Raw genomic sequence first — 57,671 nt, 5'->3', positions numbered from 1 at the left:
TCTTGATGTATAATGCAAATGCCTGCTTCTTGAGAGTCTTTAGGACCTTTAAACGCCACCTCATGACCTAGATACTCAATTGTCCCGGCATCTTTAGTATAAATACCGGTCAATACTTTCATTAAAGTCGATTTACCGGCACCATTTTCCCCCATCAGCGCCATTGCCCGTCCCGCATAAACTGACAGGCAAGCATTGGTTAATGCTTTAACTCCGGGAAAAGATTTATCAACGCTACTGATTTTAAGCAAAGTTTCATGCGACACAATTTTTCTCCACTTTTAACAGATAATTAGAACGGTACGCCGGAATATAAAATCACATTGGCATAGGGCGAGCATTCTCCGCTGCGAACAATCGCTTTACTGGATAAGGTATGCTGTTTAAAAATATCATGGCAAACATATTCTATGAGAATTTCATTACCTTGTTGCTTTTCAGTTTGCTTTATAACGGCCAAAAGTGCGGTGTGAATTTCAGGATTTTTTTGTTTGATTTCTTCCGCCAATAAAACGTGCTCTACAAATAATTCCGTTAGAACTGTCTCAAGTGTTTGTAGAAATGTCGGTACACCTTGTGTTAAAGCTAAATCAATACGTTCAATATCATCAGGTATAGGTAATCCGGCATCACAAATTGTTAAGCTATCCGTATGCCCTAAATTTGCAACGGCATAAGACAGTTGTGCATTTAATACTGTTGTCTTCTTCATGTTGCTCCCTCGTTAAAAGTTAATGTTGATTGAATTTCAATTCCGTCAATCGCCCCTTTGGCATATTGGCAGCACCAAATCGTTCTACGCAAAGTGCGGCATAGGCACCGGCGTAGTCGGTGGCGGTGAATAAATCATCGCCTGCCGCTAAACGGGTGAGTAATGCGCCGTTAAATGCGTCGCCCACACCGGATTTATCATTCACTACCGCTTTATAAGCGTTAAATTTTCGCATTTTCCCTTGTACGGATGCGATAGCACCTTGTGCTCCCAAGGTCAGCACAACATTCGGCACACCCATTTTATGCAACATAGCAATCGCTTGTTTAGCGGTGGTGTCGTCATTAATGGAAATGCCCGTTAATTGTTCAGCCTCTTGCCGATTGGGTGTCAGCAAATAAAGTTCGGTCAAAATATCTAAAATTTCCGGTACAAAGGGTGTAGGATCCAGCACGATTTTGCATTGATATTGTTGTGCAATTCGGATCACCGTGAACACCGCTTCCAAATTATTTTCCATTTGCAGGGAAATCCATTCAGCCCCTTTAATTTCCTCTTCAATACGGTAAATTTCTTCCGCTTTGATTTGCGTATTCGCCCCTTGATTAACGATGATTTCTTTTTCACCGTCTTCCCGCACTAACACAATCGCCAAACCGGTGGGCGATTCGATCGATTCAAAAATAATGTCTTTAATCAAATGGTTACTGTTTAAATATTTTTTCGCATAATCATAAAACTGATCACGCCCGATTTTGCCGACATACGTCACCGGCGTGTCGTTCGCCGCCATTGCCAACGCCTGATTAATGCCTTTACCGCCAATCATATATTGGCTGCTTTGGCTTAATATGGTTTCACCTAATTTCGGAAAATCATTAATTTTTACCGAAATATCAATATTAAACGCACCGAAAATCAGCACTTTGTTTTTGTGCAGCAGATTTTTCTTGATATGTTCGCCATAAATCTGCACCACTGTGCTGTCTAGTTCTCGCAACAACAAAGTTTGGATTTCCTGAAAATCTAAATTCAGCCCCACTTTAGCTTGAATGCCGCCACGTACACGCGTAATTAAGCCGAGTTGATCCAACCGTCGAATATCTGCACGCAAGGTTTTCGCCGTGACATTAAATTTACGTGCCAAATGCTCCGTATAAAGTACATTATTGCTATCGGCTAACAGCTTCAAAATAAAAAGTTGTCGTTCGTTTTGGGTCAGATTGTTCATAGTGGGGATAATAGCGGATTTGCCAAAGGAATTATGTGATATAGTAGTGATTTTTGCAGAAGAAATGAACATTTAGGTTCATTTAAAAGAAATAAATAGGGCGAAAATGAACTCCGCCCGACTGAAATTATGCCAACGGCTGTAATCGGTAGCTGAGATTTTCATCAATGACTCGAAGCAATAAATCAATATTCGGATGCTTGCCCGGATTTTCTTTAGCATCAATGGTGTGTTCAGCAAATAATACCAAGCCTTTTTCCGCACAAGTGCGGTCTAATTTTCCGTTAAATTCTAATGCCAACGCATTATAAACCCGTAATGAACCCAGTTTTCCGGCAACGGCAGGGATATGGTGAATCACTTGTTCACCGTCTAACACATCTAAACCGATTAAATGGTCGATAGCAGGTAATGTGCCTAAAATTGTTTTGAAATTCATAGTATTTCCTTAACTGATTGCTTTTGTTGAATCAATTTCACCTGTTGCTGCAATAAACCGCACTTCCGGCTGTAGCCACACATTGAACTGCTCACCTACAGCTTTGCGAACGTGGCGAGCCAAGGCAACCACATCTTGCCCTGTGGCATTGTCTTTATTAATCAGCACTAATGCCTGATTTTCATGCACCGCCGCACCACCGATTTGATATCCCTTCAAGCCGCATTGGTCGATCAACCAACCTGCAGCTAGTTTTACCGAGCCGTCGGCTTGCGGAAAATGCGGCATTGTCGGATATTGTTGTAACAAAGAACCCGCTAATGCTTTTGAAACAGTCGGGTTTTTAAAGAAGCTGCCTGCATTGCCCCACTGTTTATAGTCCGGCAATTTTGCTTGTCGCATGGCACACACTTCATTAAAAATTTCTTGAGAAGTGACCGCACTTTTGTCGAATTTCGACAAAGAACCGTAAGCCAATGTCGGCTGCCAGTTTTTGGCTAATTTTAATCCTACCGCCGTAATAAAATATCCCGTATTATATTGATGTTTAAACACACTTTCACGGTAGCCGAACTTACATTGTTTAGTTGCCAAGCGAAATTGTTCGCCCGTGTTTAAATTCAACACATCCACATAATCACACACATCTTTAAATTCTACGCCGTAAGCCCCGATATTTTGCACCGGTGCAGTTCCCGCACAGCCAGGGATTAACGCCAGATTTTCCAAACCGTAAATTTGATGTTTTAACGTCCATTGCACTAATTCGTGCCAATTTTCACCACCGTTGACGTGCAGATAGTGGAAATTTTCATCATCAGTTTGATTGATCCCTTTTAATTTATTGATTAAAACAGTGCCTTGAAAATCCTCTAAAAACAATACATTACTGCCTTGCCCGAGAAACAACACTGGTTCGTTAGTTTGTTGGTTCTCAGCCCAAACAACAATTAATTGATCAATTGAATAAATTTCAATAATTCGTTTTGCCTGAGCCGGCACGGCAAATGTATGGAAAGGGCGGAGATCTTGCATGGTTTTCCTTAGATGATGAAATTTGAGTTTGTGATATTTTAGCAAGTTTAGGGATAACAAAAAAGCCACTAGAAGAATGGCTTTAAAGTGCTAGATAAATAGATTATTTGTTCCTTGAAAAATTAACTGCACTTTTTGTTTCTGTTTTTCCGCTAAAAATAATACGTTTTGTGATCTTGCTTCCAAATGTGAAAGAAAAAATCACGAGCTTCTACTCTTTTTACTTATATTGCCGTTATTGTGTGATCCTATTTAACTGAAAAAGAAATTATGCTAATGCTTAAATTATTCTCGCCACCCATTAAAAAAGAAACTGCTGAATCTTGGGCAAAAATTTTAGATGACATTGCCAAGGTTGCATTACTTGCCGTACCCGTAATTATTTACGGGGAAACCGGCGTTGTTCACAAACTAACCAGTATGGTTTTATTGATTTTAGTGATTTACTATGCTCTAATGCTTAGTAAAATCATTCGCAACAAATATATTCCTTAAAGGAGAACAGCTATGTCCGATATCAATATCAGTCTTGCGATTTTTGCCGCTCTCATGGCCGCACTTGCGTATTTAGCCTATTGGTTTTGGGAACGCCCAAAGCACAAAAAATAATTATATATTTGAAGAACATAGAATTACTATAAGGGCGAACCGATATATCCCAAAAAAGAATTAACGGTACAATAGACGAAAACGGCATGAAGGACAAACTTAACGCTGAAAAAGGAGAAATTTCAAACAGTTTTCTCCTTTTATTTTTATTAGTAATGTAGAGATACAAAGGAAAGCCGTCGTTGAAAGACGGCTTTGAAATTATAACCCTGGGATTAATGAAGTAAATAGACTACGATATAGTGCGGCGGCAAGTATCGCTCCTAATATCGGTCCTATAATAGGAACCCAGGCGTAAGCAAAATTAGAACTGCCTTTATTTTTTATCGGTATAAGAAAATGTACCAATCTTGGCATTAAATCTCTCGCAGGATTGATAGCATATCCGGTTAAACCGCCAAACGACATGACGCCGCCGGCAACACCGGCAAATACAAAAAACATTGCTACACCATTTACCGGACCTTGATGTCCTAAACTAAGTAGAATAAACATCAAAGAAAATGTTGCAACGACTTCAGATAGTAAATTTCGATAATTATTTGAATTTGACGCAATTGTTGCAAATGATCCTAATTGACTATTAGGATTTTCCTCGGCATCTAAATGATCTTTAAAAAGTTGCCATACAATTAATGCTCCAATAAATGCTCCGATGCATTGGGCTACAATATAACCAACCACTAAATGTCCTGGAAAATCGCCACCTAACCAAAAACCAATGGTTACTGCAGGATTAACGTGAGCACCAGTACTTGGACCGAATATCACGGCGATGGATACCATTGAAAGCCCCCAACCGCATGCAGCTAATATGCCGCCACTGCCATACATTCCTGATTTTTTAAGAGAAATATTGGCACACACACCAAGCCCCAATACCATAAAAAAAGCAGTTCCCACCAACTCGCCAAGATAAAGATGAATATTATCCATAACACACTCCTTACAAGGAAAAAAGCGTTAACCCAAACAAGCTAACACTTAGCTTTACTATTCTAGTTCCGCAATACAAGTCACTTGGCTTGAGTCCAATCCAGTGATCCGCAATGGAGCATTAAAGAATTGTTTAATTTTGGCATCTTTCGGTAATTCTGCTAAATGCATATCTTCAATAACTGTGGTAAATCTGCCGGTATGGAAGCCTAAAATATATTGATGGCAATTCTTAGGATTTTCAGCTTCAGGCACTCGGTCTGATGGTGAACCAAGAGCCAGAAAATCAATGCCAACCCCTTTTAAATTAGGGAACGTATCGGATAAGTACTGCCCTGCACTAGTGGCAATATAAGGCCCCTCATTTTGATAAATTAGCGGTTCGGAAGTGCGATATTTTTCAAACCCGGTTCTGAAAAAAGCGAAAGAAACTTTTGCTAAAATCTCTGCATAAGGTTCTAAATCGTCTTTTGTGATGCCTTCAGCTTCACCTTTTGGAATATCTAATAAAGCGACATCTTTATGACAAAAATAATCAATAGATAATTCATTGATACTCAATCCATCTTTGACAAAATGTCTTGGAGCATCCATATGTGTACCACAGTGATTAGGTAATTCAGTAATAAAACTGCTGAATGGGCAATCTTCAGTAACATCAGTACATCTTGTTACTTTCACAACTGGTTCACCGGGCCAGGCTAAATCTTTCGGATCTAATGGGTGTGATAAGAAAGTAAACATAATCAGTCTCCTTATTGTTGATGAAAAATCTTTAATTTAACTTCTGTTGTAGTAACCATGTCATAACTTCAGGACTATTAAATACAGCATCCCAAGTATTGTGAGCATTATTATTAATAATTCCGTTATCACCGGCTTGATTAAAAGTAAATTCGGTATATTTCACATTCGGGGCATTGAGTTCTGTTAATAACTGATAATTGATGCGAGAACCAACCACCGGTGAAACCTTATCTTCTTTGCTATGAAAAAACCACATAGGTACATCTTTAACTAGCGATAATATTTCTTTTGTTGCATTGCCATCAATCCATTCTAAAGTTCCGGCCTCTCGTCCGCTCATTAATAACGCCCCGGCAAAAAAGTGCGGTCGATTTAATAAAAGATTTAAGCCACCTTCAGCACCACGAGATAGTCCGACGATATAAATACGACGTGTATCAATATTTGGGTTTGTTTTAATAGTTTCATCGATCATTTTTAACAACAATTGTTGACGATTCTCTGTTTGCCAATGAATACCGCCTTTTTGCCCTTTTTGCACATCATCAAAAAGATCAAAAACAGTTGCATATTGCGGTGCTAAGACAAATCCCTGTTCATATTGCAGCGTTGAAATTGCACCTTTACTTGATAGCAAATGAGCAATGTTGTCTGTTCCTACCTGCCCTGAGCCGTGTAAGAAAATTGTTAGTGGATATTTCTTATTTTGTTCTTGTAATGGAATATAAAGTTGATAATTAAGTTTATTATCGGGAGAATTCAGCGTAACGGAATGTGAACTAAAATCATCTAAATATTGTGTTTTTACTTGATTTTTAACCGCACTTTGCGAAATTTGATGTTTATCTAGTGTTTTGCCATTGGTAAGTTTTAAGAAACCTGTTTGATTGATCTGATATAGCAATCGTTCATTATAATATTGTGGGATACTGATAGCCTGTACTTTTTCCACTTCAACAATTTTGCCGTTTTGATCTTTTGTTCTAAATTTTGTCGGTTGCTCATTGGCTTTTTTAATTGAATACAGGCTCGCATTTTTGTCATTGCTATTGAGTTCGATAATAACAAATTTACCGGGCTGGGCTTGATGTGTAATTTCTGCTTTATTATTTGTATAGGCTTTCAAAACGGAACGAAATTCCGGTTCTTGTTTATCAAGTTGGGTTTTAACTTGATACAGTTGGGTTAAATCACTACCGGAAAGAATATTATCTTCATACTCAAGTGCAATCCCATTAACTTTTTGCCCTTTAGGCGTTATTTCAGCAAGCAATGTTGCTTTTATTTGATGGGGAAGAACAGGCTGATCTTCTGTATTGGAAAAAGCAGTTGATGAAGTCGCCAGTAAGACAGTCAATATCAAAATTTTTTTCAACATGATGTCATTCTCCTAGAAAAAAGGCTATTGAGATCAATCCAAATAGCCTATGTGGCAGATTATTTATTTAGATTTTTACTTTGTGCTTTCACATATAGCATAATTGCCGCAAGTACGCCTAATGGGAAAATTAAGTCAAAAACAGAACCATCGGAACCAAACACTAAGTTGGCTAAAATAACCAAGCTACCACCAATTGCCCATGCAATTGTTGTTGGTACAGACCAGACGATCATTTGTTTTTTCACATCATTGATACCCATCATGCGGTTTACGACCCAAAATAAGCTATCATTGAAATAACCAAAGAATAATGAACCCATTGTCGCGGCTTGTGCAGCAAGTAACATATTCACACCCGGAATTTGAGCAAGAATAGGTGCTGAAATAGAGGCTGCGGTAATCATTGCTACCGTACCTGAACCCTGAATAAAGCGTACGAGCGTTGAAACAATAAATGGAATTAAAATCGGTGAAATTGGTAGATTCGCAACTTGCTCGGCTAACTGTGCACCTGCGCCACTTTCACGTAATACCGCACCTAATGCACCACCGGCACCGGTTACTAACAAGATGATACCTGCCGTTTTCACACCTTCTTCAAGGTGAAGTGCGGTTGATGTTTTGTCAACATTTGGTAATAAGGTATAAACTGCAATTAACACACTTAATGCCAATGCGATCATTGGATGCCCGACAAAAGCAAAGAAGTGATAAAGTTTGTAATTGGCAATATCCGGACTCCCTTTAATTACCAAATCAAAAATAGCTTTAATAAAAATCAATACAATCGGTAATACAATAGGTAGTAATGATAAAGCCAAGCCAGGTAAATTTTTCTTTTCACGACTTTCAATGTAGTCATCGTATTTTTGTTTTAGTTCTTCCTGACTAAACACCTCTTGGTTAAAAGTCGGATATTTTTTATCTAACCATTTTGCATACAATACAATACCGATAACAGGAAATGCCGCTAATGCCATACCGACTAATAACATCGCACCTAAATCTACACCGAATAATCCGGCAACCCCCAACGGTCCCGGTGTCGGTGGAACGGTGTGGTGAGTTACAACCAAACCACCGGCTAATGCAACACCGAGAGTTAATAATGAACGTTTACCATTTTTCGCCAAGGCTTTTGCGACCGGGTATAAAATAACGAACGCGGAATCCACAAAGATAGGAATGCTCACAATATAACCGGTTATTGCCAATGCCCATTCTTCTTTTTTCTTACCTAAGAATTTAATAAAGCTATATGCCATTTTTTCCGCAGCACCTGATACTTCAAGTACGCTTCCCATCATTACACCCAGACCGATTACAATACCTATACCGCCTAACGTACCGCCAAATCCTTTGGTAATAGCACCTAAAGTATCATTCACACTCATTCCACCAATCAGCCCGGCAAGAGCCGAAGCAATCAGCATTGCAATAAAAGCGTGTACTCGGGTTTTTAACACTAAATAAACCAAAACAAAAACAGCAATTAATAGTCCTATAATAGGAATTGGCAATCCGAACATAACGCCTCCTGCTACATATCGTATTTAATAAATTGTTGAATTACATCCTTAAAGTTTTTATCTGCAATAAACCCTAAGTTTTCTGCTGTCGTGCAATTAATTGCAGCCGGCCAACTGGCAACAATATTGTTAATATTTTCATCAAATTCAAATTTAATATGATCCAGGACGGCATCTCCTTTTGCTTGCGCTAAATCGGATAGCATTTGTTTCACACTGATGGTAAAACCCGGTAAATTAATAACATGCCAGCTGCGTAAAGGCAGTGACGGTAAACTTAATGCATGAATAAAATTGTTAATGACCGTATTTGGACTGGACAGCCACAACAATAGATCTTGCGATACCGGACAAATTGCACTTTCACCGTGTAGTGGCTCACGCATAATGCTACTGACAAAAGATGATGCGGCTTTGTTCGGTTTACCCGGACGGATACAAATTGTCGGTAAACGAACGACTAAACCATCAACAAAACCTTTACGGGTGTAATCATTAATTAATAATTCACACATCGCTTTTTGTGTACCATAAGTCGATTGCGGTGTAACCGCAGTACCATCCAGAATTGTTGGTGGTAACTCTCCGCCAAATACAGCCAAAGAACTGGAAAAAATAAACCGCACTTTTGGATTATTTTCACGACATACTTCTAATAGATTGCGAGTTGCTAAGAAATTAATTTCATAACCCAAATCAGGATCTTGCTCCGCATGGCTACTTACAATTGCCGCTAAATGATAAATTGCCGTTGTTTTCTCTGTAATGAGCTCTTTTAATCCTGTTGGATTGCGTAAATCCATTTCAATACAGCGTACTCTAGGATCATTGTTTGGGGCGATTGGTTTGATAACATCAATTAAAATCAGCTCATCAAGATTGTTTTTTTGAGCAAGCAATGTTTTTGCCAAACGCTGACCTAAAAAACCTTGTCCACCGGTAATAATGATTTGCATAACAGTCTCCTTATCTGGATAAAAGTGCGGTCACTTTTTATAAATTTTTATAAGCCTGAAACCAATCCAAACCTTCTTCGGTTTTTGCTCTTGGTTTATACTCACAGCCCACATAGCCGTCGTAGCCGATTTCATCTAACTTATCAAAAATATATTGGTAGTTGATTTCACCTTCGTCAGGTTCATGGCGATCGGGTACGGAAGCAATCTGAATATGTGCAAATTTGCCATTGAGTTTGTCCGTTAAGCGAGTAAGATTGCCGTCCACATTTTGAGCATGGAAGTAATCCAGTTGTACGAATACGTTATCACGCTCAACCGCTTCTACGATTTCCAAGGTATCCAACTGACTTTTTAATAAGTAATTCGGTTTCACTTCCGGACTGAGCGCTTCAAGTAATACTTTGATGCCATGCGGTTTGAATTTGTCTGCCGCATAGCGAACATTTTGAATAAAGGTTTGCTTATAGGCTTCACGATCTGCCCCTTCCGGCACAACCGCCGCCATTACATGTACATTCGGGCAACCTAGAGCAATAGCATATTCCAGTGCGGTATCAATATCACGATGTGCATCCGTCTCACGTCCCGGAATAGCGGATACGCCCCATTCGCCTTTTGATACATCACCGGCGGCAGTATTAAATAACACCTGTTTTAAACCGTATTGTTCGAGTTTCGCTTTTAATTCAGCGGCTGGAAACTCATACGGCCAAAGATATTCCACATATTTGAAACCCGCTCTGGCAGCTGCTTCAAAACGATCTAAAAACGATACTTCATTGAACATCATGGTTAAATTTGCAGCGAATTTAGGCATAATTATTTTCCTCTGTTTTCTAAATCTTTTACTTCAGTTTCAGTGAGATAACGAATTTTCTGATTTTGCAAAATAAAGAATAATTTTGCGGTTTCTTCCAATTCTTCTGTGTTATCTACTGCATCAATTAAATCAGCTCCTTTTACCACCACACCGTGGTTGGCAAGCAAGAAGGCTTTGCCGGTTAACGCACGTTCCCCTAATTCTCGGGCAATATTAATGTCACCCGGTCGATAATAAGGAATCACCTGCAATTTACCCACCCGCATTACATAGTAAGGTGTGAATGCCTGCATTGCATTTTCTGCATTTAAATTCTCCAAACAGGAAAGTGCGGTTAAATAAGTGCTATGTAAATGCACAATGGCTTTGCAATTCGGATCTTTGCGATACATTTCCAAATGGAAAACCGATTCTTTCGATGGTTTATCACCTGAAAGCACGTTACCGTCCATATCCAACACGGACAAACGTTCCGCCTGCAAACGCCCTAATGATGAACCCGTTGGTGTCACTAACACTCTGTTTTCGTCAAGGCGAACGGATAAATTACCCGCCCCCCCCACGGTGTAACCCCGATCAAATAAGGATTTAGCAAGATTCACCATTTCAATTTTTTGTTCTTGTTCCGTCATAACACATCCTTCTATGACATACTCTGTGCAAATTCAAAGAAATCTTCTTTACCGAAATTACCGGATTTCAAGGCAAGAAATACCGGTGCATTCAACGCTTTCAGCCAAGGCACGCCCGGTGCAATTTGTTTTCCGATTTGGAAACCGTGGAAGCCCAGCTGTTGAACCACAATGCTAGACGTTTCACCGCCTGCGGTAATAAAATTATTTACGCCGCTTTGTTGCAGTTTTTCCGCCAATTTTGCAAAAGTGTTTTCGATGGTATGGCTTGCAATATCTGCTCCGAATTTGGCTTGAATTTCTTTTAAAACATCAGGTGGCACAGTGGCGTACACCATTGGAGCAAGTGGGGAGTTCAAGTTGTTTTGCACCCAATCATATAATTCTTGCACATAATTGCTGTTATTTAAGGCTTGCTCCACATCCAGCTGTAATGCCGGTGCTTTGGCTTTGTAGGTGTTTACTTGCTTATTGGTCATCACCGAGCAAGAGCCTGAAAGCACCACAGTTTTACCTTTCGGCGGCACAATAGCATTAGTGCCTTTTTTGCCGCCACTTAAACGGGCGGCCATATAAGCACCTAAACCTGAACCGCCGGTGACTAATTTCAAATCTGCGACCGCTTCGGCAAGTACGGCAAGTTGAGAATTATCTACCGCATCCACCACGGCATAGCTAAAGCCTTGGCTTTTCAGTTCGGCAAAACGGGCTTTGACTTTTTCTGCCCCTTGGAATACGTCGGAACTTACAACCAACCCGGTTTTACCTTGCGATTGTGCATCCATTAAACGCACCAAGTTGGCGTCTTTCATTGGGGTAATCGGGTGATTTTGCATACCGGATTCATTCAGCAACACATTACCCACAAACAAATAACCGTTGAAAATAGTACGACCGTTTACGGGTAAAGCCGGTGTCACAACAGTGAAATCCGTTCCCAATGCTTTCATTAAGGCATCGGTTACAGGACCGATATTGCCTTTTTCGGTGCTATCGAAAGTGGAACAATATTTGAAATAGAATTGATTACAACCATTGGCTTGTAACCAATTTAAGGCTGACAAAGATTGTTCCACCGCTTCTGCAACAGGATTAGAACGAGATTTCAAGCTAATGACGATAGCATCTACCGCACTTTGTAACGGTTCACTCGGTACGCCGTTCATTTGCACGGTTTGTAAACCGTTTTCCGTTAAAAAACTGGCAATATCGCTGGCTCCGGTAAAATCATCGGCGATCACGCCTAATACGGTTTTAGTCATTAATTCGCTCCTTTTTTTGGTAATTCGATACCGTTGAAAATTTTAATCACTGCACTGTCATCTTCTTTACCGAAACCGGCATTGCTTGCTTCTGTAAACATTGAATAAGCCGTACTGGCAAGATGTAATGGGAAATGTAATGATTTCGCCGTATCGTTTACCAAACCTAAATCTTTTACGAAAATATCTACCATTGAAAGTGGCGTGTAATCACCGTCCACCACGTGTTTCATACGGTTTTCAAACATCCAAGAGTTACCGGCTGCATTGGTTACTACGTCATACATCAGATTTAACGGAATACCTGCTTTGGCTGCTAATGCCATTGCCTCAGCACCTGCTGCAATATGTACACCTGCTAATAATTGATGAATAATTTTAACGGTAGCACCCAAGCCGATTTCTTCACCGATGTTATAAACTTTACCGGCTACCGCATCTAATACAGGTTGTAATTTATCGAATGCTTCTTTTGAACCTGATGCCATTACCGTCATTTCACCTTGAGCCGCTTTCGCTGCCCCACCGGAAACCGGTGCGTCCAGCATGACCAAACCTAAGCCTGTTAATTTTTGTGAAATTTCTTTTGCATCTTGTGCCGAGATAGTGGATGACACCATCACTGCGGTGCCTTTATTCAATTTTGCCGCCAAACCATTTTCGCCAAACAGCACCGTTTTTACTTGGTTTGCATTTACCACTAACAGCACGACTGCGTTCAGTTGATTAGCAAATGTATCACCGTTGGTTGCAACATCTTTTGCACCTGCGGCTTTTAACTTCTCAAGTGCGGTCGGATTTAAATCAATTCCGTAAGTGGTTAAACCTGCATTAACACAAGAAACTGCAGCCCCCATCCCCATTGCACCTAAACCTACAACGGCTACCGAATAAGATTGATTAGTCATAATAATTTCCTTTAAATAAAGTGATTGATGTAATTTGTTGTGTGAAGTATCTCTTTTTTTAAAATAAAAATCTGTGATCCACATCACATTATTTAACATTTTATGTGATTCCTTGTTAATTTTTGATAATTTTATGATATTTGAATTAATAAGACTAAAACATGTATAATTTTCATAAAACATACATCTTTATAGGTAATGCTATGATCCCCGTAGAACGACAAAAACGACTATTAAACCTAATACAACAGCAAAATGTCATCAGTATTGCCACGCTCACAGAACAATTGGGCGTTTCGCATATGACTATTCGTCGCGATATTCAAAAACTGGAAGATGACGGTAAAGTTGTATCGGTATCCGGCGGCGTACAACTTTTAGAACGACTTTCTTTTGAGCCTACTCATGATGATAAATCTTTGTTATTTCAAGATGAAAAAAAGCGTATAGGAAAAAAATCGGCAGAGATGATTGGTAAAAATTTAACAGTCTATCTGGATGCCGGTACGACGACTTTTGAAATTGCCCGCAAAATTGCTTATCGTACGGATTTATTAGTGATCACGAATGATTTTGCCATTGCAGACTTCTTGATGAACTATGGTCAATGTGAACTTATTCACACCGGCGGAAGTGTAAATAAATCCAACCGTTCCAGCGTGGGCGAGCTAGCGGCACAATTTTTACGCAATGTCTCTATTGATATTGCTTTTATTTCCACTTCATCTTGGAACCTGAAAGGCTTAACCACACCCGATGAAAACAAAATTCCGGTGAAAAAGGCCATTGTACAGTCAGCCACCCAAAATGTGCTGGTGACGGATTCTTCTAAATACGGTAAAGTGGCGACATTTTTGCTGTTTCCACTTTCGGTTTTCGACTATATTATTTGCGACAATGGTTTAATAAAAAATGCACAGGATGCAATTTCTGAAATAAACATCGAATTAATTTTAGTTTAAAAAATGGGTTAACGTTTAGCCCATTCATAATTTTTACACATTACCAATATTTATTAATTTCCGAATGTATTGCTTCGGCAGTTTGTTGTCCCTTTTCACCGACTAACGCCCGACCGGCAATAAAGGATTTGGCATTTTTGATTTCCTTGAATAAATGAATATCTTCAGGAATTATCCCTCCGGTAATCGAGAGTTCTAACCCTAGTTCAGATAATTGTTTCATTAATTCAATATCTTCTGCAGTCCAACCTTTGCCGGCTAATTCGGCATCACGTGAGCGGTGATAAATCGCTTGCGTTACCCCCAAATCAATCCATTCTTTGGCATCAGCTAATGTCCAATTACCATAGAGTTCGATTTGAATTTCTTTTGGCGTTGTTGGATTATGCTTAGCATTAAATTCATCAGCTACCGCTTTACATGCCGCTTTAGTTGCAGGGTGTGCGGCTGCAGAGACGGTTAACCAATCCGCACCGGCCTCAAATGCCATTTTGGCTAATGTCGCTCCCGCATCGGTTGTTTTTAAATCACATACTAAAATATGATTCGGATGTAACGCTCGCAATGTACTTACGGCTTTCATCCCTTCAGCACAAGCGAGAATCGTTCCAACTTCAATAACATCAACAAAGTTTTCTGCCTGCTTCGCATCGGAAACTGCTTTTTCTAAACTTAAGGAATCTAATGCTATCTGAAGAAGCGGTTTAGTCATAATATGTTCCTTTATCAAAATTATTGGCCATAATACGCATTTTTACCGTGTTTACGTAAATAATGCTTATCTAATAACGCTTGTTGCATAGCGTGTAGATTTGGACGAAGTTGACGGCTAAATAAGTTCATATAGCCAATTTCTTCCAATACTACTGCATTATGTACCGCGTTATCTGCATCTGTTCCCCAAGCAAATGGGCCATGTGAATTGACAAGAACCGCCGGAACTTGTGTTGGATCGATATTGCGTTTACGGAAAGTTTCCACGATGACTTTTCCTGTTTCTAGTTCATACTCACCTTCAATTTCAGCAGGTGTCATTTGGCGAGTACATGGAATCGAACCGTAGAAATAGTCTGCGTGGGTTGTGCCGGCAGCAATTAGATCTTCACCTGCTTGAGCCCAAATGGTTGCGTGGCGAGAATGAGTATGTACAATACCGCCGATACTTGTAAATTGACGATAAAGTTCTAAGTGAGTTGGCGTATCGGAAGACGGTTTTTTCATACCTTCTACAACTTCGCCGGTGTGTAAATCTACAACCACCATATCTTCAGCAGTCATCACATCGTATTCAACACCGGATGGTTTGATGACGACTAAACCTTTTTCGCGATCAATCGCACTCACATTACCCCAAGTAAACGTAACCAAATTATGTTTTGGTAATTCTAAATTTGCTTTAAGCACTTTTTCGCGTAATTCTTTTAACATTGAAAACCACCTTCTTTCATTTTTTGTTCAATCCAACGACGAGCATTAATAATTTCTGCAATCGGTTCATCGGCTTTTTCCGTCCACATTTCAATTAAAAATGCACCACGATAATTTAATTTGGCAAGCGTGTTAAAACAAGCCACAAAATCCACACAACCTTCACCAAATGGCACATCACGGAATTGTCCTTTACAGGTTTCAGTGACTTTATATGTGTCTTTTAAATGGATTGCAGAAATTTTATCTATGCCCAATTTTAATTCTTCAGCGACATTATCATTCCACGCAGATAAATTGCCTAAATCCGGATACACCGTAAACCATGGGGATTTGATAATCTCATCCCACTTTTTCCATCGGCTGATTGAACTCATAAATTTTGTATCCATAATTTCTACCGCAATGGTTACTTGGTTGCTTGCCGCAAGTTCAGTTACCCATTCTAAACCTTGCTGGAAGCGTTCAATTGTACCTTCGTCCTGCTCTTCATAATACACATCATAACCTGCTAATTGAATGGTACGAATACCGAGATCAACCGCGAGTTGAATTGCTTTTTCCATAATTTCACAGGCTTTTTGGCGAGTTGCTTCATCGCGGCTACCAAATGGAAAACGACGATGTCCTGATAAGCACATTGATGGAATCGTTACCCCGGTTTTAATAATCGCTTTAACAAGTTCAATACGTTCTTCTTTGCTCCAATCTAAACGGGCAAGACGTTCATCGGTTTCATCGACCGAAATTTCAACAAAATCAAAGCCACTGGCTTTGGCAATGGATAAGCGGTCTTGCCAACTGATATTTTTAGGTAAGGCTTTTTCATAAATGCCTAACTTATGTTTTCTCATTTAAAATAACCTCTTTTATAACTTATCTTTATCTTGATTAAATCGCTGTAAACACTCGATTAATAATTTATATTTGGCATATTTCTTTTGATATTGCTCATAAACGGTGCTATCCGGTTCAATCCGTTCGACTGAGGCCTGCACAATGGCGAGTGCTTGCTCCACACTTGCAAACTCTCCGCTACCGACCATTCCCATTAGTGCCGCACCTAAACACCCCGTTTCTTCCACTTGTGGCGCTTCAACGGTGAGTCCGCTTAAATCAGCCAAAATACTCAACCATTCTTTTGAACGTGCAGGTCCACCCGTTACACGTAACACTTTTGTATGAGGAAAACGTTGCAACATACGTTCCAAATGGAACATCAAACTAAAAACAACCCCTTCATAAATAGCTTGTAGCAGATGTGCTTTCGTGTGCAAGGATTGCAAACCATAAAATCCGGCCTGCATACCTAAACCTGCATTTGAACCATAGAGGAATGGGATAAAAAATATGCTGCTTTCCGCTTTCGGTAAGCTTCTTACAGCCGCATTAATTTCGTGATAGTTGTCTAAATTCCACTGCTTGGTAAACCACTCCAAGTTACCCGCTGAAGTCGGGCTGGCTTCATGTACAATAAACCGATTGGTTTGAGCATAACGCCCATAGACGAAAGGTAATGCTTGATTGTAATCAATATGGTTTGTAATTCCACTTACTACCGACCATGTCCCCATTACCGCATTTAGCTTGGTTTCATCATCAAGTCCTGCACAAAGTGCTGTTGAAACCACATCAAATAATCCACCGACAACAGGCGTGCTTTCTGCTAAACCTGTTTTTTCCGCCGCACTTTTATTAATATAACCGGCAATTTCTGATGAACCCACAATAGGCGGAAGTGCGGTCATTATTTCAGGAATTTCTAAATGCCCGGCAAGATGTGAATCATATTCTCCTGTCTCCATATTATAGAAATTAGATTCGGAAATATTAGTTTCTTCACAAGCCACATTACCCGTTAAACAAAAACGTAAATAATCATGAGACATCAAAATACTACCAATTTGATTATAACGTTCGGGTTGATGTTCTTTGAGCCAGCGTAAAATGGATACCGGATGACCAGTCCATAAGGTTTGTCTTGTCATTGGGTATAATTTTTGTGGTATGCCTTCTGCCTGCCATTGTTTGACAATATTTAGCGCGCGTTGATCGGATGAAAGAATGCCATGACCGAGAGGCTTTTGGTTTTTATCTAATAAGAATAACCCTTTACCTTGTGCGGAAATTCCCACGGCTTTAATATTTTCGGCAGTTACTTTCGCATTCCGAATTGCCCCTGAAATCACTTCAGTGCAGGCATTCCACAATGCTTCTAAATCTCGCTCCGCCCACCCCGGCTGCGTGCTAATAATTGATAAACTCTGACGGCAAGTACCGTATGACTTACCTTGTTTATCATAAATTGCGGCTTTAATAAACGTTCCACCGCAGTCTATACCTAAATAATAATTCATATCTAAAAACCTCTAAAATAACCGCACTTTAATATAATCACGTCTATTCTTTTATCTTTTCTTTCTATTATTTTGCAGATTTATCAATCTGTTTAATTAAACCGCCGCTGTTTTTCGATGATATCTTGTTTATTCTTAGGTTAGTTAGTATTGATATTTATCTGCTAAAGATTGCGGTGTGATAAGAAAACTTTTCAATTTCACACCGCACTTTTGGGCAATTTAGACTGCCGGATTATTGTGCTAACGCATCAATTTGTTTAACTAAATCATCACCGTGTTTTTCGATAAATGATTTACGAACATCTGCTTCAATTACGGCTTTAAATGGCATTTGGTCAACAGTTTCAATAACTTCAACACCTGCTTTACGTAATTTTTCAATGATCTCTTTTTCATTTTTTACGTTTAAATCACGTTGGAATCGGCCGGCTTCTTTTGCGGCTTCAAGTACAGCTTGTTGTAATTCAGGAGATAAACCATCAAATTTCGCTTTATTCATGACGACGATTAATGGCGTGTAACCATGGTTAGTCAAGCTCAAGTGTTTCTGTACTTCATACAGTTTTGATGACCAGAAAATACCGATTGGGTGTTCTTGTGCATCAACGGCACGGGTTTCTAATGCGGTATAAAGTTCAGCTAAAGGCATTGGTACCGGGTTACTGCCTAATAAGCTAAATGCTTGAATATACATTGGATTTTGATTGGTACGAACTTTTAAGCCTTTGATATCTTCAGGCTTATTCACCGGGTGTTTGGAATTTGAGAACTCACGGAAACCAACGTCCCAGAATGCTAAACCTTTTAAGCCTTGTGCTTCTAAATCTTTTAATAAATTTTGACCGATTTCACCGTCCAATACTTTATAAACATGTTCACGATCTTTAAAAATAAATGGGATATCAATCACATTCAGTTTTGGTTCTAAACCAGTAAAGTTTGGCGAACCAGACATTTCTAAATCAATAGTACCACCGCGAACGGCACTGATCATGGTTTGTGCATTTCCTAAGGTGCTGTCTGGAAATAAACTGAGTTTAATTTCACCTTTGGTTTTTTCTTTTAACAATTGATTGAATTTTTTAGCGGCTTCGTGTTGGGTATCACTACGCGGCGCTTCATAACCAAAACGTAAACTAATTTCCGCATTGGCATTACTTGTAAATACAACTGCACCCATAACTAATGTAGCTAATGTTTTTAAATTAAATAACTTCATAATATTCTCCTAATGGAATGAAAAAATATGGTTTAAAAAGCTAATTTATCCTGTTTGTAGTAAAAGTAGGATATACTTTATCAGCTGATCCAAGCCAACGGCGTTAAAATTAATGATGGGAAAAATACAAATGCTAATAGTAAGGTCGCCATCATAAGCAAGTAAGGTAATATCCCTTTTGCCGTTTGTTCAAACGGCAGTTTAGAAACCCCGGTAATTACATTCAATACATTTCCTACCGGCGGCGTAATTAAACCGATGGAAGTATTGAGGATAAACAACACACCAAAATAAACAGGATCAATACCTGCTTCTTCCACTAATGGCATTAATACGGGCGTTAAAATTAAAACCGTTGGTGTTAAATCCATCACCATACCGATGATAAATACTGCTGCCATAATGACTAGCAGTAAGGTCGTCGGGCTATCAATTAACGGCTCTAGTAATTCAGTCATCATTTGCGGTAATTCGGCAACAGTAATTAACCAGCCAGTCACATTGGCCGCTGCAACTAAGAACATAACAACGGCCGTTGTTTTACCTGCAGCTAGAATTACTTTATAAAGATCTTTAAATTTCAATTCTTTATATACGAAGAGAGAGATAACTAAAGCGTAGAATGATGCAACGGCTCCCGCTTCTGTTGGTGTAAACATACCTGAACGGAACCCCCCGATGATTATGACAGGAAGTAATAATGCCCAAATACTATTTTTAAATGAGATACATAATTCTTGCTTTGTTGCTTTTGAAAACGTCATTAAACTCAAACGTTTTGCCTGCCACCACCAAAGTGTAGCCAAACACATCCCCATCATGATGCCGGGAAAGATCCCTGCGAGAAACAATTTAGTAATGGATACACCACTGGCAACCCCAAACACAATAAATGGAATAGATGGTGGAATTATTGGTGCAATAATCCCCGCAGTACCAATTAAACCGGCTGATTTATCAACCGGATAGCCTGTTGTCTTCATCATTGGTAATAACATCGCGGCAACTGCTGCAGTATCTGCAACTGCAGAACCTGACAAACTTGCCATAATCATGGCGGCCATAATCGCGACAAATCCTAGACCACCACGTTTATGACCGACCAATTTCATTGGTAGATCAATGATACGTTTAGATAATCCTCCTTCATTCATAATCTCACCGGCAAGAATAAAGAATGGAATTGCCATGAGTGAGAAGCTATCTGCACCGCTAACGATTTGTTGAGCTAAAATTTGTGCATCAAATAAATCCAAATGTAACATGAGTGCCACACCGCAAATTAATAATGCAAAAGCAACAGGCACGCCTAACAGAATGGAACCTAATAAAACGCAAAGAAAGATTACAACGGTCATTCCCTTTCTCCTTTAACTAATAGCCCAAGAGTAGAAATAATACGCGCAATAATAATGATGCCAATGAGTACACCTGCAATCACACTTGCTAAATAATTAACGCCTAAAGGGATACCGGAAATTGGTGCTAAATTATTGATATTCAATAAAAATTGAGTATAACTACCACTCACAATCAAATAACAACAGAATAACATGGCAATATCGGTGAAAACATAAAGCACTTTACGTTTATATTTTGATAAACGGTCAGTTAACATAGTGACACTCACATGTTGATTCTCACCAAATGCAACGATTGCCCCCAGGAATGCCAACCAAACGAATAGATAGCGAGAAAGTTCTTCTGTCATACTAATACTGCTATTGAAACCATAGCGTAAAACGACATTGATAAAGACCAAGCAGGACATTACGCTAAGAATAAGCACAATAGCGACATTCAATGCCTTACTGACAAACATAGCAAATGATTTCATGATTAGTCCTCCAATTCAGTCATCGCAATTTTAACCACGACTTTACGAATTTTACTTGGTTCACTATCAATACAAGCGGCACGGTGAATATCTTCAGGGAAAAAAACGGCAAAAGCACCCGGTTGCATGACAAGCTCGCATTCAAATGCAACATCTTCATAATACAAAATATCGCGCTCAGGATTGTAATCCATAGCGATTTTATTGTTGCCTAAGTCGGTAGCCACGCCGATTCGTTCTTTACCTGAATGTAAATATTGCACGTCTAAATAGCGACGATGTACTTCGGGTTGATAAGATGACTTTGGCTTTGTTTCCAAATCTAATACCTGAACATAAACAGAGTCACCTTTTATTGAATAACAACCGGCATCTAACGTATCAAAATCCGTGCTGCGTAAATATTCTAACGCTTGCAATATCGCAGTAGGATATTGATTAGGATTAATTTTTGATATATGCCCGAAAAACATATTTCACCTCGTTGTCATAAATGCGCTGAAAATTGACCGCACTTTTAGAATAAAAGATGGTGCAATATTTATAATTGCACCATTAACACGTTATAACGATTTTAATTTAGCCCAAACAGAATCATCTACCGGAATCCCATTTGCTTTGTTATCGGCTAAGATCGCAGTAAATTCGTGACCGGGTAAACGTACTTCCACATTCGGATCAGCGCGTTCTGCCGTTCTCACATAATCCATAATACGTTTTAATTTCGCCTCTTTGGTTGGCCCATCAATTAAGCGATCCACTTCAATAGCAATAAACACTTGAGATACGCAGTACTCATCATCTTTATCTTCAGTCACTGCAACTGTCGATTCACCATTAGAAAGTAAAGTTGCAATCATATCCAATACGATAGACAAACCGGAGCCTTTCCAGAATCCCATTGGTAACAAGCGACGATTTTTTTCTACAGTAGCGGGATCGCGAGTTAAGTTACCATCATCATCAAAACCGGCATCTACAAAGGTTTGACGACCCGCTAAACGATGTACCTCCAACATACCATAGGAATACATAGAACAAGACATATCTACCATGGTAATCGGATTGGTCGGAACTGCAATAATTAAGGGATTCGTTCCGATACGACACTCTTTTGCTCCCCATGGAGGCATAACTGCCAACGCATTCGTCCAACAAATACCGATATAACCGTTTTCTGCTGCCTGCCAGCCATAACTACCGCCACGCATCCAGTGATTCGCGTTACGTAATGCAACCACACCGATACCGTGTTGTTTGGCGATTTCCATGGCGCGATCCATCATTTTTTTCGCGGTCAAATTACCGATTGCCTGATGAGCATCCCATTGTTCAATTGCACCTAAAGACAGTTCTTTTGTTGGCTCGGCATCCGGCACAATGTCGCCATTCTCTAATTGTTGAATAAAGCGAGGAAAACGGTTTACGCCATGTGAATAAGCTCCCGCTTGTGTAGTATCAGCAAATACCGTTGCACATTCTTCAGCAATATCCTCACGCATATTGCGAGATAATAATACCCGTTTAAATTCAGTTTTTAATTCTTGATAAGAAATTCTCATTGGAACACCCCTATAAAATTTCACATATTAAAATGATGTTTCGTATTATGATACGAAATACTAAAATAAGCAAACTTAGCGTTAAAATAAAATGTTTTTAAAATCAATAGGTTAAAAATAAATTTGCAATTTTGTGACATAGATCTCATTTTTTTTAATTTTATTTTTGCAGTTTTATTATTAATGTTTAAGATAATCACAGATCAAGTTAAGAGGTTTAAATGAACAAAGAAAATAAAAAAACAACGAATAATCAAAGCCTTATTCGAGGCTTATCATTAATTGATATTTTAAGTAATTATCCTAACGGCTGCCCATTAGCAAAATTAGCCGAATTATCAGGATTAAATAAAAGCACCACACATAGAATGCTACATAGTTTGCAAGAATGCGGTTATGTGAAACCCGCTAATACTGTGGGTTCATATCGCTTAACGACAAAATGTTTAGCTATCGGACAAAAAACATTATCTTCACTAAATATTCTGAGCGTCACTTCGCCCTATTTAGAGCAATTAAACGTACAAACCGGAGAAACAGTGAATCTTTCAATGCGTGAAGAAGATCATGCGATTATGATTCATAAATTTGAACCAACTATAGGAATGATGAAAACCCGTTCTTATATCGGGCAACGTTTACAATTATATTGTTCTGCAATGGGAAAAATTTTTATGGCTTATGCCCAACCGGATTATTGGGAAAAATATTGGCGTAATAATCACAAATATATCAGGCAGCTAACAGCCAACACCATTACCAAAGCTGAAAATATGCAACAAGAATTAGTGAGAGTACGTCAGCTTGGCTTTGCAATGGATAATGAAGAAAATGAATTGGGTGTTACCTGTATCGCCTGCCCCATTTTTGATATTCAGGGTAAAGTCATGTATTCGGCGTCGATTTCACTTTCTACCGCACGCTTAAAGCTGATAGGAAAAGAGTTTTTGCTTGAATCTCTTAAACAGACAACGAATAACATCTCACAAGAATTAGGCTATAAATGCTAAAATAATTTGAAGTAAATTGATCGAATATATTCTATAGCTCTAATAGAATTATTTTTAACTATTGATAATGAAAACAAATCTAAAACATAAATCAGTAAAACGAATAAATCTTACGGACACTCAAGTTCTATTGTTCAACAAACCCTTTGACGTATTAACCCAATTTACCGATGAAGCCGGGCGGAAAACATTGAAAGATTTTATTCCGGTGAAAAACGTGTATGCCGCAGGACGGTTGGACAGAGATAGCGAAGGACTGGTGATTTTGACCAATAACGGGGAAATTCAGCACCGTTTGGCAAATCCCAAATTCAAAATGGAAAAAGTCTATTGGGTGCAAGTGGAAGGAGTGCCGACAGAAGCGGATTTAGCAAAATTACGTCAAGGTGTTGAGCTGAAAGACGGAAAAACTCAGCCCGCCAAAGTGCGGTTGATTTCTGAGCCGAATTTATGGGAGCGAGTGCCGCCAATTCGAGAGCGGAAAAGTATTCCTACAAGCTGGCTGGAAATTCGCATTACAGAAGGGAAAAATCGTCAGGTGCGACGAATGACGGCTCATATCGGTTTTCCTACACTGCGTTTAGTGCGTTATCAAACCGCTGATTTTACCATTGAGAACTTGCCTAACGGTCAATTTCGTTATTTAACGGAATCGGAATTAACCCGACTTTTTAAGCAGCTTAAACTAAAAAATTAAGATAAAAAAACCCCGTTGAAATACAACGGGGCTAAACATTGATCAAATTAATAATTACTTGATTGCATCTTTTAATGCTTTACCGGAAACAAATGCCGGTACTTTTGATGCTGCGATTTGAATTTCAGCACCGGTTTGCGGGTTACGGCCTGTACGAGCGGCACGCTCATTAACTTTGAATGTACCAAAACCGATAAGTTGTACAGGTTCACCTTTTTTCAAGCTACCTGCGATTGCTTCTAACGTTGCTTCCAACGCTGCTTTTGCTTGTTTTTTGTTTAAATCTGCTGCACTTGCAATTGCATTGATTAAATCTGTCTTATTCATAATGAATACCCTTTTATATTCCATAAAAAATTAATTTGTCGGCTGAGTTCGCATAAAGTTCACCGAGATTATTGACTGTCAAACAGACAGTTATAAGATTAATGCAAAATTGTCTTAAAGCAAAGAATTATATTCAAAAAATGAGAGCTATGTCACATCATTGACTAATTTCTACGCCGATATTGCTTATTTTTTCTGCTCTAATCTCATTTTTCAACGATAAGATCAGCTCAATATCACGTTCTTCGCAGTCTTTCAATACGCGAAATATCTGCCATTGCACGTCCAATTCTGCTTGAATGTCATCCATATTTTTTAAATCTTGTTCGGATAAATCGCGATCAGCTTCCGTTTCCAATAAGGTTGCTACCGTTTGCAATGAAATTTGTGAAATTCTGACCGCTCTTTCCAACGTTTCACCGGCAATAATGGCGTGCAATAATTCCGATAAAGCTTCACAGGCATCCAATGCGGGCACGACACCGAAAAATTCGTAATCATTTACATCGGGAATGATATTTTCCAATTTTTCCAGTTGGCTTTCAAAATTGATCTTAGCATTTTTAACCGTGAGAAATTCCCATACCAAATTAAGAATATTGTGGTAAATTTTGGCGTTTTGCGGCTGTTCCGTCACTTCACAAAATAAGTGAAAATTGGGATACATCCACTCACACAGAGCCGCCATAAAAGTAAAATGCTGCCAGCTTTCCAGATTTTCCAAACGCTTATGAATCGGATTTCGCATAGGGGTTCCTTATTTATGATACGCCTGAGAATAACGATGCACCGCATCTACCAACACTTTCGGGGATTCTACCGGCACATCTTGATGGATGCCGTGACCGAGATTAAATACATGCCCGCTGCCATTTTCTCCACAGCTGGCAAAATCCGCCAAAATCGACCGCACTTCTTGCTCGATACGCTCAGGGGAGGCATATAGCACAGAGGGATCCATATTGCCCTGCAATGCCATTTTATGCCCCACGCGGGCTTTGGCTTCGGCAATATTTACCGTCCAATCCAAACCTAGAGCATCACAGCCGGTTTCCGCCATCGCTTCTAGCCATAAACCGCCGCCTTTGGTAAATAGGGTTACCGGCACGCGACGACCGTCGTACTCGCGAATCAAACCGTCCACAATTTTGTGCATATATTGCAAGGAGAAATCTTTATAATCGCGATAAGCCAACACGCCGCCCCAAGTATCAAAAATCATCACCGCTTGTGCACCGGCTTTGATTTGAGCGTTCAAATAAAGTGTCACGGAATCGGCCAGTTTATCTAATAACAGATGCAATACCTGTGGTTCGGTATAAAGCATTTTTTTGATTTTTGTGAACGCTTTGCTGGAACCGCCTTCCACCATATAAGTGGCCAAGGTCCAAGGACTGCCGGAAAAACCGATCAGAGGTACCTCGCCTTTTAATTCGCGGCGAATTGTCCGTACGGCATTCATCACATATTGCAACTCTTGTTCCGGATCGGGAATCGGCAAATTCTGTACCGCACTTCGGTTTTCAATCGGACGGGCAAATTTTGGTCCTTCACCCGCACCAAAGCTCAATCCTAACCCCATCGCATCGGGCACGGTTAAAATATCGGAAAATAAAATGGCCGCATCCAAAGCATAGCGACGCAATGGTTGCAAAGTCACTTCGCAGGCTAAATCTGCATTACGGCATAAAGACATAAAATCACCCGCTAGCGCACGAGTGGCTTTATATTCCGGCAAATAACGTCCGGCCTGACGCATCACCCAAATCGGCGTCATATCCACGGGTTCACGTAGCAACGCACGTAAGTAACGATCATTTTTTAATTCTGGTTTAGTCATTGATAATCTCTTCTTTTGCACAAAGTTCTAAAGTTGCACGGATCAGTTTTAATGCGATCGTGCCCTGCGGGGGGAGTTTGGGTAATTCGTCGTCATAGCGAAACCAAGCTGCATCGGCAATTTCCGCCTCTTGAATACGGATTTCTCCGCTGTCGTAATCCGCTAAAAAGCCCACCATTTGCGAATTGGGAAATGCCCAAGGCTGACTGCCGAAATAGCGGATATTTTTCACTTTAATCCCGGTTTCTTCAAACACTTCCCGCTCTACGGTTTTCTCGAAGGTTTCGCCCGCTTCCACAAAGCCTGCCAATGTGGTGTACATTTTTTCGTCTTTATGACGGGCATGGCAAGCCAATAAAATCTCTTTGTCTCGGCGTACCGCTACAATAATTGACGGACAAATCACCGGATAAGTGCGGTAATTACATTGCGAATTATCGCATTGCACCGCCCATTCATCGGCTGTGATATGGGTGGAATGCCCGCATTTGCCGCAGAATTGATGGGTCTTAAAGAAATGATTCAATTCCACACCGCGATTCAGCAGATTAAATTCCCGTTGCGGCAAACGCAGCTGATCACGCAAAGAAAAATACTCTCTGTTATCATTGGTAATTTCCTGTACCAACCAAAGCGGTTGCATGGATTCATCCAGGTTTTTCCATGCACCAATTATCATGCCTTTCAAGCCTGTCAATCCAAATTCATCGGCACGGCCATAAAGCAGTCGGTCATTGACTAAATGTACCGTTGAACCCTGTGTTAATAACCAAAATCCGGCATCAGAAGATTGAATTGTATTCATAAGATTTCGCTATTGTTATTGATAGAAAAAGTGCGGTAATTTTACCGCACTTTTTACTGATTGCGATGATTTATTTCCCGCCTATTTTCTCGCAAGCGGCGGAACAAAGCCCAACCCCAGATCCCAAGGCTGTTCAATCCAAGTGCCTTGCGGAATATCAATCACATAATCATCCACTAATGACGCACCTGCCGGTTTGGCAAATACGGTAACGAACTTCGCATTTGGGTACATTTCACGAATAGCACGAGCAGTGTTACCAGTATCCACTAAATCATCTACAACAATCCAGCCTGCACCGCCGTTCGGTACTTCCGCGGCATGTAATACACGTAATTCGCTTTGCTGATCGTGATCATAACTGGCAATGCACACGGTTTCCACATGACGTAAATTCAACTCGCGGGCAATCACGGCAGCCGGAAACAAACCGCCGCGACTAACGGCAATAATTCCTTTCCATTGGGAAGCCGGTAATAAACTTTCAGATAATTTGCGGGCATGCATTTGGAACATATCCCACGTCACTACGTATTTTTCGCTCATAAAATAATACCTTTTCTAAATATAAATATAAAAAAATTGGCTAAGGATAACGCAAAACGTCGTTATATGCTATTATTTACGACAAATTTTTCACTCAGTGCGGTGGATTTCCGTAATATTTTATAAAGGAGAGGACAATGTCTGAAATTTCAACCCTGCAACCCCAATTATTATGGCAATGGTTTGATCAAATATGTGCCATCCCCCATCCTTCTTATCACGAAGAAAAGCTTGCTGACTTTATTGTACAATGGGCAAAAAATAAAAATTTATTTGTAGAACGTGATGAAGCCGGCAATATTTTAATTCGTAAAGCGGCAACGCCAGGAATGGAAAATCGTCCGTCTATCGCCCTGCAGGCTCATTTAGATATGGTGCCGCAAGCCAATGAAGGCACGCCTCATGATTTTACCAAGGATCCTATTTCACCTTATATCGACGGTGATTGGGTGAAAGCCAAAAGCACTACGTTAGGTGCGGATAACGGTATCGGTTTAGCTTCCGCCTTAGCCGTATTAGACAGTGACGATGTCGTGCATCCACCGTTAGAAGTATTGCTGACGATGACTGAAGAAGCCGGTATGGACGGTGCGAAAGGATTACGTTGCAACTGGTTGCAAAGCAATCTGATGATCAATACCGATACCGAAGAAAACGGTGAAATTTATATCGGTTGTGCCGGTGGCATAGACGGAAATTTAACCATTCCACTCTCATTCAAACCGAACAAGTATAAGCAGCAATATGAACTTGTCTTAAAAGGTTTACGCGGCGGTCATTCGGGCTGTGATATTCATAGCGGGCGTGTCAATGCCATTAAATTATTAGCTCGTTTCTTAGTGCATTTAACGGAAACCGTACCGCAATTCGAATTCACATTAAGTCATATCCGCGGCGGTTCCGTGCGTAACGCCATTCCACGCGAAGCTGCCGTGACATTAGCCTTTAACGATGATGTGACATTACTGGAAAGTGCGGTGGAAAATTTCAAAAATTTGATGGTTGCGGAATTAGCGGTTGCCGAACCGAATCTGACTTTATTCTTACAAAGCACCGAAAAATCACTGCAAGTATTTGAAGCCACCAGCACGCGTGATGTGATTCATTTGTTAAACGCCTTGCCAAACGGTGTAATCCGTTGGAGTGACTCTGTACCGGGCGTGGTGGAAACTTCTTTGAGTCTGGGCGTAGTAAACACCGAGGAAGATAAAGTCAAAGCCAATGTATTAATCCGTTCACTTAATGAAAGCGGTAAGCAATACGTGCGAGAAACCTTAGTATCCATCACCGAATTATCCGGTGACGATATTCGTTTCTACGGCAGCTATCCGGGCTGGAATCCTGATATTCACTCCCCGCTCACCGCATTAACCAAGCAAGTGTACGATAAAATTTTAGGTGAAGAAGCAAAAATAAAAGTGATTCACGCCGGTCTTGAGTGTGGTCTGATTAAAGAAAAATATCCGAATCTGGACGTGGTTTCCGTAGGCCCGACTATTTTAAACGCACACTCGCCGGACGAAAAAGTCCATATTCCGGCCGTGCAAACCTATTGGAAATTATTGACGGAATTGTTGGCTAATATTCACTAATTTAGGCACAATCCAAGAGTAAAAATGCGGCGATTGCCATTTGAAAACCCACCTGATTTATAAAATCAGGTGGGTTTGTCAATAGTCTGAGGTGGCCCCTATTTGCCACCTTCATAAACTCTTTATACGTAATTACCAGCCCTTAACAACGCCATCTTTGAAGAACTTTTGTGCTTCTTTGTAGACTTCTTCGGTTTGATACGCTTTTACAAAATCTTGTACTGCTTTGCTGTCTTTGTTGTCGTCACGGGCAACAATGATGTTTACATACGGAGAATCTTTATCTTCAACGAAAACACCGTGCTCAGTGGTGTTTAAACCTACTTGACCGGCATAAGTGTTGTTTACTACCGCTAAATCCACGTCATCCAACGCACGGGCTGCAATAGAAGTATCGACTTCTTTGATTTGTAGGTTTTTTGGATTTTCAACAATATCCATAGAAGTTGAGAATAAATTTGTCGGATCTTTTAATTTAATTAAACCTTGTTTTTCAAGTAAAATTAACGCACGAGCCAAGTTACTCGGATCATTCGGTACTGCAATTACTGCACCGTCTTTTAATTCGCTTACGTTTTTAATGGTTTTAGAATACCCTGCTAACGGATATACAAACGTATTGCCGATAATGACTAAGTTTTTCAAGTTTTTCTCTTGAGAATCTTTATCTAAATACGGTTTATGCTGCATTGCATTCGCATCTAAATCTTTGGTAGATACCGCTGTATTTGGCAGTGCGTAGTCGTTAAATTCCACATATTCTACCTCTAAGCCGTATTTTTCTTTTGCTACTTTGGCAGCGACTTCGGCAACTTGATGTTCAGGGCCGGACATTACGCCCACTTTGATTTTTTCAGCAAAAGCGTTAGTAGATACTAAGGCTGCTGCAACAGCAGTTAAAGCGAATAATTTGTTTAATTTCATAAATGCTCCTTGAAAAATGATATTTAACGATGATCCACGCGTTTAGCTAAATCATCACCTAATTTTTGACTAACAATAACAATCAGCACAATAATAATGGTGGATATCCATTTCACATACACCATATTTCGATATTCACCATAGTTAATAGCCAGGCTGCCCAGTCCGCCGCCGCCCACAATCCCCGCCATGGCGGAATAACCTATTAACGTCACTAAGGTTAAAGTGATGCCGTTAATTAACGTCGGCAATGCTTCCGGTAAATAGAATTTATTAATAATCTGCCAGTTGGTTGCACCGATAGCTTTACCCGTTTCGGTTAATCCCGGCGGAATTTCCATTAACGCATTTGCCGTTAAACGTGCGACAAACGGCATTGCGGCAATACTTAACGGAATAATCGCAGCCGTTGTACCAAGCGTTGTGCCTACGATTAAACGTGTAACCGGCAATAAAATAATTAATAAAATAATAAAAGGAATAGAACGCCCGATATTAATTACAATATTCAAAATACGGTTTAATCCTTTCTTTTCAAAAATCTTGTCTTGACCGGTAATAAAAGTCAGCACGCCCAAAGGCAAACCGATAATGACGGCAAGTAATGTCGCGGCGAAACTCATATACACAGTTTCCCAAGAGGAACTAATCACCATCGCCCACATTTTCGGCGTTAATTGAGCGTTAAATGCGGTAATTAAACTATCAAACATAACCAAGCACCTCAATACGCACGTTATTTTCCATTAAATAAATTTTTGCTTGAGTAATCGCGTCTTCATCGCCCACCACTTCCGCAATGGAGTAACCAAACTTAATACCGCCCGCATATTCGATTTGAGATGCCAGGATACTTAAATCCACTCCGAACTTTTTCGCAGTCAAAGATAATAACGGTGCGTCTACGGAACGACCGGTAAATTCAAATTTAATCACCGGATAAGAATTTTCACCTTTCGGATTCGGCGATAAATTCTCAATATATTCATCAGGTAAATTAATATGGAAAGTTGAGCTAATGAATTCTTGAGCCAAATCGGTTTTCGGGCTGGAAAAGATTTCGCTCACCGTCCCCTGTTCGATCAATTGACCTTTATCAATCACCGCCACTCGGTCACAAATACGTTTTACCACTTCCATTTCATGCGTAATCAACAAGATAGTAATATCTAAAGTGCGGTTGATTTCTTTTAATAATTTTAAGATAGATTGCGTGGTTGCCGGATCTAACGCACTGGTTGCTTCATCACACAATAATACTTTCGGATCACCGGCTAACGCACGGGCAATCGCTACCCGTTGTTTTTGTCCGCCGGATAAATTTGCCGGATATACATTGGCTTTTTCGCTAAGCCCCACTAATTGCAGCAACTCACTGACTTTTTTATTAATTTGTTCTTTCGGTGTATTTTCCAATTCCAGCGGTAATGCAACATTGTCAAACACGGTACGGGAACTTAGCAAGTTAAAATGCTGGAAAATCATTCCGATATGGCGACGTTCCGCCACTAATTGTGAATCCGAAAGTTGGGTAAGATCCGTGCCGTCAATAATTATCGCACCAAAAGTCGGACGTTCAAGCAGGTTCACACAGCGGATTAACGTACTTTTCCCCGCTCCGGATGCACCGATAACACCGCAAATCTGCCCTTTAGGTACATGCAGCGACACGTTATCCAACGCTGTTAGCTTTTTCCCGGCTACATTAAAAATTTTACTGATATTTTCTAGTTTAATCATAAGTTATGTACATAAATTGAATTCGACTTTATTTTAGACGGCTAGATTGCTGTGTCAACAGATATATGCCATATTTTTATAACGTTACGTTATGTGTTAGATATTTTATAGCAAATTTGCACCATTATTCGGCAGAATTCATCTTTTGAATAACTTTGTACATTAGGTTTTGCATTATATTTGCCAACAGAAAGCAGAAAAGCGATAATACGCAAAATTTCTTTCTCAAACAGAAAAGTTTATGAATAAAGCCATTTTTCTTGACCGCGACGGCACGCTGAATATCGATCACGGTTATGTGCATCAAATTGATGATTTTGAATTTATCGAAGGCAGCATCGAAGCGCTTCAACAGCTTAAAGCTATGGGCTATTTGCTGATACTGGTCACAAATCAATCAGGCATTGCCCGCGGTTATTTCACAGAAGAGCAATTTTTGCAGCTCACAGAATGGTTCGATTGGTCGCTGGCCGATCGTGGTGTAGATTTTGACGGCATTTATTATTGCCCGCACCATCCCGAAGGCCGGGGAGAATACAAACAGCAATGCGATTGTCGTAAACCGCAACCGGGCATGTTATTACAAGGCATTAAAGAACTGAATATTGCGCCTGATCAATCGGTGATGGTAGGCGATAAACTCGAAGATCTGCTGGCCGGCAAAAATGCGAAAATCGGCAAATTAGTATTGGTTCGCACCGGAAAAACCGTAACTGCCGAAGGCGAGCAATTAGCAGATGCCGTGTTAAATTCCGTAGCGGATTTACCGCAATGGTTAAAAAAAGCGACTAAAAAAGAATAAATAATAAGAGAACATAATGAATAAACTAAAAATCATTTTCGCCGGTACGCCGGATTTTGCCGCTCAACATTTGCAAGCATTACTGGATTCCGAACATCAAGTGATCGCCGTTTATACCCAACCGGACAAACCCGCTGGTCGCGGTAAAAAATTACAGGCAAGTGCGGTAAAAATGTTGGCAGAATCCCACAATATTCCCGTTTATCAACCTAAATCCTTACGTAATGCCGAATCTCAAGCGGAATTGACCGCACTTCATGCCGATGTGATGGTGGTCGTGGCATACGGCTTGATTTTACCGAAAGCCGTGCTCGATGCCCCGCGTTTAGGCTGCTTAAACGTACACGGTTCTATTCTGCCTCGCTGGCGTGGTGCAGCACCGATTCAGCGTGCAATCTGGGCGGGCGATAAACAAAGCGGCGTAACCATTATGCAAATGAACGAAGGCTTGGATACCGGTGATATGCTGCACAAAGTTTATTGTGATATCGTCGCCGATGAAACATCGACCAGCCTTTACAATAAGCTGGCAGAACTCGCACCACCGGCTTTAATTGATGTGTTGAAAGGTTTGGAAAACGCTCGGTTTAAACCGGAAGTTCAAGATGAAAGCCAAAGCAACTACGCGGAAAAACTCAGCAAAGAAGAAGCAAAATTAGATTGGCATTTGTCTGCCGTACAGCTTGAACGCTGTATTCGTGCTTTTAATCCGTGGCCAATCAGTTATTTTACGACTACTGACGGGCAAGGCAATCCGCAAACCTTAAAAGTGTATCAAGCAAGTGTTTTACCACATCAAGACAAACCGCTCGGTACAATTTTGCAGGCGGATAAAAACGGCTTGCAAATTGCCACCGCACAAGGTGTGTTAAATATCCAACAACTGCAACCGGCGGGCAAAAAGCCGATGTCGGTGCAGGATCTATTAAACAGTCGGGCTGATTGGTTTACGGTAGGTAAGGTGTTAGATTAATGAAAAAAACACAAAAACAGACCGCACTTTCAGTAAGAGCGACCGCCGCTCAAGTGCTGTTACAAGTGTTAGATAACGGGCGATCCCTATCTGCCTTGTTACCGAGTGTACAATCTCAGATCAAACCGCAAGATCTGCCGTTATTGCAAGAATTGTGCTTCGGCGTATGCCGCGTATTACCCCGTTTGGAACAAATCATTAAACAACTGGTGGATAAACCGCTCAAAGGTAAAACCCGCATTGTGCATTGCTTGTTACTGGTGGGATTATATCAACTGCTTTACACGCGAGTGCCTGCTCACGCCGCAGTGGATGAAGTGGTGAACGCAACGAAAAGCCTAAAATCAGACAGCTTCCGCGGGTTGACCAACGGTGTACTGCGTCGTTTTTTGCGCGAGCAGGATGAAATTCTGGCAAAAACTGACAAACACTGGCAAACCCTGCACCCCGAATGGTTTGTGAATCAGTTGAAAAAAGCCTATCCTAATTGGCGGAATATTATCGAAACTAATAATCAAAAACCGCCTATGTGGATTCGGGTCAATCAACAACATTGCAGCACAGCGAATTATCGCACGCTGTTAATGGCCAATGATATTCAATCGGAAACCGCCGACAATCCCCATGCGTTACGCCTGGCAGAGCCAAAACCCGTGCAAAACCTACCGCACTTTAACGACGGCTGGGCGACGGTGCAGGATGTAAACGCCCAATGGTCGGCGATATTGCTCGAACCGCAAAACAACGAGCTGATTTTAGATGCCTGTGCCGCGCCGGGCGGCAAAACCACTCATATTTTGGAACTCGCTCCGCAAGCCAAAGTCATTGCTCTGGATGTGGAAGCCAACCGCCTAAAACGGGTTACTGAAAATTTGGCACGCCTTAATCAGCAAGCAACCGTCGTATGCGGTGATGCCACGCAACCGACTCAATGGCTCAATGAGATTTTCGGCACAAGTGCGGTGCAATTTGACCGAATTTTACTGGATGCACCTTGTTCCGCCACAGGAGTCATCCGCCGTCATCCCGATATAAAATGGTTGCGGCAAGAAACGGACGTTAATCAACTGACCGAATTACAATCACAAATCCTGGAAGCACTTTGGATGAAATTAAAACCCAACGGCGTATTACTTTATGCCACCTGTTCCGTGCTACCGCAAGAAAACAGCGAACAAATTCAAGCATTTTTAGCCCGTCATAGCGATGCCGAATTGCAACCTTTGCCGTTTATCATTAATAAAGAAACTGTTGATAAAAGTGCGGTAGGATTTCAATTTATTCCCGAAATCCACGGCGGTGACGGATTCTATTATGCCAAATTAAAGAAAATCGAATAAACCTTCTCCCGTTTATGAGAGAGTTAAAGTACAACCTAAATATAGATGTAATAACACAATGTTAAACCAACAAATCAGTCAAATTATCGCTGCCGAATTGACCGTGCAGCCGCAACAAATTATTGCCGCCATTCAATTATTAGACGACGGCAATACCATCCCTTTTATAGCCCGTTATCGTAAAGAAGTCACCGGCGGACTGGATGATACCCAATTACGTCATTTTGAAACCCGTTTGATTTATTTGCGTGAGTTGGAAGACCGTCGTCAAAGCATTTTTAAGTCCATTGACGAACAAGGCAAATTAACCGACGAACTGCGGGATAAAATCACCCGAACTCAAAGCAAAACCGAGTTGGAAGACTTGTATTTACCCTATAAACCCAAACGCCGCACCAAAGGTCAAATCGCCATTGAAGCAGGTCTTGAACCGCTGGCGGATTTACTCTGGAACGAACCGAATAACGTTCCCGAAACTGCTGCCGCAGACTATGTAGATGCAGATAAAGGTTTTGCTGATGTAAAAGCCGTGTTGGACGGTGCAAGATATATTTTAATGGAACGTTTCGCCGAAGATGCCGCATTATTGGCGAAAATCCGTAGCTATTTACAGCAAAGTGCGGTGCTGGTTTCCAAAGTTTTGGAAGGTAAAGAAGCGGAAGGGGCAAAATTCCAAGATTATTTTAATCACCAAGAACCACTGCACAATGTACCGTCACACCGAGCTTTGGCTATGTTCCGCGGACGTAACGAAGGCATATTGCAACTCAGTCTGAATGCGGATCCCGATGCGGAAGAAGACAGCCGTACCAGCTATTGCGAAGAAATTATCCGTGATTATTTAGGCGTACGTTTAAGCAATCAACCGGCAGATAAATGGCGTGCACAAGTAATCGCCTGGACGTGGAAAATCAAAGTATCCCTGCATTTGGAAACGGAATTAATGGGAGCATTGCGTGAAAAAGCGGAAGAGGAAGCCATTGACGTTTTTGCCCGCAATTTGACCGCACTTTTAATGGCAGCACCGGCAGGGGCAAAAAATACCATGGGCTTAGATCCGGGTTTGCGTACCGGCGTGAAAGTGGCAGTAGTGGACAACACCGGCAAACTGTTGGCAACAGACACCGTTTACCCGCACACTGGTCAAACACAGAATGCTATGGTGTCGGTTTTCAAATTGATTAAAACCCATAATGTGGAACTTATTGCCATCGGCAACGGCACAGCTTCTCGTGAAACGGAACGTTTCGCCAAAGAAGTGATTAAACAATGTGGCGAGCAAAAACCGCAAACGGTGGTTGTCAGCGAAGCGGGTGCATCCGTGTATTCCGCTTCCGAGCTGGCGGCACAAGAATTTCCTAATTTGGATGTGTCATTGCGTGGTGCGGTATCTATCGCCCGTCGCTTGCAGGATCCGTTAGCGGAATTGGTGAAAATAGAACCGAAAGCTATCGGTGTAGGGCAATATCAACACGATGTAAACCAAAGCCAGCTGGCTCGGAAATTAGATGCGGTAGTGGAAGACTGCGTAAACGCCGTGGGCGTGGATTTGAATACCGCCTCCGCTCCGTTGTTGGCCCGCGTAGCGGGAATGACCAAAACCTTGGCACAAAATATCGTGAATTATCGCAATGAAAACGGCCGTTTCCACAGCCGTTCGGAACTGAAAAAAGTGCCGCGTTTAGGACCAAAAGCCTTTGAACAATGTGCGGGCTTTATGCGTATCGCCAACGGCAAAAATCCGCTGGATGCTTCCGGCGTGCACCCGGAAGCTTATCCGGTAGTGGAAAAAATCCTGCAAGCAACCGAACAATCCATTCAAGATTTAATGGGTAACGCTTCAGCAGTACGACAGTTGGATGCCAAACAATTTATCGACGAACAATTCGGTTTGCCGACGGTACAAGATATTTTTAAAGAATTGGAAAAACCCGGTCGCGACCCGCGGGGTGAATTTAAAACCGCTACTTTTATGGATGGTGTGGAAGATATCAACGATCTGAAATCCGGTATGATTTTAGAAGGCACAGTCACCAATGTGACCAACTTCGGGGCGTTCGTGGATATCGGCGTACATCAAGACGGTTTGGTGCATATCTCATCACTTAGCGACAGGTTCGTGGAAGATCCGCACCAAGTGGTAAAAACCGGTGATGTGGTAAAAGTGAAAGTGCTGGAAGTGGATGTTGCCCGCAAACGTACCGCTTTGACTATGCGTTTGGATGAAAAACCAACAGAAAAATCCGCTAAAACCGACCGCACTTTGTCGGCTAAGCCACGAACAGCTCACAACGCAGATCGTTCAAACCGCGATAACCGACAAGGCAACAGTGCAATGGGTAATGCTTTTGCCGATGCGTTAAAAAATTGGAAAAAGTAGAATCGATAAACATAAGCGATAAAAATGGGAACAACAGTTCCCATTTTTAGTGCCCTGCACTTTTAGAAAACAAATTAATCACCAACACACCGGCAATAATTAGGCTGATGCCGAGTATTGCCGGTATATCTAATTTTTGCTTAAACAGCAACAGACCCACAGCGGAAATCAGCACAATGCCCATTCCTGACCAAACGGCGTACACAATGCCCACAGGCAGTTCGATCATGACTTTGGACGCCAGATAGAAAGAGGCGGTGTAAATCACTAATGCACCGACGGTTTGCGGCAGTTTGGTGAAACCGGCACTGGCGTTAAGCAGACTGGTGGCACAAACTTCAAGAATAATGGAAAGTGCGAGCAAAAACCACATCATAGGAAAATCACAATCCCCCAAACCAATAGACAAATTACCATTGCCACAAATACCGCGGCAGATCCCATATCTTTCGCCCGACCGGAAAGTTCGTGCCGCTCTATACCGATGCGATCTACCACAGATTCAATGGCACTATTGAGCAATTCCACTACCAACACCATCAAGGCGGTTCCCACCAATAAGGCGATTTCTACATTGCTTTTGCCCAGCCAAAACGCCAATGGCAGCATGATGACCGCTAACAATAATTCGTGTTGGAATGCAGTTTCTTTGCTGGCGGCTTTTAGTCCTTGCATAGAATATTGAGCGGCTTTAAAAACATGTTTGATACCTGTGTGCTTTTCCATTTTATCCCTTTATTTCGCCAATCGTTTGGCTTCAATGACATCATCTAATTTTGCCAAACGGGCAAGAATTTTACTTAAAATCTGTACGTTATTCAGTTCGATTTCCATATCAATGGTGGCAATTTGCCGCTTAGTATCATTACGACTGGATACGCCGGCAACATTGACTTTTTCATTCGCCAAAACCGTTGTGATATCCCGTAATAAACCGTTACGGTCATTGGCAACAATGCGGATACTTAAATGAAAACCACCGACGAAATTATCACCCCACATGGATTTCACTACGCGTTCCGGATGAACAGCCTGCAATTCAGCCAACTGTTCGCAATCGCTGCGATGAATGGAAATACCGCGACCCATTGTAATATAGCCCACGATATCATCGCCCGGAATAGGTTGACAGCAGCGGGCAATATGGTGCATTAAATTGCCCACGCCCTCCACGATCACATAACCTTTTTTTTCTGATTTTCCTTGAGAATGCACCGCACTTTTTTGCGTCACATGGCGCAGAATTTCCGCATCTTCCTGCTCTGCCGTCAGTTTGAGCAATTTGCTTTGCAAATAGTTGATCAGCGATATCAAACGAATATCGCCGCTGCCGATGCCTGCATATAAATCATCTAAATGCTTCAGATTATGTCGCGGTAAAGCATATTGTTCCACCTGCTTCAACGTAATACCGAGACGGGAAATTTCATTTTCCAGTAATTCTTTACCGGCAGGAATATTTTTGTCGCGGTCTAATTTCTTAAACCAGGCATTAATTTTGGCGCGAGCTTTTGACGTGTGGGTAAAGCCTAAATTCGGGTTCACCCAGTCGCGGCTCGGATTCGGATTTTTCTGCGTAATGATTTCAATTTGATCACCCATTTGCAGCTGATAAGTAAAGGGCACAATTCGTCCGCCGACTTTCGCACCGATACAGCGATGCCCGACATTACTGTGAATAGCGTAAGCAAAATCCAACGGCGTCGAACCGGTCGGCAAATCCACCACTTCGCCTTTCGGCGTAAACACATACACGCGGTCATCAAATACTTGACTTCGCATTTCCGCCATAATCTCGCCGGAATCGGTAATATCATCCTGCCATGCTAACAGTTTACGCAACCAAGTGATTTTTTCTTCATAACCGCTGCGACCGCCGGTTGTGCCTTCTTTATATTTCCAATGTGCCGCTACGCCGAGTTCCGCATCATCGTGCATTTGCTGGGTGCGGATTTGCACTTCGATAGGCTTACCGCCGTTACCGAGCACCACGGTATGAATGGATTGATAACCGTTCGGTTTCGGGTTCGCCACATAATCATCAAATTCATTCGGCAAATGTTTAAAATGCGTATGCACAATACCCAATGCCGCATAGCAATCCTGCAATTTCGGCACGATCACACGCACCGCCCGCACATCGTAAAGTCCGCTGAACTCCAAATGTTTTTTCTGCATTTTCCGCCAGATGCTGTAAATATGCTTCGGACGACCGTACACTTCCGCGTTATCAACACTTTCTTTCAGATAGCCGGACAATTCGCTGACAAAATCCGCAATATATTGCTCACGATCCAAACGGCGTTCCTGCAACAATTTGGCAATCATACGATATTGGTCAGGGTGCATATAACGGAAACAATAATCTTCCAATTCCCATTTTAATTGCCCGATGCCTAAACGATTGGCAAGCGGAGCATAGATATTGAAACATTCTTTCGCCGCTAATACTTTTTCTTCTTCCGAGCAACGATTTTCTTCATCACGTAAAAAACTAATGCGTTCGGCTAATTTGATGATAACACTGCGGAAATCCTCCACCATAGCAAGCAGCATACGGCGAATATTATCCACTTGATGATTATCGGCGGATTGGCTGGCATTAAGCTGGCGGATATTATCCATTTCTACCACGCCTTTGAGTAGTTTGCAGATTTGACTGCCGAAGTCTTCTTTAATTTGCCCAAAGTCCACAATTTCCGTCTTCACAATAGAAAACAACATGGCTGTGAGCAAACTGTCCGTATCCATATTTAAACTGTGCAGAATTTCAACCATTTCCACACTGCTATGTAAGGAACATTGTTTTTGCTTTTCTTCGGAAGCTTGAGACAATTTTTCCGCCGCATAATGCCAGGCGGTAATTAGCTGTTGTCGGGTTTCCATTGAAAGATCAAGCGTATTTCCCCAGCTTTCAATATTGAAATCTTTCGGATTAATCAAATGAGAACTTCTAACCGCGACCATAAGCTTTCCTCGTTTTGATAAAATATCAATAAAAGTTAGACGCACAAACGTCTAAAAAGTTGTGGGGTATTTTAACAGATTTAACGTTGAAAGGCTTGCTGAAAATCGCTAATATTCCCAATCTTCCGGCACAATGCCCATTTCCCGCATAATTTGTTTGGCGGATTCAGGGATCTCATCATTACGCTCTTTCATTAAATCATCATCGGTAGGCAGCGGTTGACCGGTAAATGCATGTAGAAAAGCTTCGCACAACAGCTCGCTATTCGTGGCATGGCGTAAATTGCGGATCTGACGGCGGGTGCGTTCATTGGTGAGAATTTCCAATACTTTGATCGGAATCGACACCGTGATTTTTTTCACTTGTTCGCTTTTTTTACCGTGTTCCGCATAAGGGCTGATATATTTGCCGTCCCAATCTGCCATGATTAATCCTTACTAATTGTGCGTTTTTTGGCTATTTTAAAGAAAAATACGATAAATAACAATCCGGACGTGAAGATGGCTAAAAATATGATAGTTGTGGGTGATGTTGTCGGTGCCGGCATACTTTATTACAAAACAATAACTAATTAACCCCATTCCAAAATCCCTAAAAAACCTATTCCTTGCGATAAGCTTTTTGCTATAATTCCCCCCATTCTTTTTTGTTTGATTAGGTTTTGTATGCAGCTTGTCCGTGTGGCACTTGCCGTGCCCTTAATGCGTTTGTTTGATTACCTGTTGCCAGCCGAGATAACTCCTCCGGTGATAGGCAGCCGTGTATTAGTGCCTTTCAACACGCAGAAAAAAGTGGGGATCGTGCTGGATTTTCCTACTCAGACAGATATCGCCGCTGAACAGCTCAAGCCGATTATAGCCACATTGGACGAACAATCTCTATTTGAAGCGCACCAATGGCAGCTGTTACATTGGGCGGCTCAATATTATCAAACTCCGCTTGGTGAAGCCTTAATTCAAGCTCTACCGGTGAAATTGCGGCAAGGAGAAAGTGCGGTAGAAAAAGCGGAAATTTTCTGGAAAATAACCGCACTTGGGCAACACGCCTTAACGGACGGCAGTTTAAAACGTTCAAAAAAACAGCTGGAAGCCTTAACTCAACTGCAGGAAAGTCCGTTATCGAAAACAGATAATTCTTTTACATCTGTAGTCTGGTCGGCACTAAAAGAAAAAAATTATATTACGGAATTTAGTCAGCCGTCTATCACGCAATCTTGGCAACAGGCCTTAAACGGTCAAACGATTGTGAATGAATCCAATAAGTTACGTTTAAATAAACAGCAGGCCTTAGTGATGAGCAAACTGGTGTTCCAACAAGGTTTTGCAGCCTTTTTATTGGAAGGCGTAACGGGATCGGGTAAGACTGAAATCTATCTGCAACTTATTGAAGAAACGTTGAAAAAAGGTAAACAGGTATTAGTGCTTGTGCCTGAAATTGGGCTCACACCGCAAACCGTACAACGCTTTCAAGCCCGTTTTAATGTGGTGATTGATGTGCTGCATTCCGATATTAACGACAGCCAGCGGCTAAAAGCCTGGAATCAAGCAAGAACGGGGCAAAGTGCGGTGATCATCGGCACCAGATCGGCGCTATTCACTCCGTTTTCTGATCTCGGTTTAATTGTTATTGACGAAGAGCATGACAGCTCATTTAAGCAGCAAGACGGCTGGCGTTATCATGCCCGTGATTTAGCGGTGTATTATGCAAAATTATGGAATATCAGTATTGTGATGGGCTCTGCCACGCCGAGTTTGGAAAGCCTGAATAATGCGAAAAACGGCAAATATCAACATTTAGTGCTCAGCCAGCGGGCAGGCAATGGGACGAATGTCCGTCAGCAGCTGATTGACTTAAGACAGCAGCGCATTCATAACGGTTTATCGGATTTATTGCTGGCTAAAATGACACAGCATTTGGAAAAAGGCAATCAAGTGTTGCTATTTCTCAACCGCCGCGGTTTTGCACCGGCCTTGTTATGCCACGAATGCGGTTGGATGGCACAATGCAGCCATTGTGAAAAACCTTATACTTACCACCAGCAGCAACGGATTTTGCGTTGTCACCATTGTCACAGTCAACACCGTTTGCCTTACCAATGTCCTGAATGCGGATCCACTCAATTAATGACTACGGGCGAAGGCACGGAACAATTGGAAAGTGTGCTGCAACAGCGTTTTCCGCAATATCATATCACCCGCATCGATCGCGACAGCACAGCTCGCAAAGGCAAATTGGAATCTCATTTGCAGGATATCCAACAAGGAAAAAGCCAGATTTTAATCGGCACACAAATGCTGGCGAAAGGCCACCATTTTCCCAACGTTACGCTAGTAGCTTTAGTGAATGTAGATAGTGCTTTGTTTTCTTTAGATTTTCGTGCAGAAGAACGCTTAGCTCAGCTTTATGTGCAAGTAGCAGGCCGAGCCGGGCGGGCAGAAAAACAAGGGGAAGTGGTGCTACAGACTCATTACCCGGATCATCCTTTATTACAATCCTTGCTTACCGACGGCTATCAAAGTTTCGCCGAACAGGCTCTGGCAATGCGGCGTGCTATGGGTTTGCCGCCTTTTACTGCACAAGCCTTATTCAAAGCCCAAAGCCGCAAAAGCCAAGAAGCAGAACAAACTTTGCAAGACATTCTGCAATTTTTCACCGCACGTCAAATTCAAGGCTTGCAACTGCTCGGTCCAATGCCCGCACCACACAGCAAAAAAGCCGGACAATTTCGCTGGCAGTTGCTATTACAACACCAATCCAAAGGCGTGTTGCAACAGGTTCTAACCCAATATTCCCAACAAAAAATGCCGAACCATAAAGTGCGGTTGGTTTTAGATGTAGATCCCTTGGATTTTAGTTAAATTCTTCCCCGCCCACATAACCTGCAAATTCATCTTGATTGAAACCGTGGGAGAGCATATATCGCCAAATTTTCTGTTTACTTTTGAGATCCTGTTTATCGGCAAAATCAGGGAATTTTTTGCGTAATACATTCAAAGCCAATACATACCAATCGATTTCACTTTCGGCAACCACATCGGCAATCACATGAGAAGGCACGCCTTTGAGATATTGAAGTTCCTGTTTGATGCGATTTAAACCATAACCCCGTTGTGAACGGGTATTGAGATAGCTTTCGCAAAAACGCTTATCATTTTGCCAGTTGCGTTTCTGGCAACAGGTGAGTGCTTCGTTGATTTCCTCTTCCGTAAAGGCTTTTTCCTGCATTTTGCAACGCAGTTCATATTCACTGTATTCGCGGCGGGAAAGCAAATTCACAATATAATTTAATGCCAATGACATTGTTTTATTCCTATAAAAAAGACCGCTAAAGTGCGGTCATTTTTCATTAAATTTTAATTAGTTAAATGAAATTCGTTTCATATCTTTCATATAACCGCGTAAAGTGCGACCAACGATTTCAATCGGGTGATTGCGGATTGCATCATTCACGTCACGTAATTGAACATTGTCGATTTCGCCTGCCGGCGTTGCTTCGCCTAAATCACCTTTAATCAAGGTAGGAATTAATTGTTCTGCCATAATCGGCGCTGCAACGTGAGAGAATAAGTAGTTACCGTATTCTGCCGTATCGGAAATGACCACGTTCATTTCGTATAAACGTTTACGTGCGATGGTGTTTGCGATTAGCGGCAATTCGTGTAATGATTCGTAGTAAGCCGATTCAGGTAAGATACCGCTGGCAACCATAGTGTCGAAAGCTAATTCAACGCCTGCTTTCACCATAGCAACCATTACTACGCCGTTATCAAAATATTCTTGCTCGCTGATTTTGCCTTCGTATTTCGGTGCGTTTTCAAAGGCAGTTTTACCTGTTGCTTCACGCCATGCTAATAAGTTTTTGTCACCGTTCGCCCAGTCTTCCATCATCACACGGGAGAATTCACCGCTGATGATATCATCCATGTGTTTTTCGAATAAGGTTTTTAATTCGCGTTTGATTTCCTCAGACAATTCGAATGCACGTAGTTTTGCACTGTTGGATAAGCGATCCATCATTAATGTGATACCGCCTTGTTTTAAGGCTTCGGTGATGGTTTCCCAACCGAATTGAATCAATTTACCCGCGTAAGCCGGATCTTTACCGTCTTTCACTAATTTGTCATAACAAACGATTGAACCTGCTTGCAACATACCGCAAAGAATAGTTTGTTCGCCCATTAAGTCAGATTTTACTTCTGCGACGAAAGATGATTCTAATACGCCTGCACGGTGGCCACCGGTTGCTGCCGCCCAAGCTTTAGCAATCGCCATACCTTCGCCGCGTGGGTCATTTTCAGGGTGAACAGCGATTAATGTCGGCACACCGAAACCGCGTTTGTATTCTTCACGCACTTCAGTACCCGGGCATTTCGGCGCAACCATCACCACAGTGATATCTTTACGGATTTGCTCGCCCACTTCTACGATGTTTAAACCGTGGGAATAACCGAATGCAGAATTTTGTTTCATTAACGGTTGAACGTCAGCGACTACTTTTGAATGTTGCTTGTCCGGCGTTAAGTTGATGACTAAATCCGCAGATGGAATTAATTGTTCGTAAGTGCCTACATTGAAACCGTTTTCGCTGGCACGAACGAATGAAGCACGCTTTTCAGCAATAGCTTCCAGACGTAACGCGTAGCTGATATCAAGACCCGAATCACGCATATTTAAGCCTTGGTTTAAACCTTGCGCCCCGCAGCCTACGATAACGATTTTTTTACCTTTTAAGTAATTTGCTTCATCAGCAAATTCGCTACGCTCCATAAAACGGCAACGACCCAATTGGTCTAATTGTTGACGAAAGTTTAATGTATTGAAATAGTTAGACATTATGAAGTCCTCTGTTGTGTTAATGTTTTTATGATGTTGTGTTTGCATATTATGATTATCTATCCGTTATTATAATGATTTTTCACATTGCGTAAATTGAAATTATTGGAATATCATGTTTCATTTTATGGAATGTAAATATCAAACCGATGATTTTTGGTTTCGCGGGAAAAGTGCGGTGGTTTTTGGGCGAGATTTTCTGCGTAGTCGGGGCGTTTTACCACTACGCGTTTTTTTGCTAACGCGAGTGCCGGTTCAAGCAGACTGTCGGCATCCGAATCGGCGCCGACCAAATGCTGAAACACCCGCATTTCTTTTTTTACCAAGGCGGATTTTTGTTTATGAGGATACATCGGGTCAAGATACACTACATCGGCAAAATCCGTTGCCGGATTAAGTTGATTAATATGAGATACATCAAGCAGCTGCATATTTTCCTGCATCATCGCACCGATCTCTTCACTTTGATAGGCACGTTGCAGACCGTCTTGCAGCAGCAAAAACACCACGGGGTGGCGTTCGACCAAGTGCACTTTGCAACCGAGTGAAGCCAGCACGAAGGCATCGCGCCCCAATCCTGCCGTAGCATCAATGACGGTCGGCAAATAATCGCCTTTAATGCCCGCCGCTTTTGCCACCGCTTCACCGCGTCCGCCGCCGAATTTACGCCGATGCGCCATCACTCCGCCCGTAAAATCCACGAACACCGCACCGAGTTTCGGTTCGTCAAGTTTGCGTAATTCCAACCGCACTTGGTTGTTATTATGTTGGGTTTGCACCAATGCCAAGGACGAATTCACATCATGAATTAACCTTTTTTCATCACAAAGTGCGGTGAAAATTTCAGGATTTCCGGCTTCGCAGATAAGTTGAAGGTTCATGATTTTCGCACCAGCCACACGCCCGCTTCCATATGTTCGGTGTACGGGAATTGGTCGAACAATGCCGCTTTTTCAATGCGGTGGGTTTGGCAAAGTGCGGTGAGATTGTCACATAATGTGTACGGGTTGCAGGAAATATACAAAATACGATCGTAATTTTGCACCAATTTGACCGTATCATCATCCAAACCTGCCCGCGGCGGATCAACTAAAATGGTATTGCATTCATAGGCCTTCAGATCAATGCCTTTTAAACGTTTGAACTCTCGCACACCGTTCATGGCTTGAGTGAAGTCTTCTGCGGACATTCGGATGATCTGCAAGTTATCCACATTGTTGGCTTCAATATTAAATTGTGCCGCCGCCACGGACGGTTTGGCTATTTCCGTGGCTAACACCTTGCGGAAATTCTGTGCCAGAACAATAGAAAAATTGCCATTGCCGCAATAAAGTTCCAACAAATCCCCTTGGCCGTTACGGGTACAATCAATCGCCCATTCCAGCATTTTGCAGTTCACCGTGGCATTGGGTTGGGTAAAGCTGTTTTCTACTTGGCGATAGATATAATTTTTACCGAATACCGGCAGCACTTCATCAATATAGTCCTGATCCAAGCTGATTTTTTGCTTGGCGGCACGGCCGATAATCTGCACGTCAAATCCTAAATTTTCCAACCGCACTTTTAACCCGCGGGCAGCGGTTTCCCATTCCTCCGTCAACGTTTTGTGATACAGCAAGCTCACGATAATTTGATTGCTCAAAGTGCTGAGATAATCAATTTGAAATAGGCGATTACGTAAAATATCCTGTTCTTTTAACAGCGGAATAAGTGTCGCCATCATGCGATTAATCAGCTCGCTTGCCTGCGGAAATTGCTCCACCCGATAACGCTGACGCGTCGCCTGATCGAACATAATATGGTACAAATCATCTTGATCGTGCCACACACGAAATTCCGCCCGCATCCGATAATACGCCGTCGGCGATGCAAACACCTGTAACTTAGGGGCATTAAAAGGGCTTAAAAGTGCGGTCAGTTTTTGCGTTTTTTCCGCTAATAAGGTTTGATATTGTGCTGTGGGTAGTGGGGTTTTCATAATATTCTTGTCTGTTAAAAATCGGCTGTATTCTAACAAAAAACAAAAGGCTTGGAAAACCAAGCCTTCAAATGAATGAACATAACGGATTAATCCGCCGCAAAATCTTCGTTTGCATCAGTGGCAACGTTACCGGAAAGGGTGTAAACACGTTTCACGGTTGAGATGCTGGTGCGGTATTTATTCCAAGTTTTTTCAAAGAAAGTTTCCGGTGTGCGTTCGCCGCGGCAGAATGAAACAAATTGTTTTTCTTCGTCTGTTTGTGCTTGGCGTAAGCCGAGATCTAATTCGCTGAACGCCTGACCGCGTTCTTCTAAAGTTTGGGCTTCACGAATGGTGTAGTCACCATGACGGGAAAAACCGCGGGGATAATTTTTGTCGTCGAAAAAACGACGGGTTACACTAAAACTTTCTGCCATAATATTTTCTCCAATAAATTCTGGGGCTGTATTAAACCAATTTTCGCCAATAAGTCAATTATTTTTTTAATAATTCGATCACGGTATCCACATAAGTCGGGATAAAACTTTCATCTTGCGGCATTCCCTGTGCGTTAATATGATATTTTCCGTTCACATAAAAATCCGGTGTCGCCTGTACTTTTAATTTTTCCGCTAATTGAACTTGCTGATTAAACAACGCGTTGACTGCAAAACTGTTAATACCACCGTCAAATTGCTCTGCACTTACACCGTTAGCCAAAAAAACATCGCGAATGTCGTCCATACTTGAAATTTTACGTGCCTGTACGCCTTCGAATAATGGCATTTTCACTTTATCTTCAACGCCTAATGCCATCGCTAATGCCCACGCTCGCACGAAATCATCGCCCATCCAATTTACGTGATATTGTTTAAAACTGACACCGGCCGGCAGTTTTTCTTTGATTTGTTGTGGAATTTTGTATTGTGTTTCAAAGTGATAGCAATGAATACAACCAAAAGAGAAAAACTCGATCACTTCCGGTTGGGCGGATTTAGGTTGATCCAGCGTTGTGTATTCTTTACCTTCCGTCGGTGCCGCCTGCACTGTAGTTGCGGCAAAAAGTGCGGTGAGAATTAGTAGAAATTTTTTCATAAGGCTTTCCTTTTTAATGAGAATAATAAAATTATTTTAAAATACCACGAGCTTTTAATAATGCGGTTTTGAAATCGTCTTCGTAGTCTTTCTTGATACCCGGAATCGGCTCGAATTTGTCTTTATCCTTCATTTTTAAATGATAGATAATCACTTCATCGGTTAATTCCGCCAGCGGTTTGTCAAACCCGGCTTCATCGGCAATTTTTTGCAGAATCTGGGGTAAGTGCAAATCCGGTTCTTTAGACCAATATGGCTGTAAAAGTTCCAATACTTCATTTAAACGATGACATTTCATAGAAATTCCTTTAATGTTGTATAAATTAAACGGCGAGATCATACTTTAAATAAGGCCAGAAAGAAATATGAAATTCACAATCAGTGCAGTTATTTTAGCGGGCGGACAGGGCAAGCGGATGGGCGGTGTTGATAAAGGCTTGCAACTGTTACAAAATCGACAACTCTTTCAGCACGTCCTACAACGTTTGCAGCCGCAAATCAACAATATCACTATCAATGCGAATCGCAACCAAGCAGTTTATGCACAAAGCGGTTTGCCGGTGTTCAGCGATGAATTGGCGGATTTTCAAGGGCCGCTGAGCGGTATGTTGAGCGGGTTAAAACAAGCCGACACTGATTTTGTGTTATTTGTACCTTGCGATTGCCCGCTTTTGCCGTTGAATTTGCTGGAAAAATTACAAAGTGCGGTCAGTTCTAATAAAGTTTTAGCCGCCTATGCTCACGATGGCGAACGAGCTCACCCTACGTTTTGCCTGCTTTCCACCCAATTAATTCCGCTATTAACGGATTATCTTGCCCGTGGCGAACGACGGATTTTGTTTTTTATGCGGGAAGTAAAAGCGGAAAAAGTAGATTTTTCCGCTGAAAAAGACGGGTTTATCAATATTAATAGCGTAGATCAGCTTTCCGTATTATAAGCAGCAATCACTGCCTGCCCTAAAGCCAATCCGCCGTCATTCATGGGATATTGATGGCCTGAAAGTACATTAAATTCCGCTAATTCCGCTTTCAGTAAACGGCGTAATAATTGGTTGTGCATCACACCGCCGGACAGCACAATCGTATCGCAATGATGTCGTCCCCCTTGTCGGCGGGCCAGCTCGGCAAAACCCTGTGCCAACGCCATATGAAAAGCCAAGGCTTTATCGGCGGGCTCGGCTTCATAAGCAAACCAAGATTGCCAAAATGTGGCTAAATCTAATATATTATCTAATAACGGCATTTTTACCGAAATTTGCTGATTTTTTACCGCACTTTCAGCGAAATTTATATATTGGGATTGCCAAGCCAACGCTTCCAAATGGCAGGCAGCTTCTCCTTCCCAAGATAACGAATCCGGTGCTATGCCCAATGAATAAGCCACCGCATCAAATAACCGCCCTGCAGATGAAATACGCGGACTGTTAATGCCTTGTTCGATGGCTCGGCTTAACAGTTGCCAGTTTTGTTGCGGACAGCACGTTGTCATAATTTGCTGCCAATTTAGTGTGAACTGTTTCAAATGTGCTAATAAATTACGCCAAGGCTGCGTTGCTGCCAAATCACCGCCGGGCAGGGCGACGGCGGGTAATCCGCCTAAATGCACGCAATTTTTTTCATCCACCAACAAACATTCACCGCCCCACAGCTGTTGATTTTCTCCCATACCGATGCCATCCAATGCAATGCCGATCGCCGGTTTATGGTAATGATGTTCCGCCATCACACTGACAATATGGGCGTGATGATGCAGCACAGTGACGCAAGGCAGTTGCTGTTCTTGAGCCATTTGCCTGCCGATGTGTGATGAAAAATACCCCCTGTGAGCATCTACGGCGATGAGTTCAGGGGCAAATTGATAGATCTGTCGGAATAATGTCGTATTGTTCACCAATTGGGTTTGTACTAATTCATTAGCGGTATCGCCGATATGCTGACTGACTATCGCTTTATTGCCTTTCAATAAGCAAAATGTATTTTTCAGATCGGAACCCATGGCCAAAATATGTCGGGTATTGTCAAGATCCAACACCAATTCGTCCGGCACATAACCTCTTGCACGCCGCAAAGTCTCTATGCCGTCAAAGGCAATGCGAACCAGGCTGTCATCGGCTCGTTGTAGAATATCGCGGTTATGACACAAATAAAAATCAGCCAAATTTTGCAAAAATTGCACCGCACTTTGGTTATCCAATACCGGTGGCTGACCGCTTGGATTGGCAGATGTCATCACCAGCGGTCTATTGATTTCCCGTAATAATAAATGTTGCAACGGGTTACTTGGTAACATCACACCAATTTCCAGTAAATTCGGTGCAATTTCCTGCACAATATGCGGTACTTTATGTTTTTTCAATAACACAATAGGGGCAGCAGCGGATTGCAATAATTTGCATTCCTCATCACTGAGATTTTGTAAAAAATCGGTACTCGGCACCATAATAGCCAGCGGTTTGCTTGGGCGATGTTTTCGTTGTCGCAATCTATTTACCGCTTCTGCATTGGTAGCATCGCAAGCCAGATGAAATCCGCCCAAACCTTTTACTGCAATAATATTGCCTTTAACTAACAAAAGTGTGGTCTGTTTCAGAGCATTTTCCCGCTCGGCCAATATATGTTGGTTATCTTGCAACCAAATATGCGGACCACAAACAGGGCAAGCGTTCGGTTGAGCATGGAAACGACGATTGGCAGGATTTTTGTATTCCCGCTCACATTCGGGACAAAACGGGAAATTGGCCATGGATGTGTTTTTACGATCATAAGGAATGGCTTTGATGATGGTAAACCGCGGGCCGCAATGCGTGCAGTTGGTAAAAGGATAATGATAACGGCGATTGTTCCGATCAAACAGCTCCGCCAAACACTCTGGACAAGTTGCGGCATCAGGCAGAATTTGCGTATCCATAGCGCCGCCTTCGCTTTCACGGATCACAAATTCATTACTGTTCGACAAATTCTGCCATTGCATTTCCCGTTGAGATAACGCGGTAATTTCTGCCAAGGGCGGCAATTTGGCATATAAATCCGTCAGAAACCCCTGAAGTGCGGTGAAATTTGGCTCAAAAAACCGAATCAACACGCCTTCACCGTCATTATTGACATCACCTTTAAGCTGATATTCATTAGCCAATAGCCACACGAAAGGGCGAAATCCTACGCCTTGTACTTTGCCTTTAATCCGTAATTCAATGCCGTGCATAAGGTTTGTTTAATGTCCGTTTATCATAATGCCAATGCTAAAGCCGATTTGTTATATCCGTTATGATCGGTATCAAAAGTGCGGTTAATTTTACACATTTTTCATAAATTATGAGCAAATATTGGTGATAATTTGATTGAGTCTTGTATAATGCAAAGGACCATATAATAATTTTTAATAAAAAAATAACAGGAAGAAACATATGTCAAGACCATTAAATTTTGTGATGATTTCGCCGCATTTCCCAACCAATTTTGAGACGTTTGCCGTTAGATTGCGTGAAAACGGGATTAATACCTTAGGGATTGCCGATGCACCTTATGAATCTTTAAGTGAAACCTTACGAAATAGCCTAACCGAATATTATCGCGTGGATAATATGGAAGATTACGATCAGGTTTACCGTGCAGTGGCATATTTTGCCCATAAATACGGCAAAATTGACCGCATTGAGTCGCACAACGAATATTGGTTGGAGCTGGATGCAAAATTGCGTACCGATTTCAATGTATTCGGTTATAAAAATGATGATATGCTGGCGATCAAAACCAAGGCACAAATGAAAGAAATTTTCCGCAAAACCGGTTTGAAAGTCGCACAAGGGCAAGTCTTCCAGAGTGATGAAGCCGCCCGTCAATTAGCGAAAAAATTAAACTTCCCGGTGATCATCAAACCAAATTCCGGCGTGGGGGCGAGCGATACCTATAAAATCAAAAATGCGGACGAATTGGAAGCCTTTTTCGGCTATAAAAACACGCATGTCGAATATATTATGGAAGAATTTATCGACGGCGATATCGTTACTTTTGACGGTTTAACCGATCACGACGGTAATATCGTGTTCTATGCCGGTCTTGAATATTCCGAAGCGGTGTTGGATACGGTGGAAAAAGACGGCGATATGTTCTACTACGTGCCGCGCGAGATTTCCCCGAAACTGGTGGAACTCGGTCAAAAATGCGTGAAGGCTTTTAACGTGAGAGAACGTTTCTTCCATTTTGAATTCTTCCGCGTGAAGAAAACCGGCGAATTATTGCCGTTAGAAATCAACTGCCGTCCGCCGGGCGGTTTAACCATCGACATGTGGAACTACGCCAACGATTTCGACGTGTTCCGCGAATATGCCAATATCGTGCGTGAAAATCAGTTCCATTCGCATATTACACACCCATGGAACGTGGTATATATTTCCCGTAAAGCAAACCAACATTATGTTAATGCAATTCCGTACGTGTGCGAAAAATTTGCACATAATATTATCAGTGTGCAAAACGTACCGGGCGTATTTGCGAAAATTATGGGTGAGCACGGCATTTTAGCCCGTACCGAAACCATCGAACAGATGCGTGAAATCGTCCAATTTGCCCAACAAAAATATTAATAGGAATACAACAATGCATTTTGAAAGAAGAAGTCAATGGAGTGGTGAATTAGGCCGCGAAATGTACTTTAACGTTTACGGTCACGCAGGCAAACCGGTGATCGTGTTTCCATCATCCGGCGGCAACCAAAACGAATACGGCAATTTCGGCATGATCGAAGCCTGCCGTACATTTATCGATCGCGGTTTAATCAAATTCTACACGCCGGATTCGTACGACAGCGAATCTTGGTTAGCAACTTATAAATCCGGTCATGATATGGCGTTGGCACATAATGCGTACGATCGCTATATCGTCAACGAATTAGTGCCGCTGATCCGCCACGAATCCCAATGGGGTGGTGCGATGATCGCCACCGGTTGCAGTATGGGGGCATTCCATACAGTAAACTTTGCATTACGTCATCCGGACTTGTTTGACATCGCTATTGCACTGAGTGGTGTATACGACGCCCGTTTCTTTACCCACGAATTTAACGGCGATCCGGCGGTGTATTACAACTCGCCAATCGACTATTTGTGGAATCAAAACGATCATTGGTTCTTAGAACGCTATCGCCAAAACCATTACATCGTGGCTGTCGGTCAAGGTGCGTGGGAAGAACAACATGTAGAAGACACCCGCCGTCTGCAAGATGCATTTAATGCAAAAGGCATTCAAGGCTGGTTCGACTACTGGGGACACGATATGGCACATGATTGGCCGCTCTGGCGTGACCAAATGCCGTATTTCCTTGGTAAACTGGAAGAGCAGGGGATTATTTAACAAAGTGGGTATTTATTACCCACTTTCAGGCTATTGACAACCCCGCCTAATTTCTATTGTCAATGGTCTGAAATGCGGCAATCGCCGCATTTTTTGTTTTGTCGGGTGAAACTTAATCTTCAGTTTTTTCCACCGCACTTTGAATGGTCAGGCTGACTTCCGCAGAAATGATTCGAGTTAAAATCGCCGCGATTTCATTGATTTTCTCCTCCACCGCAATGCCGCTTTCATCAAAATAACCGTTTTCTTTCAAACTGCCGATAAAGGTCGAAAATACTGCTTTATCAAAAAATTCCGGTGCATTAATGCCGTGCAATACTGATAAGCGTTGTGCAATAGATTGACTTTCTTTTTCCAACGTAGTGCGAGACATTTCACCGTCTTTTTGTAACAGGCATAAGGTGATGTAATAACGTTGCATAATTTCACGCACACCTGCCGCCCACAACTGTAATGCCCGCACGCGAGGTTTGTTAATACTCAACAAATTCTCACCGCACTTAATCAGTTCTTGACGATGTAACTCTTTGATAATTAAATCAATATAACCGCCCAATTGTTCCGGTGCGAAATGTAAGAATAATTCATTACGCAAGAACGGATAGACTTTCGTCACGGCATCCTCTACCAGATCTTTTTGAATGGCTTCATGGTGCAACACAATGCTGGCGATTAATGACGGCAAGACAAATAAATGATGAATATTATTGCGATAATAAGTCATCAACACAGCCGAACTGCGTTCTAAACGGATGATCTCACCAAAGTTATCTTTTTCCGTCAGCATACCGACACGATCCAAACTCAACACATGATTGAGCATTTCTTCCGGTGTATCCGACGGCACCATCATATCGGCGGAATAAGGAGCATTCTGTAAAAATTGTTGATAACTGCTTAACTGCTCTAATAACTGTTCCCGTGACAACGCCCGCTGACGGGAAGACAATAACGCCATGCCGGTAAGATTCATAGCGTTCACTGCGGCCGCATTATTGATATTCACCATTACTTGATTGGAAATTTGATCGACCGCCGGTGGAAACCAAGCCGGGCGTTCTTCGCTTTCATTATTCTCTTTCCAATGAGGGAAATGCTGATTTAAGTAATTGGTTAAGGTGATCGGTTCGCCGAAATTCACAAATCCTTTACCCAAATTACGCAGTTTTTTAATGACTCGCAATACCAGACCGGCATTTTCTTTTTCTTTTTCCGCACCACGTAATTCTTTCGCGTAAGTGTCCACTTCCAATACATGCTCATAACCCACATATACCGGCACCAACGAAATCGGACGGGTTTGTCCCTGTTGCAATGCCTGCAAAGTCATAGACATCATACCGGTTTTCGGTGTCAATAAACGACCGGTACGGGAACGACCACCTTCAATAAAATATTCCACGGAATAACCGCGATGGAACAATTCCGCTAAATATTCACGGAAAATCGTCGAATAGAGTCGATTTCCTTTAAACGTGCGACGAATAAAGAACGCACCGCCACGACGGAACATACCGCCCACCGGCCAAAAGTTTAAATTAATTCCCGCAGCGATATGCGGTGGAAATAAGCCTTGATGGTATAACACATAAGATAACAGCAAATAGTCGATATGACTGCGGTGACAAGGCACATACACAATTTCATGCCCTTCCAAAGACAGTGCCCGCACACGATCGGCATTTTGCACTTCGATACCTTGATACAGCTTATTCCACAACCAACTCAAGAAGCGATCCGCCATACGCAAACCTTCGTAATTCACGTTTGCCGCAATCTCATCCAAAATTTTCTGTGCTTCTTTTTTGGCTTTATCCTGACTGATTTTTTTCGCTTTCGCTTCATCATCGATGGCAGATAAAATGATCGGCGAATTTAATAATTTATTAAACATTGCCTGACGATCCGGCAGTTGCGGACCGGTGGCGGAAAGGCGTTGTCTGGAGAAATGGATTTTGGCTACGCGTGCTAATTTTTGCGATAATTTTTTATCCGTGCCGTGCTCATTGAGCATTTGTCGCAAAGACACTGCTTTGGAAAAACGAACAAAAATATCGCTTCTGAACCACAAAGTCGCCAGTGCTTTTTTCACCCCGCCGACCAAACGCAAATCCGGTAATTTATTTTGATTTTCACGGCCCGGTGCACGTCCCCACAATACGGAAACCGGCACCATTTGCACATCCAAATCATCAGAAGTGCGGTGTAATTTCACGTATTTTTTGAATAAATTTTCGGTTTCCTGTTTTACGCCTTTGGATTTAAAAATGCGGCGACCTTCATCCAAAAAGACAAAACGGGCTAATTTAGTACCGGCAATTTCATTTTCCTGCAACGGATCCGGCAGCCCTAGTGCTAAACAATTTTTACGGAAAATCAATAAATCCGTTTGTGACGTATAAGGTAATACATAAACGAAAGGTTGTTCGGTGTTTAATCCCAATTCTTCCACCGGATTATGGGGAATCGGATTTTCTTTTACCAATGCCAATGGCGAACTCAAAAATTTTCTATACAATTTCAATAAGCTAGACATAATGCAATATCCATTTTTAATGATTTTTACAATCCGTTAGTCTACCATAAAATCCCCTTCTCGTTAGAACGGAATCACAATAATTAGAGTGAGTTCACAAAATTTATGCGTGAATTTAAGGATACATCACGGAAAATGCTTTACATCTGTATGCAATCACAGCATAATTGTATAAAAAAACAGGATAAATAATTACACTAATCAATATTCGCACATATTTAAACGTAACGTAATCATAAAAAGGGGGCAAAATGAAGCCATTAAAAGCACTGACCGCACGCCAACAAGAAGTGTATGATTTTATTTATCGCTATTGGTCGGATAACGGAATGCCGCCGACACGCGCGGAAATTTCAAAAGAATTGGGATTCCGTTCGCCGAATGCGGCAGAAGAACACTTAAAAGCCCTTGCCCGCAAAGGAGTGATCGAAATGTTATCCGGCACATCCCGTGGTATTCGTTTGTTATTGGAACAAGATGAAAGCATAGAAGAAGAGGGCTTACCGCTAATCGGTCGAGTGGCTGCCGGCGAACCGATTTTAGCGGAACAGCATATCGAAGGTACCTATAAAGTGGATGCCAATATGTTCAAACCTGCCGCCGATTTCCTATTGAAAGTTCACGGCCAATCAATGAAAGACATCGGCATTTTGGACGGCGATTTACTTGCCGTACACAGCACCAAGGATGTGCGTAACGGTCAGGTTATCGTGGCTCGCATTGACGATGAAGTCACGGTAAAGCGTTTGGAACGTAAAGGTTCCGTGGTTTACTTACACGCCGAAAACGAAGAATTTGATCCTATCGTGGTTAATTTGGAAGAACAGCCGTATTTTGAAATTGAAGGCATCGCCGTAGGTATTATCCGCAATAACGCCTGGATGTAAAAATCTTCTAAAAACCACCGCACTTTCGTTAAAATTATCATAAGTGCGGTGGTTTTTTATCGACTTTCCGCACATAAAATGGCACTATGAACGCTTTCAAAAATAATAATACGGACACAACACCATGGATTTTTTTAACTACAAAAACAACCGCCTTTACGCAGAAGAAGTCGCCGTCAGCGATATTGCGACACAATACGGTACGCCTGCCTATATTTATTCCCGAGCCACATTAGAACGCCATTGGCACGCCTTTGATACGGCTTTCGGCGATCATCCCCACTTGATTTGCTATGCGGTAAAATCCAATCCGAATATCGCCATTTTAAATGTGATGGCAAAACTGGGATCAGGTTTTGATATTGTATCTCAAGGTGAGTTGGAACGTGTGCTCGCAGCCGGCGGTGAAGCCGGAAAAGTAGTGTTTTCCGGCGTCGCAAAATCTGAAAGCGAAATCCTTCGTGCTCTTGAAGTGGGAATCCGTTGTTTTAATGTGGAA

59 protein-coding genes (2 of these 59 cut by a window edge) are annotated in these 57,671 nt (G+C 41.7%); 15 read left to right on the top strand and 44 right to left on the bottom strand.

The window, feature by feature from the left end; genetic code table 11:
• The 5 genes in view from rbsA to murB are tightly spaced (at most 55 nt apart) and all read right to left on the bottom strand, a layout consistent with a single transcriptional unit that may run on beyond the window.
• On the bottom strand, positions 1 to 266 hold the 5' end (the start) of the coding sequence (rbsA, locus tag EDC44_RS03920; RefSeq protein WP_131975609.1) for a ribose ABC transporter ATP-binding protein RbsA. 1,237 nt of this gene lie to the left of the window's left edge; only the first 266 of its 1,503 coding nucleotides appear in the window; the start codon lies at positions 264 to 266; its stop codon lies beyond the left edge, outside the window.
• Positions 267 to 292: 26 nt separating this feature from the next.
• Positions 293 to 712 (bottom strand): D-ribose pyranase, encoded by a 420-nt coding sequence (gene rbsD, locus EDC44_RS03915; RefSeq protein ID WP_131975607.1) that lies wholly within the window; start codon positions 710 to 712, stop codon positions 293 to 295.
• A 19-nt stretch (positions 713 to 731) separates the two neighbouring features.
• Positions 732 to 2,015, bottom strand: coding sequence for a PfkB family carbohydrate kinase (locus EDC44_RS03910; RefSeq protein WP_131975605.1), 1,284 nt, complete (start codon positions 2,013 to 2,015; stop codon positions 732 to 734).
• 55 nt (positions 2,016 to 2,070) lie between these two features.
• Positions 2,071 to 2,382: a DUF2322 family protein gene (locus EDC44_RS03905; protein ID WP_131975603.1), complete on the bottom strand. Its 312-nt coding sequence runs from the start codon at positions 2,380 to 2,382 to the stop codon at positions 2,071 to 2,073.
• A 9-nt stretch (positions 2,383 to 2,391) separates the two neighbouring features.
• A complete protein-coding gene (gene murB / locus EDC44_RS03900) occupies positions 2,392 to 3,417 on the bottom strand; it encodes a UDP-N-acetylmuramate dehydrogenase (RefSeq protein ID WP_131975601.1) in 1,026 nt (341 codons plus the stop codon).
• A 276-nt stretch (positions 3,418 to 3,693) separates the two neighbouring features.
• Between murB and EDC44_RS03895 the strand changes: the two genes are divergently transcribed.
• Positions 3,694 to 3,912: a hypothetical protein gene (locus EDC44_RS03895; protein ID WP_131975599.1), complete on the top strand. Its 219-nt coding sequence runs from the start codon at positions 3,694 to 3,696 to the stop codon at positions 3,910 to 3,912.
• A gap of 315 nt (positions 3,913 to 4,227) precedes the next feature.
• Here the strand turns inward: EDC44_RS03895 and EDC44_RS03890 are convergent, their stop codons facing one another.
• Genes EDC44_RS03890 through ltnD form a run of 9 tightly spaced genes read right to left on the bottom strand, consistent with a single transcriptional unit; the run spans position 4,228 to position 13,200 of the window.
• Positions 4,228 to 4,962 (bottom strand): MIP/aquaporin family protein, encoded by a 735-nt coding sequence (locus tag EDC44_RS03890; protein WP_131975597.1) that lies wholly within the window; start codon positions 4,960 to 4,962, stop codon positions 4,228 to 4,230.
• Positions 4,963 to 5,019: 57 nt separating this feature from the next.
• The gene (locus EDC44_RS03885; protein ID WP_131975595.1) at positions 5,020 to 5,706 is read right to left on the bottom strand and encodes a cyclase family protein; all 687 of its coding nucleotides are present in this window, start codon (positions 5,704 to 5,706) and stop codon (positions 5,020 to 5,022) included.
• 31 nt (positions 5,707 to 5,737) lie between these two features.
• A complete protein-coding gene (locus EDC44_RS03880; RefSeq protein WP_131975593.1) occupies positions 5,738 to 7,087 on the bottom strand; it encodes an alpha/beta hydrolase-fold protein in 1,350 nt (449 codons plus the stop codon).
• A 59-nt stretch (positions 7,088 to 7,146) separates the two neighbouring features.
• Positions 7,147 to 8,619, bottom strand: a complete 1,473-nt coding sequence (locus EDC44_RS03875; protein WP_131975591.1) for a GntT/GntP/DsdX family permease — start codon at positions 8,617 to 8,619, stop codon at positions 7,147 to 7,149.
• An 11-nt stretch (positions 8,620 to 8,630) separates the two neighbouring features.
• Complete coding sequence (gene denD / locus EDC44_RS03870; protein WP_131975589.1) at positions 8,631 to 9,575, bottom strand: D-erythronate dehydrogenase; 945 nt, start codon at positions 9,573 to 9,575, stop codon at positions 8,631 to 8,633.
• 37 nt (positions 9,576 to 9,612) lie between these two features.
• A complete protein-coding gene (otnI, locus tag EDC44_RS03865) occupies positions 9,613 to 10,395 on the bottom strand; it encodes a 2-oxo-tetronate isomerase (RefSeq protein WP_131975587.1) in 783 nt (260 codons plus the stop codon).
• 2 nt (positions 10,396 to 10,397) lie between these two features.
• The gene (gene otnC / locus EDC44_RS03860) at positions 10,398 to 11,030 is read right to left on the bottom strand and encodes a 3-oxo-tetronate 4-phosphate decarboxylase (protein ID WP_131975585.1); all 633 of its coding nucleotides are present in this window, start codon (positions 11,028 to 11,030) and stop codon (positions 10,398 to 10,400) included.
• An 11-nt stretch (positions 11,031 to 11,041) separates the two neighbouring features.
• Positions 11,042 to 12,292, bottom strand: a complete 1,251-nt coding sequence (otnK, locus tag EDC44_RS03855; RefSeq protein WP_131975583.1) for a 3-oxo-tetronate kinase — start codon at positions 12,290 to 12,292, stop codon at positions 11,042 to 11,044.
• Positions 12,292 to 13,200, bottom strand: a complete 909-nt coding sequence (gene ltnD / locus EDC44_RS03850; protein ID WP_131975581.1) for an L-threonate dehydrogenase — start codon at positions 13,198 to 13,200, stop codon at positions 12,292 to 12,294. The genes otnK and ltnD overlap by 1 nt, the downstream gene beginning before the upstream one ends.
• 203 nt (positions 13,201 to 13,403) lie before the next feature.
• On the opposite strand from ltnD, the gene EDC44_RS03845 reads away from it, so the two are divergent.
• Positions 13,404 to 14,162, top strand: coding sequence for a DeoR/GlpR family DNA-binding transcription regulator (locus tag EDC44_RS03845; RefSeq protein ID WP_131975579.1), 759 nt, complete (start codon positions 13,404 to 13,406; stop codon positions 14,160 to 14,162).
• A 40-nt stretch (positions 14,163 to 14,202) separates the two neighbouring features.
• On the opposite strand, the gene EDC44_RS03840 is transcribed toward EDC44_RS03845, so the two are convergent.
• From EDC44_RS03840 to yiaK, 9 genes are all read right to left on the bottom strand, one after another.
• Positions 14,203 to 14,874 (bottom strand): 3-keto-L-gulonate-6-phosphate decarboxylase UlaD, encoded by a 672-nt coding sequence (locus EDC44_RS03840; protein ID WP_131975577.1) that lies wholly within the window; start codon positions 14,872 to 14,874, stop codon positions 14,203 to 14,205.
• A gap of 20 nt (positions 14,875 to 14,894) precedes the next feature.
• On the bottom strand, positions 14,895 to 15,590 hold the full coding sequence (gene araD, locus EDC44_RS03835) for an L-ribulose-5-phosphate 4-epimerase (protein ID WP_131975575.1): 696 nt from the start codon (positions 15,588 to 15,590) through the stop codon (positions 14,895 to 14,897).
• Positions 15,584 to 16,444 carry an L-ribulose-5-phosphate 3-epimerase gene (locus tag EDC44_RS03830; protein WP_131975573.1) on the bottom strand — a complete coding sequence of 287 codons (861 nt, stop codon included), beginning with the start codon at positions 16,442 to 16,444 and terminating at the stop codon, positions 15,584 to 15,586. The genes araD and EDC44_RS03830 overlap by 7 nt, the downstream gene beginning before the upstream one ends.
• A gap of 15 nt (positions 16,445 to 16,459) precedes the next feature.
• Entirely contained in the window at positions 16,460 to 17,947 is a 1,488-nt protein-coding gene (locus EDC44_RS03825; protein ID WP_131975571.1) for an FGGY-family carbohydrate kinase, read from the bottom strand.
• A 235-nt stretch (positions 17,948 to 18,182) separates the two neighbouring features.
• Positions 18,183 to 19,169, bottom strand: coding sequence for a TRAP transporter substrate-binding protein (locus tag EDC44_RS03820; protein WP_131975569.1), 987 nt, complete (start codon positions 19,167 to 19,169; stop codon positions 18,183 to 18,185).
• 80 nt (positions 19,170 to 19,249) lie between these two features.
• Positions 19,250 to 20,527, bottom strand: coding sequence for a TRAP transporter large permease subunit (locus tag EDC44_RS03815; RefSeq protein ID WP_131975567.1), 1,278 nt, complete (start codon positions 20,525 to 20,527; stop codon positions 19,250 to 19,252).
• The gene (locus tag EDC44_RS03810; protein WP_131975565.1) at positions 20,524 to 21,006 is read right to left on the bottom strand and encodes a TRAP transporter small permease; all 483 of its coding nucleotides are present in this window, start codon (positions 21,004 to 21,006) and stop codon (positions 20,524 to 20,526) included. The genes EDC44_RS03815 and EDC44_RS03810 overlap by 4 nt, the downstream gene beginning before the upstream one ends.
• 2 nt (positions 21,007 to 21,008) lie before the next feature.
• Positions 21,009 to 21,479 carry a NanQ anomerase/TabA/YiaL family protein gene (locus EDC44_RS03805; RefSeq protein ID WP_131975563.1) on the bottom strand — a complete coding sequence of 157 codons (471 nt, stop codon included), beginning with the start codon at positions 21,477 to 21,479 and terminating at the stop codon, positions 21,009 to 21,011.
• A 90-nt stretch (positions 21,480 to 21,569) separates the two neighbouring features.
• On the bottom strand, positions 21,570 to 22,568 hold the full coding sequence (yiaK, locus tag EDC44_RS03800) for a 3-dehydro-L-gulonate 2-dehydrogenase (protein ID WP_131975561.1): 999 nt from the start codon (positions 22,566 to 22,568) through the stop codon (positions 21,570 to 21,572).
• 221 nt (positions 22,569 to 22,789) lie between these two features.
• Here yiaK and EDC44_RS03795 point away from each other — a divergent pair, with 221 nt between their 5' ends.
• Both EDC44_RS03795 and EDC44_RS03790 read left to right on the top strand, forming a co-directional pair.
• Positions 22,790 to 23,578 carry an IclR family transcriptional regulator gene (locus tag EDC44_RS03795; protein WP_131975559.1) on the top strand — a complete coding sequence of 263 codons (789 nt, stop codon included), beginning with the start codon at positions 22,790 to 22,792 and terminating at the stop codon, positions 23,576 to 23,578.
• A 67-nt stretch (positions 23,579 to 23,645) separates the two neighbouring features.
• Positions 23,646 to 24,275, top strand: coding sequence for a pseudouridine synthase (locus tag EDC44_RS03790; protein ID WP_131975557.1), 630 nt, complete (start codon positions 23,646 to 23,648; stop codon positions 24,273 to 24,275).
• Positions 24,276 to 24,329: 54 nt separating this feature from the next.
• On the opposite strand, the gene EDC44_RS03785 is transcribed toward EDC44_RS03790, so the two are convergent.
• From EDC44_RS03785 to gpt, 5 genes are all read right to left on the bottom strand, one after another.
• Positions 24,330 to 24,602, bottom strand: a complete 273-nt coding sequence (locus EDC44_RS03785; protein ID WP_131975555.1) for an HU family DNA-binding protein — start codon at positions 24,600 to 24,602, stop codon at positions 24,330 to 24,332.
• Between the two features lie 157 nt (positions 24,603 to 24,759).
• Positions 24,760 to 25,350, bottom strand: coding sequence for a YjaG family protein (locus EDC44_RS03780; protein WP_131975553.1), 591 nt, complete (start codon positions 25,348 to 25,350; stop codon positions 24,760 to 24,762).
• Positions 25,351 to 25,359: 9 nt separating this feature from the next.
• The gene (gene hemE, locus EDC44_RS03775; protein ID WP_131975551.1) at positions 25,360 to 26,442 is read right to left on the bottom strand and encodes a uroporphyrinogen decarboxylase; all 1,083 of its coding nucleotides are present in this window, start codon (positions 26,440 to 26,442) and stop codon (positions 25,360 to 25,362) included.
• On the bottom strand, positions 26,435 to 27,247 hold the full coding sequence (gene nudC, locus EDC44_RS03770; RefSeq protein ID WP_131975549.1) for an NAD(+) diphosphatase: 813 nt from the start codon (positions 27,245 to 27,247) through the stop codon (positions 26,435 to 26,437). Before nudC ends, hemE begins: the two co-directional genes overlap by 8 nt.
• Positions 27,248 to 27,328: 81 nt before the next feature.
• Positions 27,329 to 27,793: a xanthine phosphoribosyltransferase gene (gene gpt / locus EDC44_RS03765; protein ID WP_131975547.1), complete on the bottom strand. Its 465-nt coding sequence runs from the start codon at positions 27,791 to 27,793 to the stop codon at positions 27,329 to 27,331.
• A 137-nt stretch (positions 27,794 to 27,930) separates the two neighbouring features.
• Between gpt and EDC44_RS03760 the strand changes: the two genes are divergently transcribed.
• Positions 27,931 to 29,385: an aminoacyl-histidine dipeptidase gene (locus EDC44_RS03760; RefSeq protein WP_131975545.1), complete on the top strand. Its 1,455-nt coding sequence runs from the start codon at positions 27,931 to 27,933 to the stop codon at positions 29,383 to 29,385.
• A 132-nt stretch (positions 29,386 to 29,517) separates the two neighbouring features.
• Here the strand turns inward: EDC44_RS03760 and EDC44_RS03755 are convergent, their stop codons facing one another.
• Genes EDC44_RS03755 through metN form a run of 3 tightly spaced genes read right to left on the bottom strand, consistent with a single transcriptional unit; the run spans position 29,518 to position 32,049 of the window.
• Entirely contained in the window at positions 29,518 to 30,309 is a 792-nt protein-coding gene (locus tag EDC44_RS03755; protein WP_131975543.1) for a MetQ/NlpA family lipoprotein, read from the bottom strand.
• A gap of 23 nt (positions 30,310 to 30,332) precedes the next feature.
• Positions 30,333 to 31,022 carry a methionine ABC transporter permease gene (locus EDC44_RS03750; RefSeq protein WP_131975541.1) on the bottom strand — a complete coding sequence of 230 codons (690 nt, stop codon included), beginning with the start codon at positions 31,020 to 31,022 and terminating at the stop codon, positions 30,333 to 30,335.
• Positions 31,015 to 32,049 (bottom strand): methionine ABC transporter ATP-binding protein MetN, encoded by a 1,035-nt coding sequence (gene metN, locus EDC44_RS03745; protein WP_131975539.1) that lies wholly within the window; start codon positions 32,047 to 32,049, stop codon positions 31,015 to 31,017. Before metN ends, EDC44_RS03750 begins: the two co-directional genes overlap by 8 nt.
• Before the next feature lie 241 nt (positions 32,050 to 32,290).
• On the opposite strand from metN, the gene gmhB reads away from it, so the two are divergent.
• The 4 genes from gmhB to EDC44_RS03725 are packed head-to-tail and all read left to right on the top strand — an operon-like array spanning position 32,291 to position 37,544.
• On the top strand, positions 32,291 to 32,851 hold the full coding sequence (gmhB, locus tag EDC44_RS03740) for a D-glycero-beta-D-manno-heptose 1,7-bisphosphate 7-phosphatase (protein WP_131975537.1): 561 nt from the start codon (positions 32,291 to 32,293) through the stop codon (positions 32,849 to 32,851).
• A gap of 16 nt (positions 32,852 to 32,867) precedes the next feature.
• A complete protein-coding gene (gene fmt, locus EDC44_RS03735; RefSeq protein ID WP_131975535.1) occupies positions 32,868 to 33,824 on the top strand; it encodes a methionyl-tRNA formyltransferase in 957 nt (318 codons plus the stop codon).
• On the top strand, positions 33,824 to 35,164 hold the full coding sequence (gene rsmB, locus EDC44_RS03730) for a 16S rRNA (cytosine(967)-C(5))-methyltransferase RsmB (protein ID WP_131975533.1): 1,341 nt from the start codon (positions 33,824 to 33,826) through the stop codon (positions 35,162 to 35,164). Before fmt ends, rsmB begins: the two co-directional genes overlap by 1 nt.
• 58 nt (positions 35,165 to 35,222) lie before the next feature.
• On the top strand, positions 35,223 to 37,544 hold the full coding sequence (locus EDC44_RS03725) for a Tex family protein (protein ID WP_131975531.1): 2,322 nt from the start codon (positions 35,223 to 35,225) through the stop codon (positions 37,542 to 37,544).
• 46 nt (positions 37,545 to 37,590) lie between these two features.
• On the opposite strand, the gene EDC44_RS03720 is transcribed toward EDC44_RS03725, so the two are convergent.
• From EDC44_RS03720 to metJ, 4 genes are all read right to left on the bottom strand, one after another.
• The gene (locus EDC44_RS03720) at positions 37,591 to 37,920 is read right to left on the bottom strand and encodes a DMT family transporter (RefSeq protein ID WP_131975530.1); all 330 of its coding nucleotides are present in this window, start codon (positions 37,918 to 37,920) and stop codon (positions 37,591 to 37,593) included.
• On the bottom strand, positions 37,917 to 38,270 hold the full coding sequence (locus tag EDC44_RS03715; protein ID WP_131975528.1) for a diacylglycerol kinase: 354 nt from the start codon (positions 38,268 to 38,270) through the stop codon (positions 37,917 to 37,919). The genes EDC44_RS03720 and EDC44_RS03715 overlap by 4 nt, the downstream gene beginning before the upstream one ends.
• A gap of 9 nt (positions 38,271 to 38,279) precedes the next feature.
• A complete protein-coding gene (gene relA / locus EDC44_RS03710; RefSeq protein ID WP_131975526.1) occupies positions 38,280 to 40,511 on the bottom strand; it encodes a GTP diphosphokinase in 2,232 nt (743 codons plus the stop codon).
• A 108-nt stretch (positions 40,512 to 40,619) separates the two neighbouring features.
• Entirely contained in the window at positions 40,620 to 40,937 is a 318-nt protein-coding gene (gene metJ, locus EDC44_RS03705) for a met regulon transcriptional regulator MetJ (RefSeq protein ID WP_131975524.1), read from the bottom strand.
• Between the two features lie 240 nt (positions 40,938 to 41,177).
• Here metJ and priA point away from each other — a divergent pair, with 240 nt between their 5' ends.
• Positions 41,178 to 43,370, top strand: coding sequence for a primosomal protein N' (gene priA / locus EDC44_RS03700; RefSeq protein ID WP_131975522.1), 2,193 nt, complete (start codon positions 41,178 to 41,180; stop codon positions 43,368 to 43,370).
• Here priA and recX read toward each other — a convergent pair.
• From recX to EDC44_RS03665, 7 genes are all read right to left on the bottom strand, one after another.
• A complete protein-coding gene (gene recX, locus EDC44_RS03695; RefSeq protein ID WP_131975520.1) occupies positions 43,363 to 43,812 on the bottom strand; it encodes a recombination regulator RecX in 450 nt (149 codons plus the stop codon). The genes priA and recX overlap by 8 nt on opposite strands.
• A gap of 57 nt (positions 43,813 to 43,869) precedes the next feature.
• Positions 43,870 to 45,345: a ketol-acid reductoisomerase gene (ilvC, locus tag EDC44_RS03690; protein WP_131975518.1), complete on the bottom strand. Its 1,476-nt coding sequence runs from the start codon at positions 45,343 to 45,345 to the stop codon at positions 43,870 to 43,872.
• 125 nt (positions 45,346 to 45,470) lie between these two features.
• Entirely contained in the window at positions 45,471 to 46,226 is a 756-nt protein-coding gene (locus tag EDC44_RS03685; RefSeq protein WP_131975516.1) for a class I SAM-dependent methyltransferase, read from the bottom strand.
• Complete coding sequence (trmA, locus tag EDC44_RS03680) at positions 46,223 to 47,323, bottom strand: tRNA (uridine(54)-C5)-methyltransferase TrmA (protein ID WP_131975514.1); 1,101 nt, start codon at positions 47,321 to 47,323, stop codon at positions 46,223 to 46,225. The genes EDC44_RS03685 and trmA overlap by 4 nt, the downstream gene beginning before the upstream one ends.
• Positions 47,324 to 47,412: 89 nt before the next feature.
• The gene (locus tag EDC44_RS03675; RefSeq protein WP_131975512.1) at positions 47,413 to 47,742 is read right to left on the bottom strand and encodes a MaoP family protein; all 330 of its coding nucleotides are present in this window, start codon (positions 47,740 to 47,742) and stop codon (positions 47,413 to 47,415) included.
• A 58-nt stretch (positions 47,743 to 47,800) separates the two neighbouring features.
• Entirely contained in the window at positions 47,801 to 48,400 is a 600-nt protein-coding gene (dsbA, locus tag EDC44_RS03670) for a thiol:disulfide interchange protein DsbA (RefSeq protein ID WP_131975510.1), read from the bottom strand.
• 31 nt (positions 48,401 to 48,431) lie between these two features.
• Positions 48,432 to 48,698: a YihD family protein gene (locus tag EDC44_RS03665; RefSeq protein WP_131975508.1), complete on the bottom strand. Its 267-nt coding sequence runs from the start codon at positions 48,696 to 48,698 to the stop codon at positions 48,432 to 48,434.
• A gap of 67 nt (positions 48,699 to 48,765) precedes the next feature.
• Here EDC44_RS03665 and mobA point away from each other — a divergent pair, with 67 nt between their 5' ends.
• Positions 48,766 to 49,338: a molybdenum cofactor guanylyltransferase MobA gene (mobA, locus tag EDC44_RS03660; RefSeq protein WP_131975506.1), complete on the top strand. Its 573-nt coding sequence runs from the start codon at positions 48,766 to 48,768 to the stop codon at positions 49,336 to 49,338.
• Here mobA and hypF read toward each other — a convergent pair.
• On the bottom strand, positions 49,320 to 51,602 hold the full coding sequence (gene hypF / locus EDC44_RS03655) for a carbamoyltransferase HypF (protein ID WP_131975504.1): 2,283 nt from the start codon (positions 51,600 to 51,602) through the stop codon (positions 49,320 to 49,322). The genes mobA and hypF overlap by 19 nt on opposite strands.
• 202 nt (positions 51,603 to 51,804) lie before the next feature.
• Between hypF and EDC44_RS03650 the strand changes: the two genes are divergently transcribed.
• Positions 51,805 to 52,983, top strand: a complete 1,179-nt coding sequence (locus tag EDC44_RS03650) for an ATP-grasp domain-containing protein (protein WP_131975502.1) — start codon at positions 51,805 to 51,807, stop codon at positions 52,981 to 52,983.
• Positions 52,984 to 52,996: 13 nt separating this feature from the next.
• Positions 52,997 to 53,749, top strand: a complete 753-nt coding sequence (locus EDC44_RS03645) for an esterase family protein (protein ID WP_131975500.1) — start codon at positions 52,997 to 52,999, stop codon at positions 53,747 to 53,749.
• A gap of 112 nt (positions 53,750 to 53,861) precedes the next feature.
• On the opposite strand, the gene plsB is transcribed toward EDC44_RS03645, so the two are convergent.
• Positions 53,862 to 56,285 (bottom strand): glycerol-3-phosphate 1-O-acyltransferase PlsB, encoded by a 2,424-nt coding sequence (plsB, locus tag EDC44_RS03640; protein ID WP_131975498.1) that lies wholly within the window; start codon positions 56,283 to 56,285, stop codon positions 53,862 to 53,864.
• A gap of 251 nt (positions 56,286 to 56,536) precedes the next feature.
• Here plsB and lexA point away from each other — a divergent pair, with 251 nt between their 5' ends.
• Both lexA and lysA read left to right on the top strand, forming a co-directional pair.
• A complete protein-coding gene (gene lexA / locus EDC44_RS03635) occupies positions 56,537 to 57,172 on the top strand; it encodes a transcriptional repressor LexA (RefSeq protein ID WP_131975496.1) in 636 nt (211 codons plus the stop codon).
• A gap of 124 nt (positions 57,173 to 57,296) precedes the next feature.
• Positions 57,297 to 57,671: the 5' end (the start) of a diaminopimelate decarboxylase gene (gene lysA, locus EDC44_RS03630; RefSeq protein ID WP_131975494.1), read on the top strand. Its footprint extends 876 nt past the window's final position; the window shows 375 of its 1,251 coding nt (coding positions 1–375); its start codon is at positions 57,297 to 57,299; its stop codon lies off the right edge, out of view.

The sequence above is a fragment of the Cricetibacter osteomyelitidis genome (assembly GCF_004340985.1).
In the GTDB taxonomy this organism is placed as follows: Bacteria; Pseudomonadota; Gammaproteobacteria; order Enterobacterales; family Pasteurellaceae; genus Cricetibacter; species Cricetibacter osteomyelitidis.
This window is presented reverse-complemented; position numbering and strand designations above follow the sequence as displayed.

Coding starts and splice junctions, on each gene's coding strand:
- EDC44_RS03760 (WP_131975545.1), top strand. CDS start 27,931: ATGTCTGAAATTTCAACCCTGCAACCCCAATTATTATGGCAATGGTTT.
- metN (WP_131975539.1), bottom strand. CDS start 32,049: ATGATTAAACTAGAAAATATCAGTAAAATTTTTAATGTAGCCGGGAAA.
- rbsD (WP_131975607.1), bottom strand. CDS start 712: ATGAAGAAGACAACAGTATTAAATGCACAACTGTCTTATGCCGTTGCA.
- araD (WP_131975575.1), bottom strand. CDS start 15,590: ATGTTAAAAGAATTACGCGAAAAAGTGCTTAAAGCAAATTTAGAATTA.
- EDC44_RS03905 (WP_131975603.1), bottom strand. CDS start 2,382: ATGAATTTCAAAACAATTTTAGGCACATTACCTGCTATCGACCATTTA.
- otnI (WP_131975587.1), bottom strand. CDS start 10,395: ATGCCTAAATTCGCTGCAAATTTAACCATGATGTTCAATGAAGTATCG.
- EDC44_RS03815 (WP_131975567.1), bottom strand. CDS start 20,527: ATGACCGTTGTAATCTTTCTTTGCGTTTTATTAGGTTCCATTCTGTTA.
- EDC44_RS03820 (WP_131975569.1), bottom strand. CDS start 19,169: ATGAAGTTATTTAATTTAAAAACATTAGCTACATTAGTTATGGGTGCA.
- EDC44_RS03885 (WP_131975595.1), bottom strand. CDS start 5,706: ATGTTTACTTTCTTATCACACCCATTAGATCCGAAAGATTTAGCCTGG.
- hemE (WP_131975551.1), bottom strand. CDS start 26,442: ATGACTAAACCAGAATTAAAAAATGATCGTTACTTACGTGCGTTGCTA.
- relA (WP_131975526.1), bottom strand. CDS start 40,511: ATGGTCGCGGTTAGAAGTTCTCATTTGATTAATCCGAAAGATTTCAAT.
- gpt (WP_131975547.1), bottom strand. CDS start 27,793: ATGAGCGAAAAATACGTAGTGACGTGGGATATGTTCCAAATGCATGCC.
- ilvC (WP_131975518.1), bottom strand. CDS start 45,345: ATGTCTAACTATTTCAATACATTAAACTTTCGTCAACAATTAGACCAA.
- EDC44_RS03825 (WP_131975571.1), bottom strand. CDS start 17,947: ATGAATTATTATTTAGGTATAGACTGCGGTGGAACGTTTATTAAAGCC.
- EDC44_RS03795 (WP_131975559.1), top strand. CDS start 22,790: ATGAACAAAGAAAATAAAAAAACAACGAATAATCAAAGCCTTATTCGA.
- EDC44_RS03890 (WP_131975597.1), bottom strand. CDS start 4,962: ATGGATAATATTCATCTTTATCTTGGCGAGTTGGTGGGAACTGCTTTT.
- priA (WP_131975522.1), top strand. CDS start 41,178: ATGCAGCTTGTCCGTGTGGCACTTGCCGTGCCCTTAATGCGTTTGTTT.
- rsmB (WP_131975533.1), top strand. CDS start 33,824: ATGAAAAAAACACAAAAACAGACCGCACTTTCAGTAAGAGCGACCGCC.
- EDC44_RS03665 (WP_131975508.1), bottom strand. CDS start 48,698: ATGAAATGTCATCGTTTAAATGAAGTATTGGAACTTTTACAGCCATAT.
- plsB (WP_131975498.1), bottom strand. CDS start 56,285: ATGTCTAGCTTATTGAAATTGTATAGAAAATTTTTGAGTTCGCCATTG.
- EDC44_RS03780 (WP_131975553.1), bottom strand. CDS start 25,350: ATGCGAAATCCGATTCATAAGCGTTTGGAAAATCTGGAAAGCTGGCAG.
- EDC44_RS03880 (WP_131975593.1), bottom strand. CDS start 7,087: ATGTTGAAAAAAATTTTGATATTGACTGTCTTACTGGCGACTTCATCA.
- EDC44_RS03685 (WP_131975516.1), bottom strand. CDS start 46,226: ATGAACCTTCAACTTATCTGCGAAGCCGGAAATCCTGAAATTTTCACC.
- trmA (WP_131975514.1), bottom strand. CDS start 47,323: ATGAAAACCCCACTACCCACAGCACAATATCAAACCTTATTAGCGGAA.
- lexA (WP_131975496.1), top strand. CDS start 56,537: ATGAAGCCATTAAAAGCACTGACCGCACGCCAACAAGAAGTGTATGAT.
- otnK (WP_131975583.1), bottom strand. CDS start 12,292: ATGACTAAAACCGTATTAGGCGTGATCGCCGATGATTTTACCGGAGCC.
- EDC44_RS03790 (WP_131975557.1), top strand. CDS start 23,646: ATGAAAACAAATCTAAAACATAAATCAGTAAAACGAATAAATCTTACG.
- mobA (WP_131975506.1), top strand. CDS start 48,766: ATGAAATTCACAATCAGTGCAGTTATTTTAGCGGGCGGACAGGGCAAG.
- EDC44_RS03750 (WP_131975541.1), bottom strand. CDS start 31,022: ATGTTTGATAGTTTAATTACCGCATTTAACGCTCAATTAACGCCGAAA.
- EDC44_RS03805 (WP_131975563.1), bottom strand. CDS start 21,479: ATGTTTTTCGGGCATATATCAAAAATTAATCCTAATCAATATCCTACT.
- otnC (WP_131975585.1), bottom strand. CDS start 11,030: ATGACGGAACAAGAACAAAAAATTGAAATGGTGAATCTTGCTAAATCC.
- gmhB (WP_131975537.1), top strand. CDS start 32,291: ATGAATAAAGCCATTTTTCTTGACCGCGACGGCACGCTGAATATCGAT.
- recX (WP_131975520.1), bottom strand. CDS start 43,812: ATGTCATTGGCATTAAATTATATTGTGAATTTGCTTTCCCGCCGCGAA.
- EDC44_RS03845 (WP_131975579.1), top strand. CDS start 13,404: ATGATCCCCGTAGAACGACAAAAACGACTATTAAACCTAATACAACAG.
- fmt (WP_131975535.1), top strand. CDS start 32,868: ATGAATAAACTAAAAATCATTTTCGCCGGTACGCCGGATTTTGCCGCT.
- EDC44_RS03720 (WP_131975530.1), bottom strand. CDS start 37,920: ATGATGTGGTTTTTGCTCGCACTTTCCATTATTCTTGAAGTTTGTGCC.
- denD (WP_131975589.1), bottom strand. CDS start 9,575: ATGCAAATCATTATTACCGGTGGACAAGGTTTTTTAGGTCAGCGTTTG.
- EDC44_RS03895 (WP_131975599.1), top strand. CDS start 3,694: ATGCTTAAATTATTCTCGCCACCCATTAAAAAAGAAACTGCTGAATCT.
- EDC44_RS03715 (WP_131975528.1), bottom strand. CDS start 38,270: ATGGAAAAGCACACAGGTATCAAACATGTTTTTAAAGCCGCTCAATAT.
- nudC (WP_131975549.1), bottom strand. CDS start 27,247: ATGAATACAATTCAATCTTCTGATGCCGGATTTTGGTTATTAACACAG.
- EDC44_RS03675 (WP_131975512.1), bottom strand. CDS start 47,742: ATGGCAGAAAGTTTTAGTGTAACCCGTCGTTTTTTCGACGACAAAAAT.
- EDC44_RS03785 (WP_131975555.1), bottom strand. CDS start 24,602: ATGAATAAGACAGATTTAATCAATGCAATTGCAAGTGCAGCAGATTTA.
- yiaK (WP_131975561.1), bottom strand. CDS start 22,568: ATGAGAATTTCTTATCAAGAATTAAAAACTGAATTTAAACGGGTATTA.
- EDC44_RS03645 (WP_131975500.1), top strand. CDS start 52,997: ATGCATTTTGAAAGAAGAAGTCAATGGAGTGGTGAATTAGGCCGCGAA.
- EDC44_RS03830 (WP_131975573.1), bottom strand. CDS start 16,444: ATGAGAAAACATAAGTTAGGCATTTATGAAAAAGCCTTACCTAAAAAT.
- EDC44_RS03755 (WP_131975543.1), bottom strand. CDS start 30,309: ATGAAATTAAACAAATTATTCGCTTTAACTGCTGTTGCAGCAGCCTTA.
- EDC44_RS03650 (WP_131975502.1), top strand. CDS start 51,805: ATGTCAAGACCATTAAATTTTGTGATGATTTCGCCGCATTTCCCAACC.
- EDC44_RS03910 (WP_131975605.1), bottom strand. CDS start 2,015: ATGTTCATTTCTTCTGCAAAAATCACTACTATATCACATAATTCCTTT.
- dsbA (WP_131975510.1), bottom strand. CDS start 48,400: ATGAAAAAATTTCTACTAATTCTCACCGCACTTTTTGCCGCAACTACA.
- metJ (WP_131975524.1), bottom strand. CDS start 40,937: ATGGCAGATTGGGACGGCAAATATATCAGCCCTTATGCGGAACACGGT.
- ltnD (WP_131975581.1), bottom strand. CDS start 13,200: ATGACTAATCAATCTTATTCGGTAGCCGTTGTAGGTTTAGGTGCAATG.
- EDC44_RS03810 (WP_131975565.1), bottom strand. CDS start 21,006: ATGAAATCATTTGCTATGTTTGTCAGTAAGGCATTGAATGTCGCTATT.
- murB (WP_131975601.1), bottom strand. CDS start 3,417: ATGCAAGATCTCCGCCCTTTCCATACATTTGCCGTGCCGGCTCAGGCA.
- EDC44_RS03840 (WP_131975577.1), bottom strand. CDS start 14,874: ATGACTAAACCGCTTCTTCAGATAGCATTAGATTCCTTAAGTTTAGAA.
- EDC44_RS03875 (WP_131975591.1), bottom strand. CDS start 8,619: ATGTTCGGATTGCCAATTCCTATTATAGGACTATTAATTGCTGTTTTT.
- hypF (WP_131975504.1), bottom strand. CDS start 51,602: ATGCACGGCATTGAATTACGGATTAAAGGCAAAGTACAAGGCGTAGGA.
- EDC44_RS03725 (WP_131975531.1), top strand. CDS start 35,223: ATGTTAAACCAACAAATCAGTCAAATTATCGCTGCCGAATTGACCGTG.